Raw genomic sequence first — 44,541 nt, forward strand, 5'->3', positions numbered from 1 at the left:
TGATCTGCCAGTACTCGGGGAACAGCACCCAGTCGGCCTCGCGCAGGTCGGCCAGGTGGGTGAAGAACAGCTCTGGCTTGATATAGTGGGTTTCAGGCAGGCGCAGGGTGCGGAAAGCGTCGAAAGACACCAGTTTCATTCAGGGTCATGCTCAAGGCCTAAGGTGGGCGGATTTTATACAGCTTCGCGGTTGTGGGGAATAGATTTCGATGCGCCGAAACGGCAGGGATCGACAGGTGATGATGGCGAAAGGGGCAAGGCGATTCAGGTATGTGCCGGGGCTGTGGATAACCCTGTTGATGGCGGGTTGTCTGGGGACGGCGGACGACAGCCTCAACGGCGAACTGGCGTGGGACCGCGTCGAGCTGACCGCCGAGCGCGATGAGCCGATTCTGGAAATCCACGCCCGGGAAGGTACCCGGGTCGATGCCGGCGCACTGCTGCTGACGCAGGACGGCAGGCGCGTCGCGGCGCAGCTGGCCGAGGCCGGAGCTGTGCACCGCGAGGCCCGGGCCCGCCTCGCGGAACTCGAGCGTGGTCCGCGCAACGAGCGCATCGAGGCCGCGCAGGCCCGTTTGGCCGGCGCCGAGGCCGAAGCCGCCAACGCTGCGCGGGAGCTGGCCCGGCTGCAGTCGCTGCAAAGCCGTAAACTTGCCAGCGCCGAGGCTTTGGATCTTGCCCGGACCCGTCTGGCGGCCACTGAGGCCGCGCGTCAGGTGGCGCGGGCCGAGCTCGACGAGCTGCTGCGCGGGGCTACGGCCGAAGAGCTGGCGCAGGCGCGGGCGCGGGCGGACCAGGCCCGCAACCGCATGGTACAGCTGCGGCTGACACTGGACCGTCTCAGCGTTCGGGCACCCGCAGGCGGGCTCATCGACGATCTGCCGTTCGAGGTCGGCGAACGGCCGCCGGCCGGCAAGGTGGTGGCGGTGCTGCTCACCGGCGATGCGCCCTATGCCCGGGTGTATGTGCCGGAGCCGATGCGGGCGTCGCTGGCGGCCGGGGACGACGCCCGGGTGCGTGTCGACGGTCTGGAGACGGTCTACGACGGCCGTATCAGGCGCATCAGCTCGGATCCGAGTTTTACGCCGTTCGAGTCGCTGACCGAACGGGACCGCTCGAGGCTCAGCTACCTCGCCGAAATCGAGCTCGAAGGCGAGGGTCTGGCGCGCCTGCCGGGCGGGTTGCCGGTGCGCGTGAGCTTCCCGGGGTTGGCGCCTTGAGCGCCGACAGCGTGATCGAGGCGCGGGGGCTGACCCGTCGTTTCGGTGATCTGGTTGCAGTCGACCGGCTCGACCTCGAGGTTCCGCGCGGGCAGGTGTACGGCTTTCTCGGGCCCAATGGCTCCGGCAAGTCGACCACCATCCGGCTGCTGTGCGGGCTGCTGCTGCCGAGCGAGGGCAGCGCCCGGGTGCTGGGGCACGAGGTGCCGGCCGAGGCCGAGCAGCTAAAGCGAAGGATCGGCTACATGACGCAGCGTTTCTCGCTTTATGGTGATATGCGCGTCAGCGAGAACCTGCGTTTCATCGCCCGTATCTACGGGCTGTCGGGTGGCCGGCTGCGTCGACGGCTGGACGAGTCGATGCGGCAGTACCGGCTCGATGGGCTGAGCCGGCAGTTCGCCCGCGATCTCAGCGGCGGCCAGCGTCAGCGCCTGGCGCTGGCGGCGGCGACGCTGCACGAGCCGGAACTGCTGCTGCTGGACGAGCCGACCAGCGCGGTCGATCCCCAGACGCGTCGGGATTTCTGGGATGCCCTGTTCGCGCTGGTGGAGGGGGGCACCACTATCCTGGTCTCGACTCACTACATGGACGAGGCCGAGCGCTGTCACCGGCTGGCGATTCTGGACCAGGGCGTGCTGGTGGCGGACGGAGCCCCCGACGAACTGATGTCCGGCATTGACTGCCGCGTGGTGGCGGTGGAGTCTTCGAAGCCGCGCCGGGTGATGCAGGAGCTGTCACAGGATGAGTGGATACTCAGCGTCACTCAGCTGGGCAATCGCCAGCGTGTGCTGGTGAGCCGTGACGTGGACGGCCCGGTCGATCGCGTCAGGTCGACGCTCGAACGGGCCGGTCTCGACAGCGTCTGTCGCGAGGTCGAGCCGAGCCTCGAGGACGTCTTCGTGGTTGTCACCCGTCACAGCGCCGCTGGCCGGGGGGAAGGCTGATGGCTGCGCTGCAGCGGCTGCTGGCGATTCTGTACAAGGAAGTGCTCTACCTCGGGCGCGACCGCCTGACCTTCGGCATGATCTTCGGCATCCCGGTGATGCAGATCATCCTGTTCGGCTACGCCATCAACACCGACGTGCGCGAGCTGCGCGCCGCAGTGGCGGATCAGGCCGGTACCGCGCTGTCGCGGCAGTTGCTGGCGGAGCTCGAGGCCTCGCAGGTGCTGCGCATCGACTCCCGCGCGGCATCCGGTGACGAGCTGCAGCTTATGCTCGATACCGGGCAGATCCACGTCGGCGTGCTGATCCCGCCGGACTTCGGCCGCCGCCTGCAGCAGGGCGAGCGGCCGGCGGTGCAGCTGCTGGTCGACGGCAGCGATCCGATTATCCTGTCCACCGCCCGCACCCTGACGTCGATGCCGTTCGAGTTCGATACACGGGCGCGTCAGGAGCGTGCGCCGCCGCTGTTCGAGGTGCGCAATTTCTACAACCCGGAGCGGCGCTCGTCGGTGTTCGTGGTACCGGGGCTGATCGGCGTCATTCTGACCATGACGATGGTGATGTTCACCGCGGTGGCGGTGGTGCGCGAGCGCGAGGGCGGCAATCTCGAGCTGCTGATCAACACCCCGGTCAGCTCGCTGGAGCTGATGATCGGCAAGATCCTGCCTTACGTGCTGATCGGCCTGATCCAGGTCTCGCTGATCACGGGCCTGGGCGCGCTGCTGTTCCATGTCCCGGTCAATGGCTCCCTCGGCAACGTCTATCTGGCGTCGCTGCTGTTTATCGCCTCGAACCTGGGACTGGGGCTGATGATCTCGACGCTGGTCGGCACCCAGTTTCAGGCCATCCAGCTGACCTTCTTCTTTTTCCTGCCATCGATCCTGTTGTCCGGCTTCATGTTCCCGTTCGATGGCATGCCGCTTGCTGCACGCTGGATTGCCGAAGGTTTGCCGCTGACGCACTTCGTGCGGCTTATCCGCGGCATCATGCTGCGTGGCGCCGACCTGGTGGAGCTCTGGCCCGAAGTACTGGCGTTACTGGGATTTTTCGTGCTGACCATGGGGGCGGCGGTGCTGCGCTTTCACAAACGGCTAGACTGAACGGATCAGCGGTCGCTCCCAGGGAGCGTGCCAGACCCGATCGAATGCAGGTATTGACCCCGGCCCCGCTGGCCGGGGAATGAGACGGAGGCAGTATGAGTCTTGAAGACCTCAAGCTTGGCCTGCGGAATATCGCCGACAGCGACTATCCGCAGATCAAGAAGCTGATGGACCTGGTCTATCCCGATATCGGCGGCGCCTGGCCGGAATCCACCATCCGCCAGCTGGTGGAGGAGTTTCCGGAAGGGCAGATCTGCGTTGTCGACGGCGACGATGTGGTCGGTATCGCGCTGACGGCGCTGGTCAGTTACCAGAAATTCAGCAACCCCCACACCTATGACGACCTGATCGGCCGCGAGGAGGAGATTCACGTCGATCCGGAGGGCGATGCGCTGTACGGGCTCGATGTGCTGATTCATCCCGACTATCGTGGTTACCGGCTCGGACGGCGCCTCTACGACGCCCGCAAGGAGCTGTGCCGGCAGTTCAATCTCAAGGGAATTCTCGCCGGCGGACGCATTCCCAACTTCCACCAGTACAGTGACGAGATGTCGGCGCGGGAATATATCGGCAAGGTGTCGCGCAAGGAAATCTACGATCCCATTCTCAGCTTTCAGCTCTCCAACAGCTTCACCGTCAAGCGACTGTTGCGGCGCTATTTGCCGGAGGACGAAAAATCCGCGGGCTACGCCACCCTGCTGGAGTGGGACAATATCCTCTACGAGCCCGAGGAGCGCCCGATCAGCACCCGCAAGACGCAGATCCGCGTCGGCGTGGTGCAGTGGCAGATGAGGACCATCCGCTCGGTGGAGGACATCCTGCAGCAGGTCGAGTACTTCGTCGACACCGTGTCGGAATACGAGAGCGACTTCGTGCTGTTTCCCGAGTTCTTCAACGGTGCTCTGATGGGGCTGACGAACCAGGCGCAGCGTACCGAGGCGATCCGCTACCTGGCCGGTTACACCGAGCAGTTCCGCGAATCGATGCTGCAGATGGCGGTGAGCTACAACATCAACATCATCACCGGCTCCATGCCGCTGCTGGAGAACGAGCGGCTCTACAATGTCGCCTATCTGTGCCACCGCGACGGCACCTGCGAGGAGCAGCGCAAGCTGCATATCACCCCGCACGAGCGCAACGACTGGGTTATCGAGGGGGGCGAGGGGCTCAAGGTGTTCGACACCGATGCCGGCAAGATCGGCATCCTGATCTGCTACGATGTCGAGTTTCCGGAACTGGCGCGGTTGCTGGCCGATGGCGGCATGGAGGTATTGTTCGTGCCGTTCTGGACCGACACCAAGAACAGCTACCTGCGGGTGCGTCACTGCGCCCAGGCGCGGGCGATCGAGAACGAGTGCTACGTCTGCATCGCCGGCAGCGTCGGCAATTTGCCGAGTGTCGATAACCTCGACGTCCAGTACGCGCAGTCGGCGGTGTTCTCGCCGTCGGATTTCATGTTCCCGCACGATGCGGTGCTGAACGAAACCACGCCAAACACCGAGATGATCATGTTCTCCGACCTGGACCTCGACAAGCTCAAGGTGGTGCGGGCCGAGGGGTCGGTCACCAACCTGCGCGATCGCCGGCACGACCTCTATCAGCTGAGCATACGCGGCGAACTGGAAACCACACAGAGCTGAGGCGGGCGCTGCGTTTGGTCGCGGCCAAGCGCCGCGTCAGCGCGGCGGGTCGACCTGCCCGCCGAGGCTGTTGTTGACCCGGTACCAGCCGGTCACGCTGAGGCGCTCGCGCCGCGCCGGCAGGACCTCGTGCGGAAAGCGGTCGCTGAGAAACACCACCAGGGTTCCCTGGGTTGGCAGTACCCTCTCGAGCGGCTCGCGGCTCTGCTCGTCGGCATAGATCAGCAACTCACCGCCATCATCCGCCGACCAGTCGGGGTTGAGGTAGTAGACGGTCGACAGAACGCGGTTGGTCCGGCCCTGGAAGGCATCCAGATGGCGACGGTAGAAGGCGCCTTCCGGGTAGCGTGCGAAGTGGCACTCGTAGTCGAACAGGCCCATCATCAGCCGCCGGTTGATCCCCAGCCGCAGGGCGGACATCCACTCCAGGTAGCGGGCTTCCTCCGGCTGTTCGGGCGAGAGCCAGCGAATTTCGTCGCCGCGCACGCGTCGGTTCAGCTGGTGTTCCTGGTCCCGGCCGATGCCGGCGCGGTGAAAGTCTTCGTCGTGAAGCCGCTGCAGATACCGGTGCAGCGGCAGCGTCAGATTTTCCGGCAGGGCATCCGGTATGATGCAGTAGCCCGTTTCAGCCAGGGCGTCGGCGATGCGGTCGAACAGCGCTTCGGCTTCGACCGGCAGGGGTGTAATGGCGTTCAAGCGCGTTGCTCAGAAAGTGTACGGAGCGCGATATATACGCCGGCGGCGCTACCTTGTCCAGATAATTTGGTGACGGGTGACGGGTGACGGGTGACGGGTGACGGGTGACGGGTGACGGGTGACGCGAAAAGCCCCGCACCTGACCGTCCGCATCCTCGGGCCGGAGGGTGGGTGCAGCGATGCACCGCTGCGGGCTTTACGGTTGCTGCGGGTTACGGGCATCGCGAAACCCGCAATATCGATCGCAGTGCAGATCGATTGGCACCGGTTGGCACGGGGTCGGGGTGTTGGGTTTCGCGGCTACGCCGGTGCACCCCACCAAATTACAATTTCCTTACCCTAAACTTGCGGCCCTTGATGGTGCCGTTCTGCAGCCGCGCCAGTGCCTGTTTCGCCGCGCCGCGCCGCACCGCGACATAGGTTACGAAGTCGAAGATATCGATCTTGCCGACCTGATCGCCGGCGATGCCGCGCTCGCCGGTCAGCGCGCCGAGCACATCGCCGGGCCGCACCTTGTTCTTGCGTCCGCCATTGATTGCCAGGGTCACCATGGCGGCAGGCTCCGGGTGCTCGCCGGCGGACTCGGCCGGCAATGCCAGAAACTCCGGCTCCAGTTGCAGGCGGTCGGCGATGGCGTTCACCTTGTGGGCTTCCGACGGCAACACCAGGTTGAGCGCCAGGCCTTCGCGGCCGGCGCGTCCGGTACGGCCGATGCGATGGGTATGGGTTGCGGCATCGCGGGTCAGTTCGAAGTTGATGACGCAAGGCAGGTCGTCGATATCGAGGCCGCGGGCGGCGACGTCGGTCGCGATCAACAGCGGGCAGCTGCGGTTGGCGAAGCGCACCAGCACCTGGTCGCGCTCGCGCTGGTCCAGGTCGCCGTGCAGTATCAGGGCGCTGAAGCCCTGATCGTTGAGATAGGCGCCGATATCGTTGCAACTCTGCCGGGTGTTGCAGAAGATCACCGCCGCTTCCGGTCGATAGTGCAGCAGCAGCCGGTGCAGTGCGCCGGCGTGGCTTTCGCGGTCGGTCTCGAAAAAGCACTGGCGGATCTGCAATGGCGCCGGCGCTTCCTGCAGAATCACCTCGGCGGGGTCACGCTGGAAGTCCTGGCTCAGGCGCCCGATCTCCTCCGGGTAGGTAGCCGAGAACAGCAGTGTCTGGCGCTCCTTGGGCGTTTCGGCGGCGATCTGCCGGATCTCGTCGCGAAAGCCCATATCGAGCATCCGGTCCGCCTCGTCGAGCACCAGGGTACGAATCCGCTCCAGATTGAGGGTGCCCTTGCGCAGGTGATCGCGAATCCGTCCCGGAGTGCCGACCACGACATGGGCGCCGTGTTCGAGCGAGCCGATCTGGGGGCCGATGGGAGTGCCGCCACAGAGTGTCAGGACCTTGATATTGGGCAGGTAGCGCGCCAGGCGTCGCAGCTCCTGCGCCACCTGCGTGGCCAGTTCCCGTGTCGGGCAAAGCACCAGCGACTGGGGGCTGTAGCGCGCGGGTTCCAGCTGCAGCAGCACGCCGATACCGAAGGCCGCGGTCTTGCCACTGCCGGTTTTGGCGCGGACGATGAGGTCACGGCCGGCCAGCAGCAGCGGCAGACTCTGGCGCTGTACTTCGGTCATCTGGCGATAGCCGATATCGTGAAGGTTATCGAGCATCGCCGCCGGCAGCGGCAGGTCGGAAAAGGGCGTGGAGGTCAAGACAAACTCGCAGGGCTGGTTAAAAACCAGACATTATAAAGGTTGTACGGGGTGAAGGGTTAGTGGTTAGTGGTTAGTGGTAAGTCGTCGGTGGTTTAGGCTATCTGGCTGAGCCGGTCCAGCACCGCCGCGGCAGGCGCCTCGAGCTTCAGGCTCAGCAGATCGTCGGCACGGGTCCGGCCCAGGTTGATCGCCGCGATCGGCTTGTTGAGGGTCGCTGCGATGCGACAGAAACGAAAGCCCGAATAGACCATCAGCGAAGAGCCGACGACCAGCAGCGCATCGGCGCGGTGCAGAGCCGAGAGCGCCGCCTCGACCCGCGGACGCGGGACGTTGTCGCCGAAGAACACCACATCCGGCTTGAGTATGCCGCCACAGTGTTCGCAGTCGAGCACCTGAAAGGCGCTGAAATCGAGCTCCAGGTCGGCATCGCCGTCGGGGGCGGCGTCCGCGCTGTGGTTGCAGTACGCCGGATTGTGCCTGGCCAGGCGCTGCTGCAGCGGGTCGCGTTCGAGGCGGGCGCCGCAGCCCAGGCAGATCACGCTGTCGGAGCGGCCATGCAGGTCGATAACGCGCCGGCTGCCGGCCCGCTCGTGCAGACCGTCGACATTCTGGGTCACCAGCTGTTCGACATGCCCCTGCCGTTCAAGCGCGGCCAGGGCCAGGTGCGCGCCGTTGGGGCGCGCCGCGGCCATCAGCGGCCAGCCCACCAGACTGCGGGCCCAGAAGCGCTGCCGGCTGGACAGGCTGGCGACGAAGTCGCGGTGGTCCACCGGCGGCTGGCGTTTCCAGTTGCCCTGCCGGTCCCGGTAGTCGGGAATGCCGGAATCGGTGCTGATCCCGGCGCCGGTCAGGACCAGCAATCGCGGATGGCGGTCGATGAATGCCTGGAGACGGCTGGCGAGGTCCTGTAACTGCTGGTCGGTCATTCTGTCGTGGGTCGCAAGTGTAGAGGAACCCACTCCGTGGGCGATCCGGTTCTGTGTCTGGTTCGAAGGTTCGCTCGCGGAGCGAGCTCCTACAAAAGCTGCCGGGTACCCCATACGGTGGGTGGGCACCCCGCCGTGACGCGCAGTTGCGAAACGTAGGCGCCCGGTCCCCGGGCGAATCATGAACCAGTCTACCGTTGACAGCAAACGGAGGCCAATATCCCAGGCCGGGCCTCGCGCTATTCGCCCGAAGGCCCCGACTCCTGCACTCTACAGCGGCTCCATATCGTAAAGATTCAGCGCGTCCAGCGGCCGGAACAGGACGATATGCCGATAGTGATTGCCGCCTTCGAGCGGCGTCAGCGCGAAGCCGTCGAGCCCGCTCACTGGGCAGTAATGCCCGATCAGTTCGCACAGTTCCAGCAGCCCGCAGGCAAGGTTGTCGGATTCCTGGCAGGTGGCAGGCAGCGTCGGCGCGATGGCCTCGGGGGCCAGTACCGCCAGCCGCAGCGCCGACTTCGGCGTCGCGGTGATAAGATAACCGCGATCCGGCTTCTCCAGCAGCGTCGGCGAATGGCTCCACAGACTGGTCCTGTTGCTGTAGAAGCCGCCGTGATAGATCAGACTGCGGGCACCGTAGACTTCCACCTGGCTGTCCTCGAGTGCCAGTTGCAGCAGTTCGTTGAGCTTGCGTATCCGATCCTGTGTTGACGCAGGCATCGACTTGTCCTTGGCTGGTGGTTTGGGTACCGGAGGCGGCGACCGTCGGGCCCCGGGCCCGGTTACTCAAGGATAGTAACCCGACACCGTTTTGCCGCTCTGGCGGCCCGGCAATGCCCGCTGTTCCTCTTAACTGCGGCGGTTGTGCGGCTGCCGTCACTTCTTCCCGGAAGCTGAGCTGCGTCAATGCCTGCGTCCGGGCGGTCGTTTACAGTTGGCCGCTTCAATCAGCAGCCACAATGTTCAGGGCCGGGGGGAAGGAATTATGCATCAGGGATTCGGTCGTGTTGTCGAGCGCGCGCTGCGGCTGCTCGGCTGTCATACGTTGCGACGGCAGTTCTTGCTCTCCTATGTGCTGATGCTGGTGCTGGCAACGGCATCCAGCCTGGCGCTTTACCTGAGTATGGCGATCAACCCCCAGAGCATCGACATTGCCGGCCGGCAGCGGATGCTGAGCCAGCGCATGGCAAAAGAGGCGATGCTGGTGGCGGCGGGTATCGAACAGCGCTCAACGCTGGATACGACGATGGAGCTGTTCGCACGGTCTCACCGGGATCTTCTCGATGGCAATGCGGCGCTTGGCATGAAGCCTTTGGCGGATAGCGACATCGTGGCGCGTATGCAGCGGGTGGGAGAGCTCTGGCGGCAGTACCGCCGGCAGCTCGAGCGCTATGCCGAGCGTGCCGGAGCAGACCTTCCGGCACTGCAGGCGCAGTCACAGTCGCTTCTGAGCGAGATGAACGCGGTCGTGGGTCTGATGACGGAGGCCTCGTCCGGCGCGCTGCGTCGCAACCTGCTGATCGCCAATGGCTGCATTCTGGCGACGCTTGTGCTGGTGGTGCTTGGCGGCAGCTTCGGCATTCGTCCCATGATGCAGAATCTCGCCCGGCTCGAGCGGCATTTGATGGCTGTCGGCGGTGGCGATTTCCGGCACCGTTTCGAGGTGGCGTACAACGATAACGAAATCGGCCGTACCTTCACTGCCTTCAATGCCATGAGCGATCAGATCGGCGACCTGGTCCGCCAGGTACGCCAGGCCGCGGATAATACCGGCGAGCATACTGCGCGCGTCGCCCAGGTCGGCGCCGACGTGGAACAGGGTGTCAGCCGGCAGTATGGCGAGATCGATCAGGTCGCGGCGGCGATGACGGAAATGGCGACCACGGTGCAGCAGGTGGCGGCCAACGCCGGCCAGGCCGCCGAGGCTGCCCGCTGTGCCGACGAAGAGGCGCGCTCTAGCAGCTCCATCGTCAATCAGTCGGTGACGCAGGTCGACAGGGTATCGCTGAGCCTGGACGAGTCGGCCGAAAATCTGCGGCTGCTGGAACAGGAAACCCTGGAAGTCGGCAAGGTGCTGGCGGTGATCAACGGGGTAGCGGAGCAGACCAACCTGCTGGCGCTCAATGCCGCCATCGAGGCCGCGCGGGCCGGCGAATACGGCCGCGGTTTCGCCGTTGTCGCGGACGAGGTCAGAAGCCTCGCCATGCGCAGTCAGGCGTCGACGCGGGAAATCCGGCAGATCATCGAGCGCCTGCAGTCGCAGGCGCAACGTGCGGTGCGTTCGATGGAGCAAAGCTCGGGCCAGGCGCGCGAAAGCGTCGCCAGCGCCCAGGCCGCGCAGGGCGCGCTCAAGCGTATCGTCGCGGCGGTGGATACCATCAGCAGCATGAGCCTGCAGATAGCCACGGCGGCGGAGCAGCAGAGTCAGGTGGCCGCCGATATCGACCAGCGCATCGTCAGCATCGCCGATGTGGCGGGGCATACCCGCAGTGACAGCGAAACGGTGGTCCGTGCGACCGAGCAGATCCACGCCGAGGTGGGGCGGCTGGGCAAGGCGCTGGACCGTTTCCAGGTGGCTGGCTGAGCGCCGGCGGGCTGGGTCCACGATAGGGTTAGAGGTTTCGCGAACGCAACGTCATTCCCGCGAACGCACCGTCATTCCCGCGAACGCGGGAATCCATAAACTCCGGGAGCTGCTGGCTCCCCGCTTACGCGGGAATGACGGCGCCAAAAAAAGGGCGACCGCGGGGTCGCCCTTTCTTTACCTTGGCCTGTCCGGATCAGGCGCCGTATTTGGCCTTGGCCTCGATACGACGGCGGTGCAGAACCGGCTCGGTGTAGCCGCTGGGCTGCTCGCGGCCCTCGAACACCAGTTCGCAGGCGGCCTGGAAGGCGACACTGTCGTCGAAGTTCGGCGCCATCGCGCGGTACAGCGGGTCTGCGGCGTTCTGTCGATCGACCACCGCCGCCATGCGCTGCAGGGTTTCCCGAACCTGCTCCTGCGAGCAGATGCCATGGTGCAGCCAGTTGGCGATGTGCTGGGCCGAGATGCGCAGGGTGGCGCGGTCTTCCATCAGGCCGACATCGTTGATGTCGGGAACCTTGGAGCAGCCGACGCCCTGGTCGATCCAGCGGACCACGTAGCCGAGGATACCCTGGGCGTTGTTGTCCAGTTCCTGCTGGATTTCTTCGGCGGACCAGTTCGGGTTCTGCGCCACGGGAATCTGCAGGATGTCGTCGACGTTGGCGCGCGGGCGGCTCTTGAGCTCGTCCTGGCGGGCGAAGACGTCTACCTTGTGGTAGTGCAGCGCATGCAGCGTGGCCGCGGTCGGCGAGGGTACCCAGGCGGTGTTGGCGCCGGCCAGCGGATGACCGATCTTGGCTTCCAGCATGTTCGCCATCTGGTCCGGAATCGCCCACATGCCCTTGCCGATCTGGGCGCGTCCCTGCAGGCCGCAGGCCAGGCCGATATCGACGTTCGAGTTCTCGTAGGCCTGGATCCAGGTGGCGCCTTTCATGTCGCCCTTGCGGATCATCGGGCCCGCTTCCATCGAGGTGTGGATTTCGTCGCCGGTACGGTCCAGGAAGCCGGTGTTGATAAACACCACGCGGTCCTTGGCGGCGCGGATGCACTCCTTGAGGTTTACCGTGGTGCGGCGCTCCTCGTCCATGATACCGACCTTCATGGTGAAGGGGGCCAGGCCCAGCGCTTCTTCGATGCGACCGAACAGCTCGTTGGCAAAGGCGACTTCTTCCGGTCCGTGCATCTTCGGCTTGACGATGTAGGTCGAGCCGGTGGTGGTGTTGCGCACGCGGCCATTGCCCTGGAGGTCGTGGATCGAGATCAGGGTGGTGACCAGACCGTCCATGATGCCTTCCGGCACCTCGTTGCCGTCCTTGTCGAGGATGGCGCTGTTGGTCATCAGGTGGCCGACGTTGCGCACGAACATCAGGCTGCGGCCCTTGAGGGTAACGGTGTTACCGTCGATCCCACGGTACTCGCGGTCCGCATTCAGCTGACGGGTGATGGTGCGGTCGCCCTTGCTGACCTCTTCCGACAGGTCGCCCTTCATCAGGCCCAGCCAGTTGCGGTAAACCACGACCTTGTCGTCGGCATCGACGGCGGCAACGGAGTCCTCGCAGTCCATGATGGTGGTCAGCGCCGCTTCCATCAGGATGTCCTTGATGCCGGCGGCGTCAGTCTGGCCGATCGCGCTGGTCGGGTCGATCTGGATCTCGAAGTGCAGACCGTTGTTGCACAGCAGAATGGAGGTCGGGGAAGCTTCGTTGTCGCCGTTGAAACCGCGCAGTTTTTCCGGCTGCTGAAGCCCGGTGCTGCTGCCGTCCTGCAGGCTGACGACCAGCTGGCCTTTTTCGATGCGGTAGCTGGTGGAGGTCTTGTGCGAACCGGACGCCAGCGGTGCTGCCTGATCGAGGAAGTCACGGGCGAAGGCAATGACCTTGGCGCCGCGGACCGGGTTGTAGCCCTTGCCGGCTTCGGCGCCGCCTTCGCTGGAGATGGCGTCGGTACCGTAAAGGGCATCGTACAGGCTGCCCCAGCGGGCGTTGGCGGCGTTCAGCGCGTAACGCGCGTTCATCACCGGGACGACCAGCTGGGGGCCGGCCATGGTGGCCATTTCCGGATCGACATCACTGGTGGTGACGCTGAAGTCATCGCCTTCCGGCAGCAGGTAACCGATTTCCTGGAGGAAGGATTTGTACTCGGCGAAGTCGAATGCCTTGCCTTTGCGCTCGACGTGCCAGGCATCGATCTGGGCCTGCAGCTGATCGCGTTTCGCCAAAAGTTCACGATTGCGCGGTGCAAGATCGTGTACAATTTTATCGAATGCGGCCCAGTATTTATCTGCCTCTACGCCGGTGCCCGGCATGGCCTCATTGTTGATGAAGTCGTAAAGACTTTTGGCGACCTGCAAGCCACCGGTTTGTACCCTTAGAGTCATTATCTACTGCCTCTTTGCTTGTTCTTTCTCTCCCGAACGGGGCGAGGCACCCGATACCGGGTTCTTCTTTGTCTATTGTGCGACGCGGTAATTTAACCGAATTCGGCCGAATTGTCGCGTCGTCCGGGGCTAAAGTGCCGGATTTTCGGAATATAGTCACAATCACTCAGATTTATGTGACTGTATCAGAACAGCCAGGAGCCCGAATCTTCCGGTGCTTCACCTCTGCCGAGGCGCTGAAGTCCCTTGACGCAGCGAACGATGAACCATACCAGAACGGCCAGCAGAACGAGGAAACCGACGCCGACACCGGTGAGCAGGGAACCGATAAATGTATACAAAATGCCGATCCAGAATGTTCGTATTTGCCAGCGGTAGTGTTCTCGCAGCCAGGGTGGAGCGTCGCTCCTGTAGACATAGGCCATGACCACGCCGATCAGTGCGGTTATGCCGACCAACAGACTGACCAGATAGAGAATGTAGATGATGCGGGCGTTTCCGCCGTCGCCGTCAGTCGCCCGGGACGGGCTTTTGTCGAGGTCCTGTGACACTCTGAAACTCCTTTTTCGCGCTGTTTTGGGGGCGGGGCTGCTCAGTTTTCCAGCTGGCTGCGGACCGCGTCCGGCAAGGTCACCGAGCGGCCGGTCCTGCGGTCGATCCAGACGACCTTGGAATAGCCTTCTCCGGCCAGTGCCTCGGGGGCGGATTCGGCGAAGAGTCGGTAGTTGACCATGAAGCTCGAACGTCCCGGATCCGCCGCGTAACATTCCACGCGGACGCTGTCCGGATAGGTCAGCTGCTGGAGAAAGGTGAAACCGACATTGATCACCACCGGAGCCTGGTCTGCCCCCTCCAGTCCGGTGCCCATTCGGGTCAGCATCTGTACCCTGGCTTCTTCGAGGTAGCGGATATAGGTCACGTTGTTGACGTGACCATAGGCATCCATATCGCCCCAGCGCAGGGGCAGGGTGCAGCTGTGCATAAGCTTGCCGGGTGACGCCATTCAGTCTTCTCCTTCTGCGGGTTTGGTGCGGCCACTGGGGCGACCGCTGCGATAAAGATGCACGTCCAGCTGAGGGAAAGCAATTTCCAGGCCGGCATCGGCGAATTTGCGCGCGATGGTGGAGTTGACGCTGTGGGTCACTTCCAGGCGGTCGGCCATGCTGCTGACGAAGAGACGCAGCTCCAGGTCCAGGGTGCTGGCGCCGAAGCCGATAAAGAAGGCTTCCGGCTTGGGATCCGTCAGCACCCGCTCGGTTTCCCGGGCCGCTTCGACCATTAGGATGCGGGCCCGGTCGGTATCCGAACCGTATGCCACGCCCACCGGGATGACGATACGGGTGGTCGAATCTGTCAGCGACCAGTTGATCAGCTGGTCGGTGATGAAGGTCTTGTTGGGAATGATCACTTCCTTGCGGTCCCAGTCGACGACGGTGGTGCTGCGTATCTGGATCCGCGTCACCGTGCCGCTGACGCCGCCGATGGTGACGGTGTCGCCGATGCGTGCCGGCTTCTCGAACAGGATGATCAGGCCCGAGACAAAGTTGGCGACGATTTCCTGCAGGCCGAAGCCAAGGCCGACGCCAAGCGCCGCCACCAGCCATTGCAGCTTCGACCATTGCAGTCCGAGGGTGTCGGCGCTGAACAGAATGCCGGCCATGATCAGGGCGTAGCGTATCAGCGTCGTGACCGCATAACCGGTGCCGGGCGCCAGCGTCATGTGCCGCAGTATCAGCAGTTCAAGCAGCCCTGGCAGGTTGGAGGCGGCGAGAATGCTGAGCCCGAGCAGCAACGAGGCCAGCAGCAGGTCCTTGAGCGTGACATTGGCCAGAAACTCGCCGGACGCGCCGGTACTGATGCTGGACCAGAGCACCAGCTGGTCCAGCACGTCCAGCGCCGGCAGCAAGTCGCCCACGTTCAGCCACAGCAGTACCAGCAGCAGCAGCCAGCAGAGCGCCGCCAGCAGTTTGCGGGACTGTTCGGAAATGGTCTGGATATTGAGGTAGTCGGTGCTGACCGGCGGTTCTTCCTCGCGGTGCTCCTTTTTCTTCTCCCGCGCGGCAAGCATTTCGGCACGTCGCGCCAGCGAGCGGTCGAAGGACAGTTTGCGCTCGGCGATCAGCAGCCAGCGCAGCGTGAGGCGGTGGATGATAAAGACCGCGAGGCAGGTCAGCAGTATTTTCAGCAGCGTCAGCATCAGCACCTGGGCGGTAAAGACGTAGCCGATCAGCATCATGATCATCAGCAGCAGGTTGAACGCCACCAGTCCGATGATCCAGAACTCCGCCCGCATCCACCAGTGCCGGCTCGAGGTCAGCTTGTTGATCAGGGGGTGGGACGGCAGCAGGCTGCCCCAGAGCATGGCGATCAGTCCGGTCAGGGCCAGCATCAGCAGACGTTCAAGCCCCGGCTTCAGCACTTCCGTATCCAGCGGGGTGCGAAGGATGTAAATCACCGCCAGCAGCAATGGCAGTCCGAACAGGAACAGCGCTATCAGGCGCCGGCGCAGGGTGCGCGCCAGCGCCGCGTCGAGTCCGAAGTGGCTGTTGAAGAGCCCCGACGGGCTGAGCCACAGCCACAGACAGTGAAAGGCCCAGATCACGCTGGCGGCGGTCAGCAGCAACGGCTGGATGGCGAAGTAGTCCGCCAGCGACGGGTCGAGTGTCCGGGTCGCCAGTATGTAGAGCAGCAGCGGGACCGGCAGGGCGATCAGCGGGCCGAACAGCAGCAGTCGCAGGGTGTTCCAGAACCGGTCCTGCATCACGTTGCCGATCTGGCGCCGCCACAGCGTCTTCTTGCGTTTCTGATAGGGCGAGAGCCACAGGGCCGCGAGTGTCACCAGTGCCAGAGCGGTAAAGGCCGCCGGAAGGTCCCGCGAGTATTTCAGTGTCATGCGCGGCGACATCTGCTGCCAGTGCTCGCCGAGCAGTTGTCGGCTGGCCGCGATCTGTGCCGCCCAGTCGAGACCGATCGGCGTAACGCTTGGCAGCCACAACAGCTTTTGATTGATCAGTTTGCGGGCCTGGTCGGTGCGTTCGTTGATGTTGGTCTGAACCGACAGCAGTGTCGACAGCTCGGTGATCAGGTTCAGGTTGGCGTCGCGCAGCTGCTCGAGCAGCTGCGCGCGGTCGCCGAGCACGCTGCGGTATCGCGCCAGGGCCTCTGCAGCCGGCGCCGGTTCCGGCGGCGCGTCGCCGCGCAGCACCTGCTCGGCGTTGATTGCGCTCTTGCTCAGCTGCAGGTTGCGCAGACGCAGCTCGTTGATTCGGGAACGGGTGCGCTCGGTATTCAGCGGACGGCTCAGACCGGACAGCAACTGGTGCAGCTCGGTGCCGACATAGCGGATATTCAGTTCCAGCTGCTGGGAGATGGTACGGTAGGCCTCGTCGACGGATTTGAGGTGCTGTTCGAGCTGGCGGCGCTGGTTGTCGGCCGCTTCGATGTCATTGAGGACCTGGCGCATCTCTTCACTCAGGGCGATATTACGCTCTCCGAGTGTCTGCACGGCCGGATCCGGGTCCTGCTGTTCCCGGGACTGCAGTCCGCTGATCGCTTCTTCGGTCTGGCTGCGCAGGCGCTGGCGCAGCGCCTGCTCGAGCTGCTCCAGCCCGACCTCATTGCGGGCGATGCTGAGATTCAGGGCTTCGAGTTGCAGGGTGTTGATCTCAGCCCGTCCCGGCAAGGCCAGCAATTCGAGCTCCAGTGCCTGCATCTGCAGACTGCGCTGCTCGAACCTGGCGTTCTCGAGCAGTTGCGAGGCTTCGTCACGCGGGCCGCTGCCCGGTACCTCGCCGGTGTTCCCGGCACGCTGCAGCAGCGACAACTGTTCGCGCAGGCTCAGTCGCTTCTGCTCCACCATCTCCCCTTCCTGCTGCAGGCGTTCCCGCTCCTTGCGCTGATCCAGCAAAGACGCCTTGACCAGTGTCAGCCGCTGTTGCAGCTGGTCCCGGTTGAGGCTTTCCAGCGTCGACGGCAGGTCGACGGCGGCCTTTGGCCGGGGTTGCTGTTTAAGCTTCGCGATACGCTCGGGTTGCTCGATCAGCTCCTGTCGCAGCTTGTCGATACGCTGCTCGAGTTCCTTTTGCTGCTCGAGGGTATCCAGTGTTTTCTGCAGTTTGTCCCGGGTGGCCTGCTCCTGCGCGGACAGGGAGTCGGACTGATACTGCTGCAGACGGGTGCCGAGCTGCTCGATATCGCTGTCGAGATCGGCCCGGGTCGAGAGCGGTAACAACAGCAGCAGCCATAACAATGCCGGCAACCAATCTTTCATCTGGCTGTAAGCTCGCACTAACGGTTGGATCTCTAATATAGTGTTTACAGGGCCTGCTAGGTAAGTCATGTCTGAGGCTGACACGGCTTCCTCGAACGTTAGTGCGCAGGTTATCGCCGCTCGCGTGTATGGCAGGTGAACGCCGAGGAGCCACCATGACGATGCTCGATCCCAGACAAATCCGCGACGGACTCGACGCCTTCTCGCCGGCAGATGTCAGCCTGTGCGCGCCGCCGTTGCAGGCCTATCTGGAAGTCTACGGGCTGGCGGCGCTGATGACGGGCTGTCGCTACAGCATCGGCGTCGAACGTATCGGCCCGGTTTCGCTGGTGGCGCAGTGTTTCCGGCCGTTGCGGCCGCCCGAGGGAACGGCCGTGGTGGTGCATGGTTACATGGATCATGCCGGGCTCTACCGACACCTGATCGACTACCTGCTGCGTTCGGGCTGGCGGGTACTGATCTATGACCTTCCGGGGCACGGCCTGTCCAGCGGCCCGGCGCTGTCGATTGATCATTTTTCCAGCTACGCCAACCAGCTGTCGCTGTTGCTCGAACGGCATCGGCACGAGCTGCCGGGCCCGCTGGTGCTGATCGGACAGAGCACCGGCGCGGCGATACTGATGGAGCAACAGCGCCTTGAGCGCCAGGCATCGCAGCCGTGGCCGGTGCAGGGGCGGGTTTTCCTGGCGCCGCTGGTGCGGCCGGCGAGGCTGCAGCTGATCCAGCGTCGCTATCGCTGGTTCGGCCGCTTTCTCAAGTATGTCCGGCGCATGTACACGGAGAATTCCCATGATCCCGACTTCGTGCGTTTTCTGCGCGAGGAGGACCCTCTGCAGCATCCCTATATCGCGGTCAGCTGGGTGCGTGCAATGCTTGAGTGGATCGAGATGATCGAGACGAGTCCCGTGCTTGCGGGGGCGCCGCTGGTGATTCAGGGCACCGAAGACGGCACCGTGGACTGGCGTCACAACCTGCAGGTTCTCGGGCGCCTGTATCCGGCGCGGCAGCTGGAGCTGGTCGATGGTGCGCGGCACCACCTGGTGAACGAGGCGGAGGGTCTGCGGCGGCAGGTGTTCCGGCCGATCGGCCGGTTGCTGCAGCAGGTACTGCAGGCCGCCTGACAGGCGGTGCGGGTATCTGCGCAAATGGCGGCGGCCGGAGCCGCCGCCGGCGAGCGTCAGAACAGACGGCGGGCGCGGATGGTGCCTTCGATTTCGGCGATCTTCTCGAGCGCGACTTCGGAGTAGTCCGCGTCGACGTCGATCACCACGTAGCCGACCTTTTCGTTGGTCTGCAGGTACTGACCCGAGATGTTGATGTTGTTCTCGGAAAATACCGTGTTGATCTTGCTGAGGATGCCCGGAATGTTGCGGTGAACGTGCAGCAGACGGTGGACGTTGGCGTGTGCCGGCAGCGCCACTTCCGGGAAGTTGACGGAAGTGATGGTGGAGCCGTTGTCGCTGTACTTGACCAGCTTTTCCGCGACTTCGTAACCGATGTTCTGCTGCGCTTCCATGGTCGAACCGCCGACGTGCGGGGTCAGAATGACGTTGTCGAATTCACGCAGCGGCGAAATGAACTCGTCGTCGTTGCTGCGCGGCTCGACCGGGAAGACGTCGACGGCGGCGCCGAGAACCTGACCGCTGGAAAGCGCGGCGCAGAGGGCGTCGATGTCGACCACGGTACCGCGGGCGGCGTTGATGAAGATGGCGCCCTGCTTGATCTGTGCGAACTGCTCGGCACCCATCATGTCCTTGGTCGCCGCGGTTTCCGGAACGTGCAGCGAGATCACGTCGCAGGTCGACAGCAGTTCCTGCAGTGAACCCAGCTGGGTGGCGTTGCCCAGCGGCAGCTTGGTAACGACGTCGTAGAAGTACACTTCCATGCCGAGAGACTCGGCCAGCACGCTCAGCTGCGAGCCGATGCTGCCGTAGCCGACGATGCCCAGCTTCTTGCCGCGGATCTCGTAGGAGTTCTTCGCGGTTTTCTGCCAGATGCCGCGGTGCGCCTTGGCGCTCTTCTCGGCGACGCCGCGCAGCAGGATGATGGCTTCGGCCAGCACCAGCTCCGCGACGGAACGGGTGTTGGAGTAGGGCGCGTTGAAGACGACGATGCCGCGCTCGGTCGCTGCAGGCAGGCTGACCTGGTTGGTACCGATACAGAAGCAACCAATGGCGACGAGTTTGTCGGCCGCCGCCAGTACCTTCTCATTCAGCTGGGTACGGGAACGGATGCCGATGAAGTGAACGTCCTGGATCTTCTCGATCAGTTCCTCTTCCGGCAGCGAACCGGTGAGGTACTCGATGTTGGTGTAACCCTGCGCGTTCAGGGTGTCGACCGCGGACTGGTGGACACCTTCCAGCAGCAGAATCCTGATTTTGCTTTTTTCCAGAGAAGTGGTCTTGCTCATTTCTGTGGGACTCGTTAGATAAAGTGGCGGGCGGTTAAGACGGGCTATGGTAGCACAGAGTTACATGAATGAGTTTGGTCTAGGCTTGGTGTTTGCTGGAAATTTATTCAACTTGATATGAGCCAGTCTGGGCCGGATCCGGCCCAGGCGCTGTCTGCTGCGGTACTAGCCGTAGAAGCAGATATAGGCCGTCGGCTGCTCGACCTTCAGCTGGAATTTCTGGTTGGCCGCGACGTCGAACGCGGTACCGGACGGAAACGACTGGAATTCTTCGCTGCCCGGCAGTTTGACGATCAGCTCGCCGCTGCAGACCACCATGCGTTCCTTCTCGCTGGTGCCGAATTCGTACTCGCCGGCTTCCATAACGCCGGTGGTGACGCGGCCTTCGCTGTTCTCGAAACCGATCGACTTGACCTTGCCTTCGAAATATTCGTTAACGTGCAGCATTGCGGGATCCTCCAAGAATGAAAGGCAGCATCATAGAGGTTAGAGCGGCGAGTGAACAGCTGTTGGTTGGGTCAAGCGACACAGGAGCAGCCCCAACATCTGTGCTGGCCGATACCAATTGATCCGTACTGCGATCGATGCTGCGGGTTCCCCGGCAGCTGCTCCTGCGTTGTCAGGATTCCCACCGTCCATGGCAGTTCCGCGATGCCCGTACAATGACGGGTGTTGCCATTGCATCGCTGCACCCACCCTCCGAATTGCCGCGTTTAGCTTTCTACTGTCCCCGTCTGTTCCAATACGAAGTCGACAAAGGCGCGGTTGGCACGGGACAGGTAGCCGTCGCGGCGCCAGGCGATCGACAGATCCAGCCAGACCGGATCCGAAAACGGCAGCGCCACCAGGTCGGGGTCGTCCTGCAGCACCATCGCCAGCAGCGTCGAAATGCCGAAGCCCTGCTTCACGATCGACTTGATCAGCGGTAGCAGGCTGGTTTCGAAACCGATGTCCGGTGTGCGTCCCGACGCGCCGGCCAGCCGGTCGACGACCCGGCGGTGGAAGTAGCCGCGGGGGAACATCACCAGCTCCTGATCGAAGAAGTCGCTCAGCGCGACGTCGAGCTGGCGGGCGAACGGGTGGTCGCGGGCCACGGCCACCATCATCTGCTCGCGCAGAAAACTGCGCGCCTCGAGCGCCTCCGGCACCTCTTCGGCCACGATCACCGCCAGGTCCAGCTCGCTTTGCTCGAGCATCTGCTGCAGCGAGCCGGTTCCTGCTTCGACGACCGAGAGATTGAGGTTCGGGTGCCGATGCCTGAAGGCCATCAGAATCGGCGGAAAATAATAGGAACCGAGCATGCTGGGGATGCCGACCCTGACCTCGCCCCGGCTCAGCCCACGCAGCTCTTCCATTTCCAGCCGGGCATCGTCGACGGCCCTGAGGATGCGCTCGGCATGCGTAAGGAGCCGGACGCCTTCGTCGGTCAGGCTGACCTGGCGGTCCTGACGGTGGAACAGCGTCAGTTCCAGTTCGGCCTCGAGCTTTCGGATCGCCATGCTGACGGCCGGCTGGGCGACGTGCAGGGCTTCTGCGGCGCGGGTGAAACTGTTGTGACGGGCGACCTCGGTGAAATACCGCAGCGGCTTAACGTCCATTGCATAACAGGCTCTTATTAGATTGATAAAAAGTATATATTTTTATGATGAAAGGTAAAGCTTTAAGCTGTGTCGTCTGATCAACAAGTGAACAGGTGGTGCAATGATAGAAGCAGGCAGCAGGGCATTCTGGCAGGCGACGCTGGCGCTTTGCCTGGGTTCGGTGATGATTTTCGCCAACGTCTACGTTACCCAGCCGCTGCTGCCGATGATTGCAGAGGATTTCGGCATTTCGCCGCTCCAGGCAGGCTGGAGCTTCACCGTCACCACCCTGACCCTGGGACTGTCGTTGCTGGTCTATGGGCCGCTGTCGGATGCGCTGGGTCGCCGCGGCATCATTCTGCTGACGATGGCGGGCGTTACCCTCACCACCCTGGCGCTGTCGTTTACCCAGAGCTACGGTCTGCTGCTTGGGTTGCGTGCATTGCAGGGGTTCTTCCTGGGCGGTCTGCCGGCCATCGCGATCGCCTATATGGGTGACGAATTCAGCCGCAAGGCGCTGCTGCTGGCGGTGGGCTTCTACATCAGCGGCAACACCCTCGGCGGTGTCGGCGGCCGCCTGGTGGGCGGTTTCGTCGGCGAGCACTTCGGCTGGTCGCAGGCGTTCATGGCAATGGCCTGCGTCAGTGCGTTGCTGCTGGCCGCGGTTGCGCTGCTGCTGCCGCCGTCACGCGGCTTCAGTGCCAAGCCGCTGCGGCCGGCGCTGATGCTGCGCGATCTGGGCGACCACCTTCGCAACCCCTTGCTGCTGGGCGCTTACCTGATCGGCGGCCTGAACTTCTTCATCTTCATCAATCAGTACAGCTACGCCACCTTCATGCTGGCCGAAGCGCCCTACGGCCTGTCGGCGCAGTTTCTGGGCATGCTGTTCTTGACCTACCTGAGCGGTACCGTAGGGTCGGCGCTCTCGGGACGTATCGCGCAACGGCTGTCGCAGCCGCTGTGCATGGCGCTCGGTGTGCTGTTGCTGATGTGCGGTACCCTGGTCACCCTGATTCCGTCGCTGACGGCGATCATCGCCGGCTTCCTGATCAACAGCTTCGGCTTCTTCTTCGCCCATTCGACCGCCAGCAGCTGGGTCAGCCGTCACGCCGAGCATGCGCGCGCCAGCGCTTCGTCCCTCTACCTGTTGTTCTACTACCTCGGCGCCAGCTGCGGCGGGTTCTATCTGGCACCGTTCTGGCACGGTTTCGGCTGGGCCGGAGTGGTCGTCGCCTCGCTGCTGGTGCTGACGGTAACGCTGATGCTGAGCCTGCTGCTGTATCGCAGCCAGGCCCGTCAGCCGGTGCCGGCCTGAGCGCGCCTGGCAGGCCCGGGTGGCCGGCGCTATGATGACCTGCGTTGTGTTTCCAACCGACCTGGAGTCGTCATGCCCTATCACCATCGCTATGCCAGCGGCGCCGCCGTCGATCTGCCGCTGGGCAAGGTCGTCTGTGTCGGCCGCAATTACGCCGACCATGCCGCCGAGCTGAACAACCCGGTGCCGACGGTGCCGATGCTGTTCATCAAGCCGGCCACGTCGGTGGTCCCGCTGGAGCAGCCGTTCGCCATTCCGGCCGGTCAGGGCCGGGTACACTTCGAGACCGAAATGTCGATTCTGATCGGCAAGCGTCTCAAGGGCGCGGACGAGCAGCAGGCGGCTGCAGCCATCGCCGGCGTCGGCCTGGCGCTGGATCTGACCCTGCGCGATCTGCAGGACGAGCTCAAGCGTCAGGGGCACCCCTGGGAGAAGTCCAAGGGCTTCGACGGTGCCTGCCCGCTGTCGGCGTTCGTGCCGGCGGATCAGGTGCCGGATCTGCAGAACGTGCAGCTCCGTCTGCGGGTCAACGACGATACCCGCCAGGACGGCAACAGCCGCTTCATGCTCAACCCGGTGCTGCCGTTGCTGAGCTATATCTCGAACCACTTTACCCTGGAGCCCGGCGATGTGGTGCTGACCGGGACGCCGGCGGGCGTTGGCCCGATTGCCTCCGGTGACCGCCTCGACGTCGAGCTTGTGGATATCCTGAGTCTCAGCACAGCGGTGCTCTGATGCGTGCCTGCTGGCTGCTGTTGCTGCTGGCGCTGCCCGTCTGTGCGACCGAGCGCTGGCAGCAGCCTCAGCAGCTGGCGCGAATCTTCGAGGACGTGGCGCTGTCGGTCGAGCATGGCGAGGGCAGGCGCGAGATTCGCAAATGGCAGCAGCCGGTGCGGGTCTGGATCGACCATGTCGTCGGCGACCGGGCGTTGCACGAGCGCCTGACCGATATGCACCTGCGTCACCTTGCCGCCATCACCGGCCTCGATATCGCACGGGTCGGTTCCCGCGAGCAGGCCAATCTGGTGCTGGTGTTCACCCACAGCGGGCGCTGGGCCGGCGATATTGCCAGGGAGTTCGGCGCCGGCGCTTTACGTCACCTTCACGGCGCCGTCTGCATGGGAGGCCTGCGCAGCGAGGGCGGCCTCATCCTTGGCGCAGCTGCCGTGATTCCAGTCGACCAGGCCCGGATGCACGGCAAGCTGGTCGCCTGCATTGTCGAGGAGCTGACGCAGGTGCTGGGCCTCGGAAACGACTCCGAGCTCGCTTACCCGTCGGTCTTCAACGACCGCACCCCCGATGACCTGCTGACCGATCTGGACTGCAGCCTGCTGCGCATTCTGTATCACCCCGGGGTCAGGCCCGGGCTGGATCCGGCTGAGCTGGCGCAGGTTCTGCCCGGCGTGATCGACGATTTGCGCCGCCATGATCTCTATGCACGGGCGCTGGCCGACGCGCGCGGGGCGGAGCTGCGTCGTTTGATTGCGCCGTGACCGCTGCCGGTTCTCGTATAGACTGAAGACATCACCGCAGAGATCTCAAGGGGGGGGGGGGCATGGCAACTGCACTGGTGGTTGGCGCGACCCGGGGTATCGGCCTGGGCTTCGTCAGGGCGCTGTTGCAGCGCGACTGGAATGTCTATGCCAGCTACCGTCAGCCGGACAGCCTCGGCGCTCTGGACGAGCTGGCTGCAGGCCATCCCGGCCAGCTGCACCGGGTGATGCTGGATCTGACCGACGAGGCGGGCGTAGCCGCCGCGGTGGCGAAGATGGAAGCGCAGCTGCTGGAGCCGCTGGAACTGGCGGTCTGCTGCGTCGGTGTACTGCATCAGGGCGAGCAGGGGCCGGAGAAGAGCCTGTCGCAGCTTTCGGGAGACTGGTTTGGACACTCGATGTCGGTCAATGCGCTGGGTCCGCTGTTACTGCTAAAGCACCTGCACCCGTTGCTGGTGCATCACACTTCGAGCCAGTTCGCCGTGATCTCGGCGCGGGTCGGCAGCATCGCCGAAAACGAGCTCGGCGGCTGGTACAGCTATCGGGCTTCGAAGGCTGCGCTCAATATGCTGATGAAAACCGCGTCGATCGAGATGCGCCGTCGCTTTCCCCATTTGCAGTTGCTGTGCCTGCATCCGGGCACCACTGCCACCGAGCTGTCGGCGCCGTTCAGCAAAAGAGTGGCGCCGGAGAAACTGTTCAGCGTCGAACGCACGGTGCGCCAGTTGCTGCAGGTGCTGGAAGAAAACCGTGGCGGTCCCAGCGGGCGCTTCCTCAGTTGGGATGGCTCCGAACTGCCCTGGTGAGTGTCGGCGTAGGAGCTCGCTCCGCGAGCGAAGAGCGGTATTGCGCCCGCCGCTCTACCAACCGACGCCAATCGATCTGTACTGCAATCGATATTGCGGGTTCCCTGAAAACCGCTCCTGCGTTTACAGGATTTCCACCGTCCCTGGCGGTTTCGCGATGCCCTTGGTCCGGTGCCGGTCTTGAAGCCGCTGCGATGCATCGCTCTACCCACCCTCCGGTCCGTGGTTTCGGGACGGTTGTGCGGCGGCCTTTGCCCGTAACATGTCACCCGTCACCCGTCACCCGTCACCCGTCACCCGTCACCCGTCACCCGTCACGCCTCACAGCGTCTTCAAATACTCAATCAGCGCCATCCGGTTGGCTTCGCTCAGCGCCGGGCCTATAACGCCGGGGCCCTCGTCGTCGTCGAACTCGTGGCCGCTGTTGTGGTTGCCGGGCAGCGAGGTGTCGATCCGGGTCAGCCCGGTGCCCTTGCCGCTGCGATAGCCGACGCGGACCGGGTCGAATTCGCGATTGCCGAGATAGAAGCTGTCCGGCCGTTCGTCCGCCGGTGACAGCAGTGCGTAGAGGTCCGGTACCGAGCCGTTGTGGAGGAAGGGGGCGGTTGCCCAGATACCGTTGAGCGGTCGGGCCTTGTAGCCGCCGGGCGCCTGCAGGCAGTTGGGGCGCTCGCCGTTCATTCTGCGCTGCTCGGCCTCGCCGATGCCGTGCTGACGATACCAGTAGGCGGTGGTTTCCTGCACCACTGCTCCGAGGGAAAAGGCGAAGGAGGCGTCTTCGGCTTCGGTAACCCGCAGCGGCTCGCAATCGCGGCCGGCATAGACTTCGGTGTCGATGCCCAGTCCCCGGGTATCCACCTTGCGATCGGCGAGCACCCGGGACTGTGCAGGATCGGTGCCGATGTCATCGGCGGGTATGATCTTGAGTCGCAGCAGACGCTCGCCGGCATCGTTCTCGACGGACCAGTACTTTTCGCTCCAGAATGCAGGGTCGCTGGTGGCCGGCAGGTGGCAGCCCTGACAGAGCTCCCCGTAGAGCGCCTGGCCCTTCGCGGCCTGCTCCCGGTCGATGGCGCCGAGGATCTGTTCCGGCCATTTCGGCGCCTGCAGGCCGGTAAAGGCACGGGCCTGGAACGGCGGTACTGAGCCTGCCAGCATCTGCTCTATGCGGTATAGGGCATCGACCCTGACGGTGGAGTCGAAGTGCCGTTCCCCCGGCTCCAGATTGACCAGCGCCGCGACGCCGAGCGCCTCTCCGGCGTTGCGCACCATCGGCTGCATGATGGAGCCGTCGTACTGCACCCACTCGAACCAGGAGGACGACCAGATGTGCGGGTAGTTCACCGGTGCATCGGGCGTGACGAAGTTGGACGGCCGGTTGGCGTCCAGCGCGAAGACCTGGTTGCCGATACGGTTGAGGGCGTCGAGTCGCGCGAAGCCCTCGATGTTCTTCAGGCTGGCCTTGAGGCCCTTGGCAATATCCTTGAGCGTGCGGCTTTCGCCGCTGCGATCGAGCTCGGCGACGATCTCGCGTTGCTCCTCGGCTTCGATGCTGCTGAGCTGCAGGTCGATCAGCTCCATCAGGTTGGTCGAAAAGGCCTTTTTCAGTGCCTTGCGGTTGGCTTTGGTATTCTGCTCGCCGAGGACTCGGGCCGCGAACCGGTTGAAACGCACATCGCTGTATCGGGTCTCGAACATCGCCAGGAACAGCACTATGGTGAACTCGGTGATGTCGGTGACCGCAGGGCCGCCGTCGTAGCGGATCGAGGTGCCCTGGTAGGTCATCTGGCCGGTGTGGCAGGCGGCGCAGGTGAAGCCGATGGCGTTGTACTGACGGCCATCGACGGGGCTGGTGACGTTATAGTCGACGGCGAAGCCCACCGGCAGGCCGCTCTGGTTGAAGCGGTTGATCTTCCCGGGAATGAAGCCCAGCCGCGCCAGGTAATCCGGCGACGACACCAGCTCTCCGGCGCCGAACAGGTTGACTCCGGGCTGCTCCAGCGCCATGAACCACTCGAACGGGATCGGCAGCGTTGCGGTGCCCTGGCTGACGTGATGGAACCAGTTGCGGGCTTCCCCTTCCCAGTCCTCGCCCTGCTCGAGCCAGACGACCTTGTCGACCGGCTCCGAAGGCGGAAGGTTGCTGCAGGCCGCGATAATCATGGCGACGGGAAGGGCAAGAACGATTCGGCGATGCATGGCAGGTCCCTCTGCTGAGGCCGCCGGGAGTGGCGGGGCCTGGGTCTAAAACAACCGTTTGGAGTTACAGGAAGTCTAGCAGGCGGTTGCAATTCCGACAGCACCCGCGGTGGTTCCGGGGGACTGGCGGATTCAGCCGGTGAGGCGATTGTCCCGGTAGTCACGCAGCGCCTGTTCGATTTCCTCGCTGGAGTTCATTACGAAGGGCCCGTACTGAACGATGGGTTCGCCTATGGGGCGCGCCGCCAGCAGCAGTACAGCGCTGTCGCTGTCCTTTTCGCCGTCAAGCCGCACCTGATCGCCGTCGCTCAGCGTGCCCAGCTGGCCTGCCGGCACGGGCTCGCCGCCGATATTGACGGTGCCACGGTAGACGTAGACGAAAGCGCGGTGGCCGGACGGGACCGGGTGCACGATGCCGCGGCCGGCGGGCAGCCGGATATCGACCATCAGCGGGTCGACGCTGAGTCCCTGTATCGGTCCCGGGGTGCCGAGCGAGTGACCGGCGATCACGCGGCGCAGCACGCCCTGGTCGTCCAGTGCCTCGGGGATTTCGTCAGGGGCCAGGTCGCGGTAGCTCGCCGGCTGCATCTTTTGCGCGGCGGGCAGGTTGACCCAGAGCTGGAAGCCCCACATCAGGCCCTCGTCCTGCTGCGGCATCTCCGAATGGATGATGCCGCGGCCGGCGGTCATCCACTGGGCGCCGCCGGCTTCCAGCAGACCGACGTTGTCGAGGTGGTCGCGATGCTCCATGCGGCCGGCGAGCATGTAGGTCACGGTTTCGAATCCCCGATGCGGGTGGGCCGGGAAGCCGGCGATGTAGTCGTCGGCGCTGTCGGACTTGAACTCGTCCAGCATCAGGAAGGGGTCCAGGTGCCTGAGCGCCGGTGTGCCGATAACTCGGTTGAGTCGCACGCCGGCTCCGTCAGATGCCGGCACGCCCTGGATTCGGCGTTCGAGGGTACGGTCTGTCATCTTTGCTGTCTCCCGTTGTCGCAAGCGGTTCGGTTGACTGTCAGGCTAGCGGGTAGCGGGGCCTCTAAAAAGCGGAATTTCCTGTCGTCACCATTCAGTTTATCTGCAGGGTTTCAGTATGATGCCTGCATCATTCGCACGGAGACCGGACATGCTTTGGGTCAAGACCTTTCATATTCTCGCGATGACCAGCTGGATGGCGGGCATCTTCTATCTGCCGCGCATTTTCGTGCACTATGTCGAAGGCCGCGAGGCGGGACAGGATGTGGCGCGGCTGGAAATCATGGCGCGCAAACTTTATGGCTTCATGACCATTATGGCCCTGTTCACACTGGCGCTGGGTCTTTGGCTCTGGCTGGGGTTCGGCTTCAGCGGCGGCTGGCTGCATGCCAAGCTGCTGTTCGTGGCGCTGCTCATCGGCTATCACGCCTGGTGTCGCGCCTACCTGAAGCGGCTGCAGGCGGGGCGCCTGGACCGTAGCGGCCGCTACTTCCGGCTGTTCAATGAACTGCCGCTGCTGATTTTCGTGCCGATTCTGATACTGGTGGTGGTGAAGCCGTTCTGATGTTGGGGTGACGCGTTACGCGTGACGGGTTACACGTAACCCGTCACTTCTTTCGCCTCATTCGCTGTCGAGCCGGTCAAGCACTCGCTGCAGTCGGGCTTCGAGCCGGTCGCTGCGCTGGCGCAGGTCGTCGACGTCGGCCATGAAGCCTTCCAGTTCAGGGCGCGGCGGCAGCAGGCGCGCTTCTTCCTGCAGGAACTCGCCGAGGTTGTGGCTCAGGCTGTCGCCCGCCTGCGTCCAGTAGTCGCGCTGCCAGCGCACGAAGCGGGCGGCCTGGTGCGCCGGCAGGTCGCCGATCAGTTCGGCCAGCAGGCCCTCCCAGTCGATATCGGCGTCGGCCAGTATCTCCTGCAGCCGCATCGCAAGGGCGCTGTCGCCGCTGATGGCGACACCCTTGCCGAACAGGGCTTCGGCCTTGTCGTCGCCGCTGATCAGGCGCAGCAGCGCGCTGGCGCTGCCGGACAGGCGCGCGTCCGGCTCGGCGCCATAGTGCTGTTGCAGCTGCAGGCCCTCAGGGTTCGGCACCACATAGAGCGTCAGCGTTGGCGAGGTGATCTCCACTGCCAGAACGCGGCCGGCCAGTTTGCCCAGTTCGCGCAGGGTCACCGGGTCGCGCTGCAGCAGTGCGTTGACGCTCGGTTCGAGCAGTGTCAGCAGGGTGGCGCTTAGCATGGGCAATGGCATGGGGCTATCTCCGGGCTCAGGGCTAACGACAGGCTCAGGGCTGTCTCCGGGCTCAAGGCTGTCTCCGGTCTCAGGGCTTGATACCGGTATGCAATGCGACGATGCCGCCGGTGAGGTTCTGATACTTGCAGTTTACCAGACCGGCGGTCTCCATCATCTGCTTGAGGGTTTCCTGATCAGGATGCATGCGGATCGACTCGGCCAGGTAGCGGTAGCTTTCGGCATCGTTGGCGATGATCCTGCCCATCTGGGGAAGAATATTGAACGAGTAAAAATCGTAGAGTTTCGTCAGCGCCGGATTGTCGGTTTTCGAGAACTCGAGCACCATGACCTTGCCGCCGGGCTTCAGGACGCGGGTCATGGAACGCAGCGCGGCGTCCTTGTCGGTGACGTTGCGCAGGCCAAAGGCGATGGTAATGACGTCGAAGTGGTTGTCCGGGAACGGCAGGCATTCGGCGTTGGCCTGGACGAACTCGATGTTGCCGGTGGCGCCGTGGTCGAGCAGCTTGTCGCGACCGACCTTGAGCATGGAGTCGTTGATATCCGCCAGCACCACTTCGCCTTCGGGACCGACCAGCCGCGAAAAGCGCAGGGTCAGGTCGCCGGTGCCGCCGGCGATGTCGAGCACACGGTGACCGCGCCGCACGCCGCTCTGCTCGATGGTAAGACGTTTCCAGAGCCGGTGGATGCCGCCGGACATCAGATCGTTCATGATGTCGTATTTGGCGGCAACCGAGTGAAAGACATCGGCGACGCGACGCGCCTTGTCCTCGACCGGAACTTCCTGGTAGCCGAAATGGGTGGTGCTGTCGTGCTTCTGGTCGCTCATGCTCGCCTGTCGCTGCTGAAGGTGTTTGTCTGCATTGTACCGCGCAATGACCAACGTTTCAGGACATCAGCCGGTATGAAAATTTCGAATCAGCCCCGGGCGATCATACCGCCGTCGCGGGACGCGCCGGCTTGTTCGAGCCGTTGCAGGTACTCCTGCCAGTAACGGTCATGGTCATGGGAGAGATCATAGAGATATTCCCAGGTATAGAGCCCGCTGTCGTGGCCGTCGTCGAAAACGATCTTGAGCGCATAGTTGCCCGCCGGTACGACCTGTTTGATGCCAACCAGCTTTTTGCCGGTTTGCAGCACGCTCTGGCCGATGCCGTGCCCGCGAACCTCCGCCGATGGCGAGTGGACCCGCAGGAACTCGGCGGTCAGCTCGAAGCTGCCGTCGGGGTAGACCAGCTCCAGCGTGCGCGACTTCAGATGCAGCTTTATATCGGAGGGAAGGGGAGTGGACTTCATGTTGTTCTTCCAGGCGTAGTGGATGGATTATCGGCAAGCTGCAGGCGAGACCGGAGGGTGGGTAGAGGGATGCATGGGCACGCGCCTGAAGCCGGCCGTGCGACCCGGGCATCACGAACCCCGCCGTATCGATCGCAGTACAGATCGATGGGTGTCGGTCGGCACCATTTCTGTTGGGTTTCGGCCCTGCGGGCCTCCACCCAACCTATGATCGCTGCTCCTACAGAATATAGTGACTCAGGTCCTGGTCCTGGCTGAGATCGCCGAGGTATTTGTCGACGTAGGCGGCGTCGATCACCAGAGCCTGGCCACTGAGATCCGAGGCGCCGTAGGACAGCTCCTCGAGCAGGCGTTCCATCATGGTGTGCAGGCGGCGGGCGCCGATGTTTTCGGTCTGCTCGTTGACCTGAAAAGCCAGTTCGGCGATGCGGGCGATGGCATCGTCGGCGAATTCGACCTCGACACCCTCGGTTTTCATCAGTGCCCGGTACTGTTCGGTAAGGCTGGCGTTCGGTTCGGTCAGGATACGGCGGAAGTCATCCGGCGTCAGGGCGTTGAGCTCGACACGGATCGGCAGCCGGCCCTGCAGTTCCGGGATCAGGTCGGACGGGCGTGCCAGGTGAAAGGCCCCCGAGGCGATGAAAAGAATGTGGTCTGTCTTGACCATGCCGTACTTGGTACTGACGGTGCAGCCCTCGATCAGCGGCAGCAGGTCGCGCTGTACCCCTTCGCGGGACACGTCGCCGCCGGTGTTCTCGGTGCGCTTGCAGACCTTGTCGATCTCGTCGAGGAAGACAATGCCGTTCTGTTCCACCAGTTCGACGGCATTCTGCTTGATCTCGTCGTCCTTGATCAGGTTCGCCGCCTCTTCGTCGGTCAGCAGCTTGAAGGCTTCGCTTACCTTGATGCGCCGGCTCTGCTTGCGACCGCCGCCACCGAGGTTGGCGAACATGTTCTGCAGCTGGCTGGTCATCTCCTCCATCCCCGGCGGCGACATGATCTCGACGCCGGCCCGCGGCTGTGAGACCTCGATGTCGACTTCCTTGTCGTCGAGCTGATGCTCGCGCAGTTTCTTGCGGAAGATCTGACGGGTCGCGCTGTCGGTGCGGCTGGGCTGGCTGTCGAAGGAGTCCCCCCGGGCCGGTGTCAGCAGAGCGTCAAGGATGCGCTCCTCGGCGGCCTCTTCGGCGCGGAAACGCACTTTTTCCATCTCCTGCTCGCGCACCATCTTGATCGCCATGTCCACCAGGTCGCGGACGATGGTCTCGACATCGCGGCCGACATAGCCGACCTCGGTGAACTTGGTCGCTTCGACCTTGATGAAGGGGGCGTTGGCGAGTTTCGCCAGGCGGCGGGCGATTTCGGTCTTGCCGACGCCGGTCGGACCGATCATCAGAATATTCTTCGGTGATACTTCGGCGCGCAGCTCTTCGTTGAGTTGCATGCGACGCCAGCGGTTGCGCAGTGCCACCGCCACCGAGCGCTTGGCGGCGTCCTGGCCGACGATATGGCGGTCCAGCTCGTGGACGATTTCACGCGGTGTCATGTTGGACATCTCTTTCTCCTCGGGCCGCCGCTCAGGCCACCGCATCCAGTTCTTCGATAGTCAGGTTGTCGTTGGTGAAAACGCAGATATCGGCGGCGATATGCAGGCTCTTCTCGACGACGTCACGGGCGCCCAGCTCGGTGTTGGCGACCAGCGCCTTGGCCGCCGCCAGGGCGTAGTTGCCGCCGGAGCCGATGGCGATAACGCCGTCTTCGGGCTCGATGACGTCGCCGCTGCCGGAGATCAGGTAGGTCTTTTCCTTGTTGGCGACCAGCATCAGTGCCTCCAGGCGCCGCAGTACGCGGTCGCTGCGCCATTCCCGCGCGAGGTGGATGACCGCGGTCACGATATTGCCCTGGTGCTTGTCGAGTTGCTGCTCGAACAGGTCGCGCAGCGTGATGGCGTCGGCGGTGGAGCCGGCAAAGCCGGTGATCACCTGGTGCCTGGGCAGCATGTTGACCTTCTTGGCCGTACCCTTCATGACGGTATTGCCCAGCGAAACCTGGCCGTCGCCGCCGACGACTACCTTGTCGCCGCGGCGCACGGAAACGATCGTTGTCATCTGTTGCTCCTGCTAAAAATGTATTACGCAAGAGATTGAGGCAATGGCGGGAAATTCAAGGTGTGGCGGGGGAATAATGGATGGTGGTAAGTCGGAAGTGGTAAGTGGTAAGTGGTAAGTGGTAAGGCGTTAAGCGTAAAGCCGCAGCTGCGGTTAATCGGATCCACGATCGGAGGATGGGTAGAGCGATGCATCGGTATGGACTTGACCGGCGCCGATAGCGTTCGGGCATCGCGAAACCGCCATGGATGGCGGAAATCCTTAATACGCAGGAGCAGTTTTAAGGAAACCCGTCAAATCGATCGTCGTACAGATCGATTGGCTTCAGCTGGCACGGATGAGATCAAACACAGGTAGGAGCTCGCTCCGCGAGCGAAATAAAGATTGGCAGGGCGCTGCAAGGCTGTTCGCCCACAGAGTGGGCTCCTACGTCTGGCGCGTGGGAGCTTGAGGTAACAGTTGACAGCTAAGAAGCCCGCAACCAGGCCGCCTAACGCCTAACGCCTCACTGTCTGATCTGCATCGGCTGGATGCTGAGCTTGACCATCTTGTTTTCGGCCTTGTTCAGTTCCTGACGATTGGTAAAGGGGCCGGTACGGACCCGGTACCAGGTGCCGTTGCTGCCGACTACGCGGCTGGTGGTGACATTGGGCAGCCCTGCCAGCAGCAGTTGCGCCCGCATTCGCTCGGCATCGGCGGGATTTCGGAAAGAGCCCGCCTGCAGCAGGTAGCTGTGTTCCAGCTTGGCGGTGCGCGGCGTCGACTTGTAGGCATCGACCTTGGGCGCTTCCACCTCGCTCCGGGGCAGCATTTCATAGAACTCGAAACGGCGTTGCGCTTCCGGGACCTCGGCTGGCGCCGGGGCCGGCTCCGGCTTCGCTGTGACCACCGGCGCCGGTGTCGGCGCCGGTGGTGCGGGGACGGTCAGTGATTGCGTCGCTGCGGGGGACTGCATGCCCGTCAACTGGTACAGGCCCCAGCCCAGTCCGCCCACGGCAACCAGCGTCACCAGCAGCAGGGTGCGCGGCGCCCGTCGCGGGGGCGGCGCACTCCTGGCAGGCTTCGCCGGTGCGCTGGCGCGACTGCGGCTGGCGCCCGAAGCGCCTTTCTTCTTCTGGGCAAAGTCCTTGCGCGACGCCATGACTTACATCTGCTCCGGTGCCGAGACGCCGAGCAGGCGCAGGCCATTGGCGAGCACCTGGCGTACCGCGACGCTGAGGGTGATGCGGGCGTTACGCAGCTCCGCTTCCTCGATCAGCATCTTGTGGGCGTTGTAGTAGGAGTGGAAGTCGTTGGCCAGTTCACGCAGGTAGTTCGCCAGCACGTGGGGTTCGAAGTTCAGCGCCGCATTCTGCAGCGTTTCCGGGTACTTGCCGAGCTTGGTGATCAGGTCCTTTTCGTGCTCGGTTTCGAGCAGCGCCAGGTTGGCGAGGCCCGCATCGCGGTTCCAGGACCAGCCGGCTTCGTCGAGCTTGCGCAGCACCGAGCACACACGGGCGTGGGCGTACTGGATGTAGTAGACCGGGTTGTCCTTGGATTCGGACTTGGCCAGCTCGAGGTCGAAGTCCATGTGCTGCTCGGACTTGCGGGTGACGTAGAAGAAGCGGCAGGCATCGTTGCCGACTTCGTCGCGCAGCTCGCGCAGCGTCACGAAAGAGCCGGAGCGGGTCGACATCTGCACCCGTTCCTGACCGCGGTAGAGGATGGCGAACTGCACCAGACGCACCACCAGTCGTTCGGGGTCGTAGCCCATCGCCTCGAGCGCCGCCTTGACGCGGGCGATGTAGCCGTGATGATCCGCGCCCCAGATGTTCACCACCCGGTCGAAACCGCGCTCGAACTTGTTCATGTGGTAGGCGATGTCCGACGCGAAATAGGTGGTCTGACCGTTGGCGCGACGCACCACCCGGTCCTTGTCGTCGCCGAAGTCGGTGGAGCGGAACCAGAGGTTGCCGTCTTCCTCGTACAGGTATCCTTTGTCCTGCAGTTTCTGCAGTGCGCTTTCGACGTCGCCGCTGGTGGTCAGTGAGCGCTCGCTGAACCACTCCTGGTACTCGACGCCGAAGCCGGACAGGTCATCGCGGATGTCGTCGAGGATGGCGTCGAGGCCGGCATCGAACACCCGACCGTAGTCGTCGTCGCCCAGCAGCTCGCGGCTGCGTTCGATCAGCGCGTCGATATGCAGTTCCTTGTCGCCACCGGCGGGTTCGTCCGCCGGGATGTTGGCGAAAACCTGGTCCGAGCCGCGACGCAGTCGTTCGCCCTCGCGGGCTTTGAGTTCGGCGGCGATATCGTGGATATAGTCGCCCTTGTAGCCATTGCTCGGGAACGGGACTTGCTCGCCGCACTGCTCCAGATAGCGCAGCCAGACACTGGCGGCGAGGATATTCATCTGCCGGCCGGCGTCGTTGACGTAGTACTCGCGGTGCAGCTGTATGCCCGCGGCTTCCAACAGGTCGGAGACGGTTGCGCCGTAGGCCGCGCCGCGGCCGTGGCCGACGTGCAGCGGGCCCGTGGGGTTGGCCGAAACGAACTCCACCTGAACCCGTTCGCCGCTGTTGGCCGGCTGACGGCCGTACTGTTCCCCGGCGTCAAGGATTTCCTCGACCACCCGGCTGGCGGCGTCGGCGTTCATGAAGAAGTTGATGAAACCGGGGCCTGCGATCTCGGTGCGCTCGAGCTGGGCTGAGTCCGGCAACGCATCAACGATCGCCTGGGCCAGCTCACGCGGGTTTCGTCGGGCAGCCTTGGCCAGGGTCAGAGCGATATTGGAGGCGAAATCACCGTGGCTTTTGTCACGGGTGTTTTCGACCATCACCTTGGGCTCTACCTCGGAGGGCAGGGTGCCGTTGGCAACCAGAGTGGCGAGCGCAGAATCGATCAGATCCGCAATATGCTGTTTCATCAGGTATCCGTTAGCGGTTCAGGGTGTATAAGAATCGACCGCGCATTATCCTCTTTCAGCGACCGGTTGTTAAGGGCTAGAAATTATCCACAGGGTCGACATCTAGGCTCCAGCGCACCTGGCGAGACTGCGGCAGTTGCTCAAGCAGCGGGCAGAGGTCGGCGAGCAGTTGCTGCAGTGCCCGGCGGTCGTAGCTTTGCCACAGCAGCTGGGCGCGGTAGTGGCCGGCGCGCTTTTCCATCGGCGCGGGAAAGGGCCCCAGCCAGTGCACTGCCGGGGGAATCAGCCGGTTGGCGACCAGTTGCTCGCAGAGCGCGCTGAGAAAGGCTTCGGCGCGCCCCGGACGGCTGGCTTCGGTACGCAGCAGGGCGTGATGGATAAAGGGAGGCAGGGCGCTTTCGCGGCGCAGCGTCAGCTCACGTGCGGCGAAAGCCTCGTATCCCTCGTCGACCAGCTGCATCAGCGTCGGGTGGTCGGCGTGGTGCGTTTGCATCAGTACCGTCCCCGGGCGTTCGGCGCGTCCGGCGCGCCCGGCGACTTGCAGGATCAGCTGGGCAGTGCGCTCCATTCCGCGGAAATCGGCACTGAACAGGCCTGCGTCTGCATCGAGAATCACCACCAGCGTGACGGCCGGGAAATGGTGCCCCTTGGCGAGCATCTGGGTGCCCACCAGTATGCAGGGGTCGCCGGCATTGACCCGCTCCATGATCTCCTGCATGGCGTGACGTCGCTGGGTGCTGTCGCGATCAACGCGCAGTACCTCGGTGTCCGGAAATAACCGCTGCAGGGCGCCTTCGGTGCGCTCGGTGCCCGCGCCCTGGGGCTTGAAATCGTCGCTGCCGCAGGCCGGGCAACGCCGCGGGATCGGGCGCTGGTGGTCGCAGTGATGGCAGTGCAGGTGCGGCGGACTGCGGTGGAGCGTCATGCGGGCATCGCAGCGGTCGCAGCCGATGACGTCGCCGCACTGGTGGCACATCAGCGCCGGCGAAAAACCGCGCCGGTTGATGAAAACCAGAACCTGGTTGCGGTGTGCCAGTTCGCTGCGAATGCGCGTCACCACCGCCTGAGAAAGCCCTTCATCCAGTGGCTGCTGGCGGATGTCCTGCAGCTCGAAACGCGGCGGCCGGGCGTTGCCGGCCCGGGTGGTCAGGCGTGCATGGCGATAGCGGCCACCGAGGGCGTTCTGCAGCGTTTCCAGCGACGGCGTCGCGCTGCCAAGCACCAGCGGGATCTGCTCGGCACGGGCGCGCATCACGGCAAGATCCCGGGCGGAGTAGCGAAACCCTTCCTGCTGCTTGAACGAGGTGTCGTGTTCTTCGTCGACGATAATGATGCCGGGCGAGCGCATAGGCGTGAACAGTGCCGAGCGGGTGCCGATCACGATGCGGGCCTGCCCTTCGCGGGCCTGCCTCCAGGCTTCGAGTCGCTGCAGATCGGTCATGTTGGAATGCAGCGCCTGCACCGGCACCGCGAAGCGGGCGCGAAAACGGCTGACGGTCTGGGGTGTCAGGCCGATTTCGGGAACCAGAACCAGCGCCTGGCCGCCGGTTTCGAGTACCCGGCCGATGGCCTGGAGGTACACCTCGGTCTTGCCTGAGCCGGTAATACCCTGCAGCAGTACCGGGTTGAATCCCCTGGCGGCGCGGATTTCCTCGAGTGCCTGCTGTTGCTCGTCATTGAGCGGCAGGGGCTGCTCCTTGAGTATCTCGGGACTGGAATCAGGTGCAGCCGGCAGGGCTTCGAAGGGTTCGATCAGCTCTTTATCCAGCAGGCCGTTCAGCTGGGCGCTGCCGAAACCCGCTTCGCGTAGTTCTTCCGCGGCGAGCCCGGCGGGCCGGGTCAGCAGCAGTTCCAGCAGTTGTCGCTGGCGCGGCGCCCGGCCGCCGAGGGCCTCCGGGCTGGCGCCTTCCCGGACACGCCAGTGAGTCTGCGGCGCCGCTTCGGTCGTAGCGCCCTTGCGCAGCGCCACCGGCAGGACCTGCTGCAGGACATCGCCGACCGGGTGCTGGTAATAGTCGGCAGCCCAGCAGGCGAGTTCCAGCAGGTGGTGCGGAAGCGGTGGTTCGGTATCCAGCACTTCCAATGCCGGCTTGAGACGTTCTTCCGGCAAGTCCGACGCATCGCTGATTTCGAGCAGCACACCGATCAGTTGCCGGCGGCCAAACGGCACCCGTATCCGCACCCCGGGCACCGGGTGCACGGAGGCGCCGGATGGGGGCAGGTAGTCGAACAGGCGGCGCAGCGGTGTCGGCAGGGCGATGCGGTAGATGGTCATGGTTGCAGGTCCGTTCCGGAAGCGGTTCAGTGTAGGGGCTTTGGCGGCTATAATGAAGGCGTTTTATATTGCGGCGTCCGGCGCGCGCGCGTATAATGCCCGGCCTTGGTTGCAGACCTCGAGCCCAGACGGCCTTTTCGGTTTGTGACGATACTCATAGAACGACAGTGCGGTGCCCGACGACGAGATGATCGGGTGGCGGCACGGATTATCGAGGTTTCCCCATGAAAAATGGTATCCATCCGAAGTACGAAGACGTTACCGTTACCTGCTCCTGCGGTAACGAGATGAAGACCCGTTCCACCATGTGCCAGGATATGCACGTGGACGTCTGCAGCCAGTGTCATCCTTTCTACACCGGCAAGCAGAAGGAAGCGACCAGCGGTGGTCGTATCGATCGCTTCAACAAGCGCTTCGGTGGCCGCAAGATTTCCGGCTGATCGCAGTCAGACGATTCAGATTTCTGAAAAAGGCACTCCTCGCGAGTGCCTTTTTTATTGGCTGGAGGAAGGGGCTGCAGGGCTGTCTGAATCTGGCATTGTGCGCTGCGATAGAGATATTTCGGGTCTGGGGTCGGCTTTGCGGCGCAGGTAATTCGGGTAAACCCTGAGCGGGGTGGGCGTTTTGGCAGGCATCTTCTGCTGCGCTGCAGCATGGCTTGGTGTCACATCAGGTTGGGGTTATTGTGACTATAAGGGCTTTTCTATATGATGCTAGGCCCGCAAATTTACAACCTGTTGGAACCCGCAACCATGTCTGAACAATTCAAAAAAGCCGCGCTCGATTATCACGAGTTCCCGCGACCGGGAAAAATCAGCGTCGAGCTGACGACTCCGGCGGACTCTGCACGTGATCTGGCGCTGGCTTACAGCCCGGGGGTAGCGGAACCCGTACGCGAGATCGCCAAGGACCCGGACAATGCCTATCGTTACACGGCCAAGGGTAATCTGGTCGCCGTTATTTCCAACGGATCCGCGATTCTGGGTCTCGGAGATCTCGGTCCGCTGGCATCCAAGCCGGTTATGGAAGGCAAGTCGCTGCTGTTCAAGAAATTTGCCGGGATCGATTCTGTGGACATCGAGGTCGATGCCGAGAGTCCCCAGGCGTTCATCGACACCGTTGCCCGTATCGCCGAAACCTTCGGCGGCATCAACCTTGAGGATATCAAGGCGCCGGAGTGCTTCGAGATCGAGCGTACCCTGATCGAGCGCTGCAATATTCCGGTATTCCACGACGATCAGCACGGCACCGCCATCGTAACGGCGGCGGGCATGATCAACGCGCTGGAAGTCGCCGGCAAGGCGCTGTCCGACGCCCGTATCGTTTGCCTGGGTGCCGGTGCGGCCGCGTCCGCCTGCATGAAGCTGCTGGTGAACATGGGTGCCAGGGTCGAAAACATCTATATGATCGACCGCAAAGGCGTGATCCACTCCGGTCGTAACGACCTGAGCCCGGAGAAGGCCGCGTTTGCCACAGAGACCGAGCTGCGCACCATGGACGACGCTATCGAAGGCGCGGACGTGTTTGTCGGACTATCGGGTCCTGACCTGCTGTCGCCGGAACAGCTTTCCAAGATGGCGGTGAACCCGATCGTCTTCGCCTGCGCCAACCCCGACCCCGAGATTCGCCCGGAAGTGGCGCACGCCACCCGCAGCGACGTTATCATGGCCACCGGGCGTTCGGACTTCCCGAACCAGGTCAACAACGTGCTTGGTTTCCCGTTCATCTTCCGTGGCGCGCTGGACGTGCGTGCGACCGAGATCAACGAGGCGATGAAGGAAGCGGCCGTTCATGCGATCGCCAATCTGGCGAAGCAGGAAGTGACCCAGGAAGTGCTGAACGCCTACGAGCTCGAGTCGCTGGAGTTCGGTCCGCAGTACATCATTCCGAAGCCGACCGACAGCCGCCTTTTCGGCGCCGTCTCCATGGCAGTGGCGCAGGCTGCGATCGACAGCGGCGTTGCCCGCCTGCCGCTGCCGGCCCACTACCCGCTGACCACGGTCAATGACCTGCATAAGTAAGGTGTGTCTCGAAAAAGCTACAAAAAAACCGGCAGATGCCGGTTTTTTTGTATCTTAACTGGCGTCCGTACTGATTGACGCCTAACGCCTGACGCCTCATGTCAAAAGATATCTTCCGTCGTCAGACCGCGTGAGCGGTCGTTGCCGGCCGTGCCCTGGCTGTATTGGGTCGGTGCGTCTTCGCTGCGGAACACCTCGAAAATCGCGTTTTCCTGACCCGGTCTGGCGAGCAGTCCGCTGGAAGGATCGATCCGGACCCGAACGATGCCGTCAGGCGGGCTCGGGGCCTCTTCGGGCATGCCGTTGAGTGCGGTTTGCATGAAGTCGATCCAGATCGGCAGGGCTGCGGAGCTGCCGAACTCGCGGCGGCCCAGGGGTTTCGGCTGGTCGAAACCGACCCAGGTCGTCGCCACCAGGTTGCGGTTGAATCCGCTGAACCAGGCGTCCTTCTGGTCGTTGGTGGTGCCGGTTTTGCCGGCCAGATCGCTTCGGTCAAGCGACTGGGCCCGGGTGCCGGTGCCCTGGCGAATGACGTCCTGCAGCATGCTGTACATCTGATAGGCGGTGCGTGAGTCCATGATGCGGGGCGCCAGCCGGCTGTCGGTCATGGTCTGCTCGGTGGGGCAGTCGGCGCAGATCTGCGGCACCGTCGCCTGGTGTATCAGGTTGCCTTGGGGGTCGTCGATGCGGCCAATCAGGTAGGGCTCGACGCGGTAGCCGCCGTTGGCCAGCGCCGCATAACCCTGGGCCACTTCCAGCGGGGTGAGGTCGGCGGTGCCGAGCGACAGCGACAGGTTGCGCGGCAGTCGCTCCAGCGGGAACCCGAAGCGGCTGACGTAGTCGATGGTCGTCTTGATGCCGACCGCGCGCAGCAGGCGGATGGATACCAGGTTGCGTGATTTGTAGAGACCTTCGCGCAGCCGGGTCGGGCCGTAGAACCGGCGGCTATAGTTTTCCGGGCGCCAGAGTTTGTCGAGGCTGGTGTCATGGTAAACGATGGGGGCGTCGTTGATCAGGCTGGCCGGGGTGAAGCCGTTTTCGAGCGCGGCGGCATAAATGAAGGGCTTGAAGTTGGAGCCCGGCTGGCGGTACGCCTGGGTGGCGCGGTTGAACTTGTTGAGGCTGAAGTTGAAACCGCCGGTCAGGGCCTGGATGGCGCCGTCTTTCGGGTCGAGCGCGACGAAGGCGCCCTGTACCCGGGGCAGTTGAGTCAGTTCCCATCCGCCCTCTGTTTCGCTCAGTCGAATGACGTCGCCGACGGCGAGGATATCGGCAGCCTTCTTCGGTGCCGGTCCGAGGGAGTTGTGGCTGCGGTAAGGCCTGGCCCATTCCAGTCCGCTCCACTCCACGGTTGCGGTGTCGCCGGACTTCAGTGCCGCCTCTACGCTCTTGTCATGTACCGCGGTCACGATTGCAGGCTGCAGGCCTGAGTAGCTGGTGCTGCCGTCGAGCGTGCTGGCGATCAGTTCGGGGGTGGGTGCGGTATCGAGCTGGGACTCGGGGCCGTGGTAGCCATGACGCTTGCTGTAGGCGAGCAGGCCCTGGCGCAGCGCGCGGTTGGCGGCTTCCTGGCGTTCGCTGGAAATGGTGGTGTAAACGCGGAAGCCGTTGTTGTAGAGGTCGTCGCCGTACTGCTCGAACAGCTGGCTGCGCACCATCTCGGCAATATAGGGTGCATCGAGTTCGATGTCGGCGCCGTGATAGCGGGCGGTGAGCGGGGCGGCCGAGGCTTCCTCGTGGTCCTGGTCCGAAATGTAGCCCAGGCGGTGCATGCGCTGCAGTATCCAGTTGCGGCGCGCCAGAGCCCGGTCCGGATTGCTGATCGGGTTATCCGCCGACGGGGCTTTGGGGAGGCCTGCGATCATCGCCATCTGTGCCAGCGTCAGTTCATTGATGCTGGCGCCGTAATAGACGTTGGCCGCGGCTTCGATGCCGTAGGCGCGTTGCCCGAGGTAAATCTTGTTGATGTAGAGCGCGAAGATTTCCTCCTTGCTCAGCTCGCGCTCGATCCGCAGCGCCAGCAGGATTTCACTGAATTTGCGCTTGAAGGTCCGCTCACGGGTCAGAAAGAAGTTCTTCGCCACCTGCATGGTGATGGTCGAGCCGCCACTCTGAATGTGGCCGCTGGCTGCCAGCTGCACGGCCGCCCGGGCCAGGCCCTTGATGTCGATCCCTATATGTTCGAAGAAGCGGCTGTCTTCTGCGGCTTGAAACGCGTGGATGAAGTCGGTGGGAATGCTTTCGTAGGCGACCGGCGTGCGCCGTTTCTCGCCGAATTCGGCAATCAGTTTCTTGTCGCTGGAATAGATACGCAGCGGCGTTTGATACTGGATTTCACGTAGTGTTTCCACATCCGGGAGATCCGGCTCCAGGGTGTAGTAAACGCCAGCGGCCGCCAGCAGCACCATTACGAGTGCCGCAAGCCCAAGTTTTATCAGAAATTTTACCAGCGAAAGAAACACGCCCATGCTACCTTTGAATGAACCGTTAATGGGTTGCCGTCATTATATCGGTTGCCTGCCCGGCCGCTCTAGCGTTGCACAGTTTTATTTTCCGTGGTTTATAGTTAGAGTTGCGAGAGCGAAATGGATTATCCTGCAGTCTTCAAAGGAATAACGCTGTGTTCAGCTTGCTAGGAAAAAAATCGGGAGCTTGGGTCGGCGTCGATATCGGATCCTCTTCCGTCAAGCTGGTGGCTCTTTCCGGGAACGGATCAGAGTGCACATTGAATGCGTACGCTGTCGTCGCCCTGCCTGCAGCGGCTGTGGTGGACGGGAACGTTCAGCAGGTCACAGAAGTGTCGGGCGCGATCGAAAAGGCGCTGCGCAAAACCGGCATTAAACTCACCTCTGCGGTGACGGCGGTCCCGTCTTCTGCCGTTATCACCAAGAAGCTTCATATCAGCAACGCCTTCACCGACCTCGAGCTCGAGGATCAGGTGCGGGTTGAGGCTGACCAGTTCATCCCCTACCCCCTCGACGAAGTTTCGCTGGATTTTGAAGTGCTCGGTCCGGTGCAGGGGGTCGCGAACCTCAACGAGATTCTGGTTGTGGCCTGCCGTCGCGGCGATGTCGACCAGCGCGAAGAGGCCATCAGCGGTGCCGGTCTCAAGTGCGAGATCATCGACGTCGACACCTACGCCATGGAGCGGGTCTACCCGCTCCTGGCCGGGCCCGACGTCAAGCCCGGCGATCTCGTGGCAATCGCGGACATCGGTGCCTCGACCCTTACGCTCAACGTTTTTCAGGATGGCGGCATCATCTACAGCCGCGAGCAGGCGTTCGGCGGCAACGATCTCATCAATGCCATCCATCAGCAGTACGGCATGAGCGTGGACGAGGCGGAACAGGCGTTGCGTCATAATGAACTGAGCGAAGATATTCGTAGCATGCTGGTCATGCCGTTCAGACAGACTATTGCGCAACAGGTTTCACGCTCGATGCAGTTTTTTTATTCCTCGGGCGCTCAGCAGCAACTCTCGCGGCTGTTCATCTCCGGCGGTACGGCGTCGATCGAGGGAATCTCCGAGGTGATGGAAGCCGAGGTCGGTATACCGGTACAGGTGGCCAACCCCTTCACGACGATGAAAATCAGCAGCAAGCTCAATCAGCAGCGCCTGGCGGTCGATGCACCGTTGCTGCTGAAGGCGTGCGGGCTGGCTATGCGCTCTTTTGATCAGTAGGGACAGCTTATGGCGCGGATAAACCTCAGACCCTGGCGCGAGGAGCGGAATGCCGCCCGGCAGAAGCAATTCGTCACCAATCTGTTGACGACCGCCGTGCTGGCGGGACTGGTGTCTTACGGTATCAGTTATTACTACGACCTCCAGATGGACCGTCAGCGGGCGCGCAACAACTACCTCAAGGCGGAAATCTCCAAACTCGATGAAAAGATCAAGGAGATCAAGGAACTCGAGCGCCAGCGCGAACGCCTGCTCGAGCGTCTGAACGCGATTCAGGAGCTGCAGGGTAACCGGCCGCTGGTGGTGCGTTATTTCGACGAGCTGGTCAGGGTGCTGCCGGATCAGCTGTATTACACCTCGGTGGCACGCAGTGGCGACAAGGTCGCCATCAACGGCCTGGCGGAGGAAAATAAGGATGTCTCCAATCTGATGCGCGCCATGGACGCTTCCATATGGTTCGGTGAGCCGAACCTGTCCCAGGTCCGCGGCGCCGGCGAGGTGCGGCAGTTCAACCTCAGCGTGCCGCTCACGCGGCCCAAAGAAGAAGGAGGGCAGTAACGATGGATGCCCTGAAAAATGCCTTCAAGGGGTTCGATATCAACAACCTCGACGTCAACGAGGCCGGCAACTGGCCAATCGGCGTCAAGGTCATCGTCTACCTGCTGCTGTTCGCCGCGATTCTTGGCGGCGTCATCTACTTCTTCATCAACGATCAGCACATCGCGGTCGAACGGGAAATCGCCAAGGAGCCGCCGCTCAAGACCGAGTTC

General features: G+C 63.3%; 38 protein-coding genes and 1 pseudogene (1 of these 39 running past the window's edge). 16 read left to right on the plus strand and 23 right to left on the minus strand.

Going from position 1 to position 44,541, the window contains the following annotated elements; genetic code table 11:
• Positions 1–139, minus strand: the 5' portion of a protein-coding gene (locus IEX85_RS04785; RefSeq protein ID WP_188858885.1) for an ATP-grasp domain-containing protein. Its footprint begins 686 nt before the window's first position; the window shows 139 of its 825 coding nt (coding positions 1–139); it begins with the start codon at positions 137–139; the stop codon falls past the left edge of the window.
• Positions 140–299: 160 nt separating this feature from the next.
• Between IEX85_RS04785 and IEX85_RS04790 the strand changes: the two genes are divergently transcribed.
• From IEX85_RS04790 to IEX85_RS04805, 4 genes are all read left to right on the plus strand, one after another.
• Positions 300–1,220: an HlyD family secretion protein gene (locus IEX85_RS04790; RefSeq protein ID WP_188858887.1), complete on the plus strand. Its 921-nt coding sequence runs from the start codon at positions 300–302 to the stop codon at positions 1,218–1,220.
• Entirely contained in the window at positions 1,217–2,164 is a 948-nt protein-coding gene (locus IEX85_RS04795) for an ABC transporter ATP-binding protein (protein WP_229721794.1), read from the plus strand. Before IEX85_RS04790 ends, IEX85_RS04795 begins: the two co-directional genes overlap by 4 nt.
• Positions 2,164–3,264 (plus strand): ABC transporter permease, encoded by a 1,101-nt coding sequence (locus IEX85_RS04800; RefSeq protein WP_188858889.1) that lies wholly within the window; start codon positions 2,164–2,166, stop codon positions 3,262–3,264. The genes IEX85_RS04795 and IEX85_RS04800 overlap by 1 nt, the downstream gene beginning before the upstream one ends.
• A 95-nt stretch (positions 3,265–3,359) precedes the next feature.
• Positions 3,360–4,904, plus strand: coding sequence for a carbon-nitrogen hydrolase family protein (locus tag IEX85_RS04805; RefSeq protein ID WP_188858891.1), 1,545 nt, complete (start codon positions 3,360–3,362; stop codon positions 4,902–4,904).
• Between the two features lie 36 nt (positions 4,905–4,940).
• Here the strand turns inward: IEX85_RS04805 and IEX85_RS04810 are convergent, their stop codons facing one another.
• The 4 genes from IEX85_RS04810 to IEX85_RS04825 form a co-directional block, all read right to left on the minus strand.
• On the minus strand, positions 4,941–5,600 hold the full coding sequence (locus tag IEX85_RS04810) for a 2OG-Fe(II) oxygenase (RefSeq protein ID WP_188858893.1): 660 nt from the start codon (positions 5,598–5,600) through the stop codon (positions 4,941–4,943).
• A 323-nt stretch (positions 5,601–5,923) separates the two neighbouring features.
• Positions 5,924–7,300, minus strand: coding sequence for an ATP-dependent RNA helicase DbpA (gene dbpA, locus IEX85_RS04815; RefSeq protein WP_188858895.1), 1,377 nt, complete (start codon positions 7,298–7,300; stop codon positions 5,924–5,926).
• A 95-nt stretch (positions 7,301–7,395) separates the two neighbouring features.
• Complete coding sequence (locus IEX85_RS04820; RefSeq protein ID WP_188858897.1) at positions 7,396–8,229, minus strand: NAD-dependent protein deacetylase; 834 nt, start codon at positions 8,227–8,229, stop codon at positions 7,396–7,398.
• A 270-nt stretch (positions 8,230–8,499) separates the two neighbouring features.
• On the minus strand, positions 8,500–8,949 hold the full coding sequence (locus tag IEX85_RS04825) for a hypothetical protein (protein WP_188858899.1): 450 nt from the start codon (positions 8,947–8,949) through the stop codon (positions 8,500–8,502).
• 265 nt (positions 8,950–9,214) lie between these two features.
• On the opposite strand from IEX85_RS04825, the gene IEX85_RS04830 reads away from it, so the two are divergent.
• Positions 9,215–10,813 (plus strand): methyl-accepting chemotaxis protein, encoded by a 1,599-nt coding sequence (locus tag IEX85_RS04830; RefSeq protein ID WP_188858901.1) that lies wholly within the window; start codon positions 9,215–9,217, stop codon positions 10,811–10,813.
• A gap of 196 nt (positions 10,814–11,009) precedes the next feature.
• On the opposite strand, the gene IEX85_RS04835 is transcribed toward IEX85_RS04830, so the two are convergent.
• The 4 genes from IEX85_RS04835 to IEX85_RS04850 all read right to left on the minus strand — a co-directional run bounded on the left by IEX85_RS04835 (position 11,010) and on the right by IEX85_RS04850 (position 17,460).
• On the minus strand, positions 11,010–13,190 hold the full coding sequence (locus IEX85_RS04835) for a malate synthase G (protein ID WP_188858903.1): 2,181 nt from the start codon (positions 13,188–13,190) through the stop codon (positions 11,010–11,012).
• A 185-nt stretch (positions 13,191–13,375) separates the two neighbouring features.
• Positions 13,376–13,741 carry a DUF4870 family protein gene (locus IEX85_RS04840; RefSeq protein WP_188858904.1) on the minus strand — a complete coding sequence of 122 codons (366 nt, stop codon included), beginning with the start codon at positions 13,739–13,741 and terminating at the stop codon, positions 13,376–13,378.
• A 41-nt stretch (positions 13,742–13,782) separates the two neighbouring features.
• Positions 13,783–14,193: an acyl-CoA thioesterase gene (locus tag IEX85_RS04845; RefSeq protein WP_188858906.1), complete on the minus strand. Its 411-nt coding sequence runs from the start codon at positions 14,191–14,193 to the stop codon at positions 13,783–13,785.
• Entirely contained in the window at positions 14,194–17,460 is a 3,267-nt protein-coding gene (locus IEX85_RS04850; RefSeq protein ID WP_188858908.1) for a mechanosensitive ion channel domain-containing protein, read from the minus strand. It abuts the gene before it with no gap.
• A 155-nt stretch (positions 17,461–17,615) separates the two neighbouring features.
• Between IEX85_RS04850 and IEX85_RS04855 the strand changes: the two genes are divergently transcribed.
• Positions 17,616–18,581, plus strand: a complete 966-nt coding sequence (locus IEX85_RS04855; RefSeq protein ID WP_188858909.1) for an alpha/beta hydrolase — start codon at positions 17,616–17,618, stop codon at positions 18,579–18,581.
• A gap of 56 nt (positions 18,582–18,637) precedes the next feature.
• Here IEX85_RS04855 and serA read toward each other — a convergent pair whose 3' ends face one another.
• The 3 genes from serA to IEX85_RS04870 form a co-directional block, all read right to left on the minus strand.
• Entirely contained in the window at positions 18,638–19,870 is a 1,233-nt protein-coding gene (gene serA, locus IEX85_RS04860) for a phosphoglycerate dehydrogenase (RefSeq protein ID WP_188858911.1), read from the minus strand.
• A gap of 165 nt (positions 19,871–20,035) precedes the next feature.
• Positions 20,036–20,317, minus strand: a complete 282-nt coding sequence (gene ppnP / locus IEX85_RS04865; RefSeq protein WP_188858913.1) for a pyrimidine/purine nucleoside phosphorylase — start codon at positions 20,315–20,317, stop codon at positions 20,036–20,038.
• 266 nt (positions 20,318–20,583) lie between these two features.
• Positions 20,584–21,468 (minus strand): LysR family transcriptional regulator, encoded by an 885-nt coding sequence (locus tag IEX85_RS04870; protein WP_188858914.1) that lies wholly within the window; start codon positions 21,466–21,468, stop codon positions 20,584–20,586.
• A 103-nt stretch (positions 21,469–21,571) separates the two neighbouring features.
• On the opposite strand from IEX85_RS04870, the gene IEX85_RS04875 reads away from it, so the two are divergent.
• The 4 genes from IEX85_RS04875 to IEX85_RS04890 all read left to right on the plus strand — a co-directional run bounded on the left by IEX85_RS04875 (position 21,572) and on the right by IEX85_RS04890 (position 25,064).
• The gene (locus IEX85_RS04875; RefSeq protein WP_188858916.1) at positions 21,572–22,765 is read left to right on the plus strand and encodes an MFS transporter; all 1,194 of its coding nucleotides are present in this window, start codon (positions 21,572–21,574) and stop codon (positions 22,763–22,765) included.
• 72 nt (positions 22,766–22,837) lie between these two features.
• Positions 22,838–23,500 (plus strand): fumarylacetoacetate hydrolase family protein, encoded by a 663-nt coding sequence (locus tag IEX85_RS04880; RefSeq protein ID WP_188858918.1) that lies wholly within the window; start codon positions 22,838–22,840, stop codon positions 23,498–23,500.
• Entirely contained in the window at positions 23,500–24,258 is a 759-nt protein-coding gene (locus IEX85_RS04885; RefSeq protein WP_188858920.1) for a DUF2927 domain-containing protein, read from the plus strand. Before IEX85_RS04880 ends, IEX85_RS04885 begins: the two co-directional genes overlap by 1 nt.
• Before the next feature lie 62 nt (positions 24,259–24,320).
• On the plus strand, positions 24,321–25,064 hold the full coding sequence (locus IEX85_RS04890) for an SDR family NAD(P)-dependent oxidoreductase (protein WP_188858922.1): 744 nt from the start codon (positions 24,321–24,323) through the stop codon (positions 25,062–25,064).
• A 321-nt stretch (positions 25,065–25,385) separates the two neighbouring features.
• Here the strand turns inward: IEX85_RS04890 and IEX85_RS04895 are convergent, their stop codons facing one another.
• Together IEX85_RS04895 and IEX85_RS04900 are read right to left on the minus strand one after the other, a co-directional pair.
• Positions 25,386–27,263 carry a di-heme-cytochrome C peroxidase gene (locus IEX85_RS04895; protein WP_229721795.1) on the minus strand — a complete coding sequence of 626 codons (1,878 nt, stop codon included), beginning with the start codon at positions 27,261–27,263 and terminating at the stop codon, positions 25,386–25,388.
• A 132-nt stretch (positions 27,264–27,395) separates the two neighbouring features.
• Entirely contained in the window at positions 27,396–28,235 is an 840-nt protein-coding gene (locus IEX85_RS04900) for a pirin family protein (protein ID WP_188858924.1), read from the minus strand.
• A 151-nt stretch (positions 28,236–28,386) separates the two neighbouring features.
• Here IEX85_RS04900 and IEX85_RS04905 point away from each other — a divergent pair, with 151 nt between their 5' ends.
• Positions 28,387–28,800: a CopD family protein gene (locus tag IEX85_RS04905; protein ID WP_188858925.1), complete on the plus strand. Its 414-nt coding sequence runs from the start codon at positions 28,387–28,389 to the stop codon at positions 28,798–28,800.
• Positions 28,801–28,857: 57 nt separating this feature from the next.
• Here IEX85_RS04905 and IEX85_RS04910 read toward each other — a convergent pair whose 3' ends face one another.
• The 8 genes from IEX85_RS04910 to IEX85_RS04945 form a co-directional block, all read right to left on the minus strand.
• Positions 28,858–29,484: a ubiquinone biosynthesis accessory factor UbiJ gene (locus tag IEX85_RS04910; RefSeq protein WP_188858927.1), complete on the minus strand. Its 627-nt coding sequence runs from the start codon at positions 29,482–29,484 to the stop codon at positions 28,858–28,860.
• 70 nt (positions 29,485–29,554) lie between these two features.
• On the minus strand, positions 29,555–30,313 hold the full coding sequence (ubiE, locus tag IEX85_RS04915) for a bifunctional demethylmenaquinone methyltransferase/2-methoxy-6-polyprenyl-1,4-benzoquinol methylase UbiE (RefSeq protein WP_188858929.1): 759 nt from the start codon (positions 30,311–30,313) through the stop codon (positions 29,555–29,557).
• 89 nt (positions 30,314–30,402) lie between these two features.
• The gene (locus IEX85_RS04920; protein ID WP_188858931.1) at positions 30,403–30,780 is read right to left on the minus strand and encodes a gamma-butyrobetaine hydroxylase family protein; all 378 of its coding nucleotides are present in this window, start codon (positions 30,778–30,780) and stop codon (positions 30,403–30,405) included.
• Between the two features lie 220 nt (positions 30,781–31,000).
• A complete protein-coding gene (gene hslU, locus IEX85_RS04925) occupies positions 31,001–32,335 on the minus strand; it encodes an ATP-dependent protease ATPase subunit HslU (RefSeq protein WP_188858933.1) in 1,335 nt (444 codons plus the stop codon).
• Between the two features lie 22 nt (positions 32,336–32,357).
• Entirely contained in the window at positions 32,358–32,888 is a 531-nt protein-coding gene (gene hslV / locus IEX85_RS04930) for an ATP-dependent protease subunit HslV (RefSeq protein WP_188858935.1), read from the minus strand.
• A gap of 505 nt (positions 32,889–33,393) precedes the next feature.
• A complete protein-coding gene (locus IEX85_RS04935; protein ID WP_188858937.1) occupies positions 33,394–34,029 on the minus strand; it encodes an SPOR domain-containing protein in 636 nt (211 codons plus the stop codon).
• Between the two features lie 3 nt (positions 34,030–34,032).
• Positions 34,033–35,793 carry an arginine--tRNA ligase gene (argS, locus tag IEX85_RS04940; RefSeq protein WP_188858938.1) on the minus strand — a complete coding sequence of 587 codons (1,761 nt, stop codon included), beginning with the start codon at positions 35,791–35,793 and terminating at the stop codon, positions 34,033–34,035.
• Between the two features lie 76 nt (positions 35,794–35,869).
• Entirely contained in the window at positions 35,870–38,068 is a 2,199-nt protein-coding gene (locus IEX85_RS04945; protein ID WP_188858940.1) for a primosomal protein N', read from the minus strand.
• 224 nt (positions 38,069–38,292) lie between these two features.
• Here IEX85_RS04945 and rpmE point away from each other — a divergent pair, with 224 nt between their 5' ends.
• Both rpmE and IEX85_RS04955 read left to right on the plus strand, forming a co-directional pair.
• Entirely contained in the window at positions 38,293–38,508 is a 216-nt protein-coding gene (rpmE, locus tag IEX85_RS04950; protein WP_188858951.1) for a 50S ribosomal protein L31, read from the plus strand.
• A 312-nt stretch (positions 38,509–38,820) separates the two neighbouring features.
• Positions 38,821–40,089, plus strand: a complete 1,269-nt coding sequence (locus IEX85_RS04955; protein WP_188858953.1) for a malic enzyme-like NAD(P)-binding protein — start codon at positions 38,821–38,823, stop codon at positions 40,087–40,089.
• Between the two features lie 101 nt (positions 40,090–40,190).
• Here IEX85_RS04955 and IEX85_RS04960 read toward each other — a convergent pair whose 3' ends face one another.
• A complete protein-coding gene (locus tag IEX85_RS04960; RefSeq protein ID WP_188858955.1) occupies positions 40,191–42,557 on the minus strand; it encodes a penicillin-binding protein 1A in 2,367 nt (788 codons plus the stop codon).
• Positions 42,558–42,709: 152 nt separating this feature from the next.
• Between IEX85_RS04960 and pilM the strand changes: the two genes are divergently transcribed.
• The 3 genes and pseudogenes from pilM to IEX85_RS23945 all read left to right on the plus strand — a co-directional run.
• Positions 42,710–43,771, plus strand: coding sequence for a type IV pilus assembly protein PilM (gene pilM, locus IEX85_RS04965; RefSeq protein WP_188858957.1), 1,062 nt, complete (start codon positions 42,710–42,712; stop codon positions 43,769–43,771).
• A 9-nt stretch (positions 43,772–43,780) separates the two neighbouring features.
• A complete protein-coding gene (locus IEX85_RS04970; protein WP_188858959.1) occupies positions 43,781–44,329 on the plus strand; it encodes a PilN domain-containing protein in 549 nt (182 codons plus the stop codon).
• Between the two features lie 2 nt (positions 44,330–44,331).
• Positions 44,332–44,541: pseudogene (locus tag IEX85_RS23945) on the plus strand (pilus assembly protein PilP); the annotation flags it as partial.

Origin of the sequence: Marinobacterium nitratireducens (assembly GCF_014645375.1) — a bacterium.
GTDB lineage: Bacteria > Pseudomonadota > Gammaproteobacteria > Pseudomonadales > Balneatricaceae > Marinobacterium_A > Marinobacterium_A nitratireducens.

Excerpts from the sequence above, each read along its gene's own strand:
- IEX85_RS04945 (WP_188858940.1), bottom strand. The coding sequence starts at position 38,068 with ATGACCATCTACCGCATCGCCCTGCCGACACCGCTGCGCCGCCTGTTC.
- IEX85_RS04920 (WP_188858931.1), bottom strand. The coding sequence starts at position 30,780 with ATGAAGTCCACTCCCCTTCCCTCCGATATAAAGCTGCATCTGAAGTCG.
- IEX85_RS04890 (WP_188858922.1), top strand. The coding sequence starts at position 24,321 with ATGGCAACTGCACTGGTGGTTGGCGCGACCCGGGGTATCGGCCTGGGC.
- IEX85_RS04895 (WP_229721795.1), bottom strand. The coding sequence starts at position 27,263 with ATGCATCGCCGAATCGTTCTTGCCCTTCCCGTCGCCATGATTATCGCG.
- IEX85_RS04885 (WP_188858920.1), top strand. The coding sequence starts at position 23,500 with ATGCGTGCCTGCTGGCTGCTGTTGCTGCTGGCGCTGCCCGTCTGTGCG.
- serA (WP_188858911.1), bottom strand. The coding sequence starts at position 19,870 with ATGAGCAAGACCACTTCTCTGGAAAAAAGCAAAATCAGGATTCTGCTG.
- IEX85_RS04845 (WP_188858906.1), bottom strand. The coding sequence starts at position 14,193 with ATGGCGTCACCCGGCAAGCTTATGCACAGCTGCACCCTGCCCCTGCGC.
- IEX85_RS04825 (WP_188858899.1), bottom strand. The coding sequence starts at position 8,949 with ATGCCTGCGTCAACACAGGATCGGATACGCAAGCTCAACGAACTGCTG.
- IEX85_RS04910 (WP_188858927.1), bottom strand. The coding sequence starts at position 29,484 with ATGCCATTGCCCATGCTAAGCGCCACCCTGCTGACACTGCTCGAACCG.
- IEX85_RS04970 (WP_188858959.1), top strand. The coding sequence starts at position 43,781 with ATGGCGCGGATAAACCTCAGACCCTGGCGCGAGGAGCGGAATGCCGCC.
- ppnP (WP_188858913.1), bottom strand. The coding sequence starts at position 20,317 with ATGCTGCACGTTAACGAATATTTCGAAGGCAAGGTCAAGTCGATCGGT.
- IEX85_RS04880 (WP_188858918.1), top strand. The coding sequence starts at position 22,838 with ATGCCCTATCACCATCGCTATGCCAGCGGCGCCGCCGTCGATCTGCCG.
- IEX85_RS04875 (WP_188858916.1), top strand. The coding sequence starts at position 21,572 with ATGATAGAAGCAGGCAGCAGGGCATTCTGGCAGGCGACGCTGGCGCTT.
- IEX85_RS04830 (WP_188858901.1), top strand. The coding sequence starts at position 9,215 with ATGCATCAGGGATTCGGTCGTGTTGTCGAGCGCGCGCTGCGGCTGCTC.
- IEX85_RS04835 (WP_188858903.1), bottom strand. The coding sequence starts at position 13,190 with ATGACTCTAAGGGTACAAACCGGTGGCTTGCAGGTCGCCAAAAGTCTT.
- IEX85_RS04820 (WP_188858897.1), bottom strand. The coding sequence starts at position 8,229 with ATGACCGACCAGCAGTTACAGGACCTCGCCAGCCGTCTCCAGGCATTC.
- IEX85_RS04870 (WP_188858914.1), bottom strand. The coding sequence starts at position 21,468 with ATGGACGTTAAGCCGCTGCGGTATTTCACCGAGGTCGCCCGTCACAAC.
- IEX85_RS04955 (WP_188858953.1), top strand. The coding sequence starts at position 38,821 with ATGTCTGAACAATTCAAAAAAGCCGCGCTCGATTATCACGAGTTCCCG.
- rpmE (WP_188858951.1), top strand. The coding sequence starts at position 38,293 with ATGAAAAATGGTATCCATCCGAAGTACGAAGACGTTACCGTTACCTGC.
- IEX85_RS04900 (WP_188858924.1), bottom strand. The coding sequence starts at position 28,235 with ATGACAGACCGTACCCTCGAACGCCGAATCCAGGGCGTGCCGGCATCT.
- IEX85_RS04805 (WP_188858891.1), top strand. The coding sequence starts at position 3,360 with ATGAGTCTTGAAGACCTCAAGCTTGGCCTGCGGAATATCGCCGACAGC.
- hslV (WP_188858935.1), bottom strand. The coding sequence starts at position 32,888 with ATGACAACGATCGTTTCCGTGCGCCGCGGCGACAAGGTAGTCGTCGGC.
- IEX85_RS04935 (WP_188858937.1), bottom strand. The coding sequence starts at position 34,029 with ATGGCGTCGCGCAAGGACTTTGCCCAGAAGAAGAAAGGCGCTTCGGGC.
- IEX85_RS04800 (WP_188858889.1), top strand. The coding sequence starts at position 2,164 with ATGGCTGCGCTGCAGCGGCTGCTGGCGATTCTGTACAAGGAAGTGCTC.
- argS (WP_188858938.1), bottom strand. The coding sequence starts at position 35,793 with ATGAAACAGCATATTGCGGATCTGATCGATTCTGCGCTCGCCACTCTG.
- IEX85_RS04855 (WP_188858909.1), top strand. The coding sequence starts at position 17,616 with ATGACGATGCTCGATCCCAGACAAATCCGCGACGGACTCGACGCCTTC.
- IEX85_RS04850 (WP_188858908.1), bottom strand. The coding sequence starts at position 17,460 with ATGAAAGATTGGTTGCCGGCATTGTTATGGCTGCTGCTGTTGTTACCG.
- ubiE (WP_188858929.1), bottom strand. The coding sequence starts at position 30,313 with ATGAGCGACCAGAAGCACGACAGCACCACCCATTTCGGCTACCAGGAA.
- IEX85_RS04905 (WP_188858925.1), top strand. The coding sequence starts at position 28,387 with ATGCTTTGGGTCAAGACCTTTCATATTCTCGCGATGACCAGCTGGATG.
- hslU (WP_188858933.1), bottom strand. The coding sequence starts at position 32,335 with ATGTCCAACATGACACCGCGTGAAATCGTCCACGAGCTGGACCGCCAT.
- IEX85_RS04790 (WP_188858887.1), top strand. The coding sequence starts at position 300 with ATGGCGGGTTGTCTGGGGACGGCGGACGACAGCCTCAACGGCGAACTG.
- IEX85_RS04960 (WP_188858955.1), bottom strand. The coding sequence starts at position 42,557 with ATGGGCGTGTTTCTTTCGCTGGTAAAATTTCTGATAAAACTTGGGCTT.